At 66.3% G+C, this 54,587-nt stretch carries 58 protein-coding genes and 2 pseudogenes (1 of these 60 running past the window's edge); 39 read left to right on the forward strand and 21 right to left on the reverse strand.

Features of this window, described 5'->3' with window-relative positions; all coding sequences use genetic code 11:
* Window positions 1-72 precede the first annotated feature (72 nt).
* On the reverse strand, window positions 73-978 hold the full coding sequence (locus QRN67_RS00005) for an AEC family transporter (RefSeq protein ID WP_285409657.1): 906 nt from the start codon (window positions 976-978) through the stop codon (window positions 73-75).
* 117 nt (window positions 979-1,095) lie between these two features.
* On the opposite strand from QRN67_RS00005, the gene QRN67_RS00010 reads away from it, so the two are divergent.
* From QRN67_RS00010 to QRN67_RS00045, 8 genes are all read left to right on the forward strand, one after another.
* On the forward strand, window positions 1,096-2,070 hold the full coding sequence (locus tag QRN67_RS00010) for a tripartite tricarboxylate transporter substrate binding protein BugE (protein ID WP_106933916.1): 975 nt from the start codon (window positions 1,096-1,098) through the stop codon (window positions 2,068-2,070).
* Between the two features lie 76 nt (window positions 2,071-2,146).
* Window positions 2,147-3,058, forward strand: coding sequence for a site-specific tyrosine recombinase XerD (gene xerD, locus QRN67_RS00015; protein WP_081267235.1), 912 nt, complete (start codon window positions 2,147-2,149; stop codon window positions 3,056-3,058).
* Entirely contained in the window at window positions 3,033-3,818 is a 786-nt protein-coding gene (locus QRN67_RS00020; protein ID WP_285409663.1) for a DUF72 domain-containing protein, read from the forward strand. Before xerD ends, QRN67_RS00020 begins: the two co-directional genes overlap by 26 nt.
* Complete coding sequence (locus tag QRN67_RS00025) at window positions 3,815-4,795, forward strand: Bug family tripartite tricarboxylate transporter substrate binding protein (protein WP_106933918.1); 981 nt, start codon at window positions 3,815-3,817, stop codon at window positions 4,793-4,795. Before QRN67_RS00020 ends, QRN67_RS00025 begins: the two co-directional genes overlap by 4 nt.
* Window positions 4,796-4,829: 34 nt before the next feature.
* Complete coding sequence (locus tag QRN67_RS00030; protein ID WP_106933919.1) at window positions 4,830-5,822, forward strand: Bug family tripartite tricarboxylate transporter substrate binding protein; 993 nt, start codon at window positions 4,830-4,832, stop codon at window positions 5,820-5,822.
* Between the two features lie 74 nt (window positions 5,823-5,896).
* Window positions 5,897-6,484, forward strand: a complete 588-nt coding sequence (locus QRN67_RS00035) for a TetR/AcrR family transcriptional regulator (RefSeq protein ID WP_081267231.1) — start codon at window positions 5,897-5,899, stop codon at window positions 6,482-6,484.
* A gap of 94 nt (window positions 6,485-6,578) precedes the next feature.
* On the forward strand, window positions 6,579-7,712 hold the full coding sequence (locus QRN67_RS00040) for a thiolase family protein (protein WP_285409666.1): 1,134 nt from the start codon (window positions 6,579-6,581) through the stop codon (window positions 7,710-7,712).
* Window positions 7,713-7,751: 39 nt separating this feature from the next.
* The gene (locus QRN67_RS00045; RefSeq protein WP_081267229.1) at window positions 7,752-8,231 is read left to right on the forward strand and encodes a MaoC family dehydratase; all 480 of its coding nucleotides are present in this window, start codon (window positions 7,752-7,754) and stop codon (window positions 8,229-8,231) included.
* A gap of 74 nt (window positions 8,232-8,305) precedes the next feature.
* On the opposite strand, the gene QRN67_RS00050 is transcribed toward QRN67_RS00045, so the two are convergent.
* Window positions 8,306-9,118, reverse strand: coding sequence for a ferritin-like domain-containing protein (locus QRN67_RS00050; protein ID WP_081267228.1), 813 nt, complete (start codon window positions 9,116-9,118; stop codon window positions 8,306-8,308).
* A 37-nt stretch (window positions 9,119-9,155) separates the two neighbouring features.
* On the opposite strand from QRN67_RS00050, the gene QRN67_RS00055 reads away from it, so the two are divergent.
* Both QRN67_RS00055 and hslO read left to right on the forward strand, forming a co-directional pair.
* Window positions 9,156-9,680, forward strand: coding sequence for a gamma carbonic anhydrase family protein (locus QRN67_RS00055; RefSeq protein ID WP_081267227.1), 525 nt, complete (start codon window positions 9,156-9,158; stop codon window positions 9,678-9,680).
* 39 nt (window positions 9,681-9,719) lie between these two features.
* Complete coding sequence (gene hslO / locus QRN67_RS00060; RefSeq protein WP_285409670.1) at window positions 9,720-10,718, forward strand: Hsp33 family molecular chaperone HslO; 999 nt, start codon at window positions 9,720-9,722, stop codon at window positions 10,716-10,718.
* Window positions 10,719-10,745: 27 nt separating this feature from the next.
* Here the strand turns inward: hslO and QRN67_RS00065 are convergent, their stop codons facing one another.
* The 7 genes from QRN67_RS00065 to pyrG are packed head-to-tail and all read right to left on the reverse strand — an operon-like array spanning window position 10,746 to window position 16,716.
* Window positions 10,746-11,720: a hypothetical protein gene (locus QRN67_RS00065; RefSeq protein WP_285409672.1), complete on the reverse strand. Its 975-nt coding sequence runs from the start codon at window positions 11,718-11,720 to the stop codon at window positions 10,746-10,748.
* Window positions 11,721-11,757: 37 nt separating this feature from the next.
* Window positions 11,758-12,429 carry an AAA family ATPase gene (locus QRN67_RS00070; protein ID WP_285409674.1) on the reverse strand — a complete coding sequence of 224 codons (672 nt, stop codon included), beginning with the start codon at window positions 12,427-12,429 and terminating at the stop codon, window positions 11,758-11,760.
* A complete protein-coding gene (pnuC, locus tag QRN67_RS00075; RefSeq protein ID WP_285409835.1) occupies window positions 12,426-13,055 on the reverse strand; it encodes a nicotinamide riboside transporter PnuC in 630 nt (209 codons plus the stop codon). The genes QRN67_RS00070 and pnuC overlap by 4 nt, the downstream gene beginning before the upstream one ends.
* Before the next feature lie 54 nt (window positions 13,056-13,109).
* On the reverse strand, window positions 13,110-13,388 hold the full coding sequence (gene ftsB / locus QRN67_RS00080; protein WP_081267223.1) for a cell division protein FtsB: 279 nt from the start codon (window positions 13,386-13,388) through the stop codon (window positions 13,110-13,112).
* A gap of 19 nt (window positions 13,389-13,407) precedes the next feature.
* A complete protein-coding gene (eno, locus tag QRN67_RS00085; protein WP_081267222.1) occupies window positions 13,408-14,691 on the reverse strand; it encodes a phosphopyruvate hydratase in 1,284 nt (427 codons plus the stop codon).
* 55 nt (window positions 14,692-14,746) lie between these two features.
* Window positions 14,747-15,037, reverse strand: coding sequence for a DUF1330 domain-containing protein (locus QRN67_RS00090; RefSeq protein ID WP_081267221.1), 291 nt, complete (start codon window positions 15,035-15,037; stop codon window positions 14,747-14,749).
* Entirely contained in the window at window positions 15,034-16,716 is a 1,683-nt protein-coding gene (pyrG, locus tag QRN67_RS00095; RefSeq protein WP_285409677.1) for a CTP synthase, read from the reverse strand. Before pyrG ends, QRN67_RS00090 begins: the two co-directional genes overlap by 4 nt.
* Window positions 16,717-16,839: 123 nt before the next feature.
* Between pyrG and coaBC the strand changes: the two genes are divergently transcribed.
* The 4 genes from coaBC (at window position 16,840) to QRN67_RS00115 (ending at window position 19,653) form a co-directional block, all read left to right on the forward strand.
* Window positions 16,840-18,063, forward strand: coding sequence for a bifunctional phosphopantothenoylcysteine decarboxylase/phosphopantothenate--cysteine ligase CoaBC (coaBC, locus tag QRN67_RS00100; protein WP_285409679.1), 1,224 nt, complete (start codon window positions 16,840-16,842; stop codon window positions 18,061-18,063).
* Entirely contained in the window at window positions 18,063-18,533 is a 471-nt protein-coding gene (locus QRN67_RS00105) for a hypothetical protein (protein WP_285409680.1), read from the forward strand. The genes coaBC and QRN67_RS00105 overlap by 1 nt, the downstream gene beginning before the upstream one ends.
* A gap of 2 nt (window positions 18,534-18,535) precedes the next feature.
* Entirely contained in the window at window positions 18,536-18,982 is a 447-nt protein-coding gene (gene dut / locus QRN67_RS00110; protein WP_081267218.1) for a dUTP diphosphatase, read from the forward strand.
* 170 nt (window positions 18,983-19,152) lie between these two features.
* Window positions 19,153-19,653 (forward strand): glycine zipper 2TM domain-containing protein, encoded by a 501-nt coding sequence (locus QRN67_RS00115; protein WP_285409682.1) that lies wholly within the window; start codon window positions 19,153-19,155, stop codon window positions 19,651-19,653.
* A 78-nt stretch (window positions 19,654-19,731) separates the two neighbouring features.
* Here QRN67_RS00115 and QRN67_RS00120 read toward each other — a convergent pair whose 3' ends face one another.
* The gene (locus tag QRN67_RS00120; protein WP_081267216.1) at window positions 19,732-20,256 is read right to left on the reverse strand and encodes an FKBP-type peptidyl-prolyl cis-trans isomerase; all 525 of its coding nucleotides are present in this window, start codon (window positions 20,254-20,256) and stop codon (window positions 19,732-19,734) included.
* Between the two features lie 14 nt (window positions 20,257-20,270).
* Between QRN67_RS00120 and QRN67_RS00125 the strand changes: the two genes are divergently transcribed.
* The 3 genes from QRN67_RS00125 (at window position 20,271) to QRN67_RS00135 (ending at window position 22,310) form a co-directional block, all read left to right on the forward strand.
* On the forward strand, window positions 20,271-21,413 hold the full coding sequence (locus tag QRN67_RS00125; RefSeq protein ID WP_285409685.1) for a JmjC domain-containing protein: 1,143 nt from the start codon (window positions 20,271-20,273) through the stop codon (window positions 21,411-21,413).
* The gene (locus QRN67_RS00130) at window positions 21,410-21,910 is read left to right on the forward strand and encodes a hypothetical protein (RefSeq protein ID WP_285409686.1); all 501 of its coding nucleotides are present in this window, start codon (window positions 21,410-21,412) and stop codon (window positions 21,908-21,910) included. The genes QRN67_RS00125 and QRN67_RS00130 overlap by 4 nt, the downstream gene beginning before the upstream one ends.
* 94 nt (window positions 21,911-22,004) lie before the next feature.
* Window positions 22,005-22,310 (forward strand): hypothetical protein, encoded by a 306-nt coding sequence (locus tag QRN67_RS00135; protein ID WP_081267213.1) that lies wholly within the window; start codon window positions 22,005-22,007, stop codon window positions 22,308-22,310.
* A gap of 86 nt (window positions 22,311-22,396) precedes the next feature.
* Here the strand turns inward: QRN67_RS00135 and QRN67_RS00140 are convergent, their stop codons facing one another.
* The 6 genes from QRN67_RS00140 to QRN67_RS00165 all read right to left on the reverse strand — a co-directional run bounded on the left by QRN67_RS00140 (window position 22,397) and on the right by QRN67_RS00165 (window position 27,353).
* Window positions 22,397-23,173, reverse strand: coding sequence for an MBL fold metallo-hydrolase (locus QRN67_RS00140; RefSeq protein WP_285409687.1), 777 nt, complete (start codon window positions 23,171-23,173; stop codon window positions 22,397-22,399).
* Between the two features lie 5 nt (window positions 23,174-23,178).
* Window positions 23,179-24,270 (reverse strand): NlpB/DapX family lipoprotein, encoded by a 1,092-nt coding sequence (bamC, locus tag QRN67_RS00145; protein ID WP_081267211.1) that lies wholly within the window; start codon window positions 24,268-24,270, stop codon window positions 23,179-23,181.
* Between the two features lie 142 nt (window positions 24,271-24,412).
* Window positions 24,413-25,303, reverse strand: coding sequence for a 4-hydroxy-tetrahydrodipicolinate synthase (dapA, locus tag QRN67_RS00150; RefSeq protein WP_106933931.1), 891 nt, complete (start codon window positions 25,301-25,303; stop codon window positions 24,413-24,415).
* A gap of 78 nt (window positions 25,304-25,381) precedes the next feature.
* The gene (locus QRN67_RS00155; RefSeq protein WP_285409688.1) at window positions 25,382-25,951 is read right to left on the reverse strand and encodes a class I SAM-dependent methyltransferase; all 570 of its coding nucleotides are present in this window, start codon (window positions 25,949-25,951) and stop codon (window positions 25,382-25,384) included.
* A 19-nt stretch (window positions 25,952-25,970) separates the two neighbouring features.
* Complete coding sequence (locus QRN67_RS00160) at window positions 25,971-26,111, reverse strand: hypothetical protein (RefSeq protein ID WP_285409689.1); 141 nt, start codon at window positions 26,109-26,111, stop codon at window positions 25,971-25,973.
* 18 nt (window positions 26,112-26,129) lie between these two features.
* A complete protein-coding gene (locus QRN67_RS00165) occupies window positions 26,130-27,353 on the reverse strand; it encodes an MFS transporter (RefSeq protein ID WP_285409690.1) in 1,224 nt (407 codons plus the stop codon).
* A 158-nt stretch (window positions 27,354-27,511) separates the two neighbouring features.
* Between QRN67_RS00165 and QRN67_RS00170 the strand changes: the two genes are divergently transcribed.
* Genes QRN67_RS00170 through QRN67_RS00190 form a run of 5 tightly spaced genes read left to right on the forward strand, consistent with a single transcriptional unit; the run spans window position 27,512 to window position 33,567 of the window.
* On the forward strand, window positions 27,512-29,509 hold the full coding sequence (locus QRN67_RS00170; protein ID WP_081267207.1) for a DNA topoisomerase IV subunit B: 1,998 nt from the start codon (window positions 27,512-27,514) through the stop codon (window positions 29,507-29,509).
* Window positions 29,510-29,539: 30 nt separating this feature from the next.
* Window positions 29,540-29,998: a hypothetical protein gene (locus QRN67_RS00175; RefSeq protein WP_155742456.1), complete on the forward strand. Its 459-nt coding sequence runs from the start codon at window positions 29,540-29,542 to the stop codon at window positions 29,996-29,998.
* 19 nt (window positions 29,999-30,017) lie between these two features.
* Window positions 30,018-30,920, forward strand: a complete 903-nt coding sequence (locus tag QRN67_RS00180) for a lytic transglycosylase domain-containing protein (protein ID WP_285409691.1) — start codon at window positions 30,018-30,020, stop codon at window positions 30,918-30,920.
* A gap of 50 nt (window positions 30,921-30,970) precedes the next feature.
* Window positions 30,971-33,376, forward strand: coding sequence for a DNA topoisomerase IV subunit A (gene parC / locus QRN67_RS00185; protein WP_285409692.1), 2,406 nt, complete (start codon window positions 30,971-30,973; stop codon window positions 33,374-33,376).
* The gene (locus tag QRN67_RS00190) at window positions 33,376-33,567 is read left to right on the forward strand and encodes a hypothetical protein (RefSeq protein ID WP_081267203.1); all 192 of its coding nucleotides are present in this window, start codon (window positions 33,376-33,378) and stop codon (window positions 33,565-33,567) included. The genes parC and QRN67_RS00190 overlap by 1 nt, the downstream gene beginning before the upstream one ends.
* A gap of 31 nt (window positions 33,568-33,598) precedes the next feature.
* Here QRN67_RS00190 and QRN67_RS00195 read toward each other — a convergent pair whose 3' ends face one another.
* Entirely contained in the window at window positions 33,599-34,720 is a 1,122-nt protein-coding gene (locus QRN67_RS00195; protein ID WP_285409693.1) for an MBL fold metallo-hydrolase, read from the reverse strand.
* A gap of 472 nt (window positions 34,721-35,192) precedes the next feature.
* Here QRN67_RS00195 and QRN67_RS00200 point away from each other — a divergent pair, with 472 nt between their 5' ends.
* A complete protein-coding gene (locus tag QRN67_RS00200; protein WP_285409694.1) occupies window positions 35,193-36,785 on the forward strand; it encodes an esterase/lipase family protein in 1,593 nt (530 codons plus the stop codon).
* Window positions 36,786-36,807: 22 nt separating this feature from the next.
* Window positions 36,808-37,344, forward strand: coding sequence for a cysteine hydrolase family protein (locus tag QRN67_RS00205; protein WP_285409696.1), 537 nt, complete (start codon window positions 36,808-36,810; stop codon window positions 37,342-37,344).
* A gap of 225 nt (window positions 37,345-37,569) precedes the next feature.
* Here the strand turns inward: QRN67_RS00205 and QRN67_RS00210 are convergent.
* A pseudogene (locus QRN67_RS00210) lies at window positions 37,570-37,686 on the reverse strand (metallophosphoesterase family protein); the annotation flags it as partial.
* Between the two features lie 349 nt (window positions 37,687-38,035).
* Between QRN67_RS00210 and QRN67_RS00215 the strand changes: the two are divergent.
* The 5 genes from QRN67_RS00215 to QRN67_RS00235 all read left to right on the forward strand — a co-directional run bounded on the left by QRN67_RS00215 (window position 38,036) and on the right by QRN67_RS00235 (window position 43,084).
* Entirely contained in the window at window positions 38,036-38,617 is a 582-nt protein-coding gene (locus QRN67_RS00215) for a hypothetical protein (RefSeq protein ID WP_285409699.1), read from the forward strand.
* Between the two features lie 15 nt (window positions 38,618-38,632).
* Window positions 38,633-39,013 (forward strand): hypothetical protein, encoded by a 381-nt coding sequence (locus QRN67_RS00220; protein ID WP_285409700.1) that lies wholly within the window; start codon window positions 38,633-38,635, stop codon window positions 39,011-39,013.
* A gap of 68 nt (window positions 39,014-39,081) precedes the next feature.
* Complete coding sequence (locus QRN67_RS00225; RefSeq protein WP_285409701.1) at window positions 39,082-39,591, forward strand: hypothetical protein; 510 nt, start codon at window positions 39,082-39,084, stop codon at window positions 39,589-39,591.
* 110 nt (window positions 39,592-39,701) lie between these two features.
* On the forward strand, window positions 39,702-40,919 hold the full coding sequence (locus QRN67_RS00230; RefSeq protein ID WP_285409703.1) for an HlyD family secretion protein: 1,218 nt from the start codon (window positions 39,702-39,704) through the stop codon (window positions 40,917-40,919).
* Window positions 40,916-43,084, forward strand: coding sequence for a peptidase domain-containing ABC transporter (locus tag QRN67_RS00235; RefSeq protein WP_285409705.1), 2,169 nt, complete (start codon window positions 40,916-40,918; stop codon window positions 43,082-43,084). Before QRN67_RS00230 ends, QRN67_RS00235 begins: the two co-directional genes overlap by 4 nt.
* Here the strand turns inward: QRN67_RS00235 and QRN67_RS33280 are convergent.
* Window positions 43,075-43,325: pseudogene (locus QRN67_RS33280) on the reverse strand (hypothetical protein); the annotation flags it as partial. The gene QRN67_RS00235 and the pseudogene QRN67_RS33280 overlap by 10 nt on opposite strands.
* A gap of 141 nt (window positions 43,326-43,466) precedes the next feature.
* On the opposite strand from QRN67_RS33280, the gene QRN67_RS00245 reads away from it, so the two are divergent.
* From QRN67_RS00245 to QRN67_RS00280, 8 genes are all read left to right on the forward strand, one after another.
* Window positions 43,467-44,138 carry an amino acid ABC transporter permease gene (locus QRN67_RS00245; protein ID WP_081267197.1) on the forward strand — a complete coding sequence of 224 codons (672 nt, stop codon included), beginning with the start codon at window positions 43,467-43,469 and terminating at the stop codon, window positions 44,136-44,138.
* A gap of 28 nt (window positions 44,139-44,166) precedes the next feature.
* Window positions 44,167-44,820 (forward strand): amino acid ABC transporter permease, encoded by a 654-nt coding sequence (locus tag QRN67_RS00250; RefSeq protein ID WP_081267196.1) that lies wholly within the window; start codon window positions 44,167-44,169, stop codon window positions 44,818-44,820.
* A 61-nt stretch (window positions 44,821-44,881) separates the two neighbouring features.
* Window positions 44,882-45,679 carry a transporter substrate-binding domain-containing protein gene (locus QRN67_RS00255; protein ID WP_285409707.1) on the forward strand — a complete coding sequence of 266 codons (798 nt, stop codon included), beginning with the start codon at window positions 44,882-44,884 and terminating at the stop codon, window positions 45,677-45,679.
* A 25-nt stretch (window positions 45,680-45,704) separates the two neighbouring features.
* On the forward strand, window positions 45,705-46,460 hold the full coding sequence (locus tag QRN67_RS00260) for an amino acid ABC transporter ATP-binding protein (RefSeq protein WP_285409708.1): 756 nt from the start codon (window positions 45,705-45,707) through the stop codon (window positions 46,458-46,460).
* A complete protein-coding gene (locus QRN67_RS00265) occupies window positions 46,460-47,209 on the forward strand; it encodes a sugar phosphate isomerase/epimerase family protein (protein ID WP_285409709.1) in 750 nt (249 codons plus the stop codon). The genes QRN67_RS00260 and QRN67_RS00265 overlap by 1 nt, the downstream gene beginning before the upstream one ends.
* 10 nt (window positions 47,210-47,219) lie before the next feature.
* Window positions 47,220-48,173, forward strand: a complete 954-nt coding sequence (locus QRN67_RS00270) for a sugar kinase (protein WP_081267192.1) — start codon at window positions 47,220-47,222, stop codon at window positions 48,171-48,173.
* 5 nt (window positions 48,174-48,178) lie between these two features.
* Entirely contained in the window at window positions 48,179-49,162 is a 984-nt protein-coding gene (locus QRN67_RS00275) for a 2-hydroxyacid dehydrogenase (RefSeq protein WP_285409710.1), read from the forward strand.
* Between the two features lie 52 nt (window positions 49,163-49,214).
* Window positions 49,215-50,237, forward strand: a complete 1,023-nt coding sequence (locus QRN67_RS00280) for a LacI family DNA-binding transcriptional regulator (RefSeq protein WP_081267190.1) — start codon at window positions 49,215-49,217, stop codon at window positions 50,235-50,237.
* A gap of 282 nt (window positions 50,238-50,519) precedes the next feature.
* Here the strand turns inward: QRN67_RS00280 and QRN67_RS00285 are convergent, their stop codons facing one another.
* Both QRN67_RS00285 and QRN67_RS00290 read right to left on the reverse strand, forming a co-directional pair.
* Window positions 50,520-52,172, reverse strand: coding sequence for a GMC family oxidoreductase (locus tag QRN67_RS00285; RefSeq protein ID WP_285409711.1), 1,653 nt, complete (start codon window positions 52,170-52,172; stop codon window positions 50,520-50,522).
* A gap of 102 nt (window positions 52,173-52,274) precedes the next feature.
* Entirely contained in the window at window positions 52,275-53,780 is a 1,506-nt protein-coding gene (locus QRN67_RS00290; protein ID WP_285409713.1) for an FAD-dependent oxidoreductase, read from the reverse strand.
* A 46-nt stretch (window positions 53,781-53,826) separates the two neighbouring features.
* Between QRN67_RS00290 and QRN67_RS00295 the strand changes: the two genes are divergently transcribed.
* Together QRN67_RS00295 and QRN67_RS00300 are read left to right on the forward strand one after the other, a co-directional pair.
* Entirely contained in the window at window positions 53,827-54,315 is a 489-nt protein-coding gene (locus tag QRN67_RS00295) for a MarR family winged helix-turn-helix transcriptional regulator (protein ID WP_106933947.1), read from the forward strand.
* A gap of 53 nt (window positions 54,316-54,368) precedes the next feature.
* Window positions 54,369-54,587, forward strand: partial view of a response regulator transcription factor gene (locus QRN67_RS00300; RefSeq protein WP_081267187.1) — the beginning only. 429 nt of this gene lie beyond the right edge of the window; only the first 219 of its 648 coding nucleotides appear in the window; the start codon lies at window positions 54,369-54,371; its stop codon lies off the right edge, out of view.

The following is a 54,587-nucleotide window of genomic DNA, read 5'->3' on the forward strand; positions in this document are numbered from 1 at the left end:
TTTGGCGAAGCAAAGAAAAGTAGGTCGGCCGCCGGGCCGAGACCCGGCCCCGGAACACAAAAAGAAAAGCAACTACCGAGGCAACGCCAAGGCAAACGGCAAGCTGAACACCCCCAACAGCGTAGACAGCGTCACCAACCCCGCCACATAAGCCCCGTTGTATCCCATCCGCGCAGCCAGCACATAAGCACTCGAAGCAGTCGGCACCGCGGAAAAAGCCATCAGCACCGAAGCCTGCATCGCATCGAGCCGCAACGCCAGAGCCAGCCCCCATGCGACCAGCGGCAGGACGAGGTGCCGTATGCCCAGTATCGACACCGCCAGCACCTTGCCCGTGCCCAGCGTCGAGAACTTCATGCCCGCACCCGCGGCCAAAAGCCCCAATGCGAGCGATGCGGCGCCGATGCGCGTGAGCGTGGGCGTGGCCCAGCCCGGCACGGTGATCCCCAGCACATTGGTCAGCAGCCCCGCGATCGTCGCGACGATCAGCGGGTTGCGCACCAGCTGTTGCAAGAAGCCGGTCTGCGCATGGCGCGTCATCGGCCACACGGCCGCGATGTTGAAGATGGGCACGCACACGCCGATCAGCACGGCAATGAGCAGCAGGCCTTCGGACCCGGCCAGCCGCTCTGCCAGCGCGAGGCAGATGAACGAATTGAAGCGGAACGCGACCTGGGCGCTGGCCGCGTGGTCGCGCCGGTCGATGTGCGAGCCGATGCCGGGCATGAAGGGCAGGGCGTAGGCCAGCCCGATGCCGACCGCGCCGATGCACAGGCCCGCTGTCAGCAGGTTCGACGTGGCGCCGAAGTCCAGCGGGCTGCGCACGATCGAATGGAACAGCAGCACAGGAAAAAGAAAGTAGTAGACAAGGCTCTCGACCTGGTCCCACACCCGGCGGTCGAGGGCGGTGTAGCGGCACAGGAGCCATCCGATGGCGATGAGCGAAAAGTCGGGGAAGAGCAGCTGCGCGTAGTTCACCGCTTCGAGGATAAACCGGACGGACCATGGGTAATCCACAGCACGGGTGCGGGCCGTGAGCCGCTAGCATCCGGGCTTTCGTTTTTTCGACATCAAAGTCAAGTCAAGGAGTTTTCGATGCAACGTCGTCAATGGAGCGCTCTGGTGGGCGCCGCCGCACTGGTCGCGGTAGCGGGCCCGAGCTTCGCGCAGGGATACCCCAGCAAGCCCGTCGAGCTGAGCGTGCCCTTCGCACCGGGCGGCACGACCGACATCGTGGCGCGCGTGATCTCCGACCCGCTGGGCAAGGTGCTGGGCCAGCCGGTGGTGGTGATCAACCGTGCCGGTGGCGGCGGCATCGTGGGTGCGGCCGAGACGGCACGCGCCACGCCCGACGGCTACAAGCTCGGCATCGCCACGGTGTCGAGCACGGCGGCCAATCCGGCCATCAACCCGAAGACGCCGTACGACCCGATCAACGACTTCACACCGATCATCAACATCGCCGCCACGCCGAACATCATTGCGGTCAACCCGAGCTTCCCGGCCAAGAACTACGCCGAGTTCGTGGCCGAACTGAAGAAGAACCCCGGCAAGTATTCGTATGCCTCGTCGGGCACGGGCGGCATCGGCCACCTGCTGATGGAGCTGTACAAGAGCCTGACCAACACTTTCGTCACGCACATCCCGTACCGCGGCGCGGGCCCGGCGCTGAACGACGTGGTGGCCGGCCAGGTGCCGATCATGTTCGACAACATTCCCTCGGCCATGCCTTTCATCACCAGCGGCCGGCTGATCCCGATCGTGGTGTCCGCGCCCCAGCGCCTGGCCGCACTGCCCAACGTGCCGACCTTCAAGGAAGTCGGCCTGGAGCCGGTGAACCGCATGGCCTACTACGGCATCCTCGGCCCCAAGGGCCTGCCAAAGGAAGTGGTCGAGAAGATCAGCGCCGGCGTGAAGAAGTCGGTGGAAGAGCCGGCGGTGCGCAAGCGCATCGAGGACACGGGCTCGCTGATCGTGGCCAATACGCCCGAGCAGTTCGCCGCGCAGATCAAGGCCGAGTACGAGGTCTACAAGGACGTGGTGAAGAAGCAGAACCTGAAGCTCGACTGAGCCCGGTTTTTTCTTTCTTTAGACGCAAGCCGCCCGTGCCCCGGGCGGCTTTTTCTTTTTTGCTATCTTGCAACGCATGACCGAGGCCGCCGCCGCACCCACTCCCGATATCGACGACTTCATCGACGCCCTCTGGCTCGAGGACGGCTTGTCGAAGAACACGCTCGCCGCCTACCGTCGCGACCTCGCGCTGTTCGCGCAGTGGCTCGGCAAGCAGCAAGGCGGCGCCACGCTCGCCACCGCGCGGGAGACCGACCTGCAGGCCTACATGGGCGCGCGGCTCACCAACAAGGGCAAGGCAACGTCGGCCAACCGCCGGCTCACGGTGTTCAAGCGCTACTACCGCTGGGCGCTGCGCGAGCGGCGCATCACGGCCGACCCGAGCATCCGTCTCATGCCCGCGCGCCAGATGCCGCGCGCCATCAAGACGCTGTCGGAGAAGCAGGTCGACGACCTGCTGGCCGCGCCCGATGTCGAATCGCCCCTGGGCCTGCGCGACCGCGCGATGCTGGAGCTCATGTATGCGAGCGGCCTGCGCGTGAGCGAACTGGTGGCGCTCAAGGCCATCGACATGAGCCTGAACGACGGCGTGCTGCGCGTGCTGGGCAAGGGAAGCAAGGAGCGGCTGGTGCCCTTCGGCGGCGAGGCGCGGCGCTGGATTGAACGCTACCTGGAGGAATCGCGCCCCGCGATCCTCGACGGCCAGCAGACGCCCGACCTGTTCGTCACGGCGCGCGGGGCGGGCATGACGCGCGTGATGTTCTGGATCATCGTGAAGAAGCATGCGACCGCGGCTGGCATTCACGTGCCGCTGTCGCCGCACACGCTGCGCCACGCCTTTGCCACCCACCTGCTGAACCACGGGGTCGACCTGCGCGCGGTGCAGCTGCTGCTGGGGCATGCGGACATCTCGACCACCACCATCTACACGCATGTGGCGCGCGAGCGCCTGAAGCAGCTTCATGCGAAGCACCACCCGCGCGGCTGAGCCTGGGCAGCCCTGGCGCATCGGATGCGCCGGATGGAGCCTGCCGCGCGCGCTGTGGCCGGTGTTTCCGCCCGAGGGCTCGCACCTGGAGCGCTATGCGCAGCGCTTCGACGCGGTCGAGATCGACACCTCGTTCTACCGGCCGCACCGGCGCGAGACCTACGAACGCTGGGCCGCGAGCACGCCCGAAGGATTCCGCTTCGCGGTCAAGCTGCCGAAGGCGGTGACGCACGAACGACGGCTGGTCGATGCGATGCCTGCGTTCGAAGAATTTGCCGCGCAGGTCGGGGGGCTCGGGAACAAGCTCGGTGCGCTGGTCGTGCAGTTGCCGCCGAGCCTGGCGTTCGATGCCGGGGTGGTGCGCGGTTTTTTCAGCGCGCTTAGGCGCAGGCACCCGGGCGCTGTGGTGCTGGAGCCCCGTCATCGCAGCTGGTTCACGCCGCAGGCCGAGGGGCTGCTGTCTATTTTCGAAGTGGCCCGCGTGCTCGCGGACCCGGTGCTGTTCGACGAAGCCGCGGCCCCCGGCGGCTGGCCGGGCCTTGTCTATCTGCGGTTGCACGGCTCGCCGCGGCGCTACTGGTCGGCCTACGGCGACGACCTGCTTGCGCGGCTCGCGCAGCGGCTGCAGCTTGCGAAGGAAGAAGGCGCGCAGTGCTGGTGCGTGTTCGATAACACGGCCGGCGGCGAGGCGACAGGCAACGCGCTGGCGCTGCAGCGGCTGCTGGAGAATCAACGATCAACAAGAGGAGACGGATCATGAAATTCACAAGACTCTGCGCCGGCCTGGGCCTTGGCTTTGCAATGGCCGCGGCCACCGGCCTTGCCGCCGCCCAAGGCTTCCCGGGCGCCAAGCCCATTCGCCTGATCGTCGGCTACCCGCCCGGCGGCGGCATCGACTTTGCGGCGCGCACGGTGCAGGTGCCGCTGCAGGAGGCGCTCAAGCAGCAACTGGTGGTCGACTACAAGCCCGGCGCCAGCGGCATGATCGCGGCCACCGAACTCACGCGCCAGCCCGCCGACGGCTACACGCTGCTGCTGGCCAACACCGGGCCGTTCGCCATCGCGCCCTACCTGCAGAGCAAGCCGCCGTACGACCCGATCAGACAGTTCACCTACATCGGGCAGATCAGCCAGGGCAGCTACATCGCGGTGACGCGGCCCGACCATCCGGCGAAGAACCTCAAGGAGTTCGTGGCGTGGGCCAAGGGGCAGCCGGGCAAGGTCAACTTTGCCTCGGGCGGCAACGGCACCTCGACGCACCTGAACGGCGAGCTGATGAACCAGGTGACGGGGCTCGACATGACGCACGTGCCCTACAAGGGCAGCGCGCCGGCGGTGCAGGACCTGATCGGCGGGCAGACGCAGATCCTCATCGACGCGGGCAGCGTGCTGCTGCCGCAGGTGAAGGGCGGCAAGCTGAAGGCGCTGGCCGTGACCGGCCCGGTGCGCGACCCGCAGCTGCCCGACGTGCCGACCGTGAAGGAACTGGGGCTGGCGGGCATGGAGTCAGTCGGCTTCCAGGGGCTGGTGGGGCCGGCGAACATGCCGAAGGACGTGGTCGATCGGCTCTCGGGCGAGCTGGCCAAGGCGCTGGCGCAGCCCGAGATCAAGGCCAAGTTCGCAACGGCGGGGGCCGAGGTGCATTCGCTGGGCCCGGTCGAGTTCGCGGCCTTCGTGAAGGCGGACAATGAGAAGTGGTCCAGGCTGATCAAGGAGCGCAAGCTGCAGCTGGACTGACGCAATCACGCAGACGACCCGATCCACAGACACCATGAATTTCCTCGCTTCCTCGAAGCCATCGCGCCGCACGGCGACCCGACTCCTTGCCGCCGCCGCGCTGTGCGCCGCTTCCGGCGCCTACGCGCAGGCCGTGCCCAAGACCGTGCGGCTCATCGTCGCCTACCCGGCGGGCGGCGTCAGCGACGTGGTCGCTCGGGCGCTGGGCGACCGGCTCGCGGCGCAGATGGGCATCACGGTCATCGTGGACAACCGGGCCGGCGCAAGCGGCGCCATCGGCATGGACGCGGTGGCCAAGGCCGCGCCCGACGGCGCGACGCTGGGCTTCTCGGCCATCAGTCCGCTGGTGCTGAGCCCGCACCTGGGCAAGCTGCCCTTCGATCCGCTCAAGGACGTGGCGCCCGTGGCCAGCGTGATGTACTCGCCGGTGCTGCTGATTGCCACGCCGGCGAGCAAGGCCAAGGACTTCAAGGCGCTGATCGACGACGCCAAGGCGCACCCGGGCGCGGTGCGCTGGGCCACTTCCGGCCCGGCGTCGCTGGGCCACATCGTGCTGGAGCAACTGCATGCGGCGGCGGGCGTGGACATCACGCACGTGCCGTACAAGGGCGGCGGCCAGCAGCTCAACGATGCGATCGGCGGGCAGTTCGAGATTCTGTCGACCAACGCGAGCCCGACGCTGTCGTCGCACATCCAGTCGGGCAAGCTGCGCCCGCTGGCCGTGGGAGCGCCGGCCCGGCTCGACAGCCTGCCCCAGGTGCCCACGCTGGGCGAGCTGGGCTACAAGGCGGCCAACATCAACTCGCTGTTCGGCGTGTTCGCGCCGGCCGCCACGCCGGCTGCGCTGGTCGCGCGGTACAACGCCGAGATCAACAAGGCGCTGGCCAGCCCCGAGCTGCGCGCCAAGCTCACGGCCACCGACAACGTGCCGACCGGCGGTACCTCTGCAGCCTTTGCGAAGGAAATCGCCAGCGAGTTCGAAAGCAACGGCCGCATCATCAAGGCGGCGAACATCAAGGCCGACTGAGCTGGCCCGAACCACCTGACGCCTGGAAGACACCTGCGCTTGTGGTCTGACTCTCCCTACCTTATAGTAGGTAGATGACCAGCGCCACAGCAGCCGTTCCCGCCCTTGCCACCGGCAGCACCCGCGAGCAGATCCTCGCGGTGGCGCGCGGCTTCATCGAAACCCGTTCCTACCTGGGCTTCAGCTTCCAGGACGTGGCCGATGCGGTCGGCGTGCGCAAGGCCAGCCTCTATCACCACTTTCCCAGCAAGGAAGCGCTGGGCATCGCAGTCATCCGCTCCGCCACCCAGGGCTTCAAGGACTGGGATGCCGCCCGCGAGCGCGAGCCGAAGGACGCGCTCGAATCGTATTTCCGCATGTACCGCAACACGCTGAATGCCGGCTCCGGTATCTGCCCGGCAGGCGCGCTGGCGCCGGGCTGGGACGTCATCAACGACGAACTGCGCGAGGCGGTGCGCGAACTGCGCAGCACCCAGGTGACGTGGCTCACGGGCGTGCTGGGTGCGCTGATGCCGGAACGCAGGAAGGGCGTTTCGGTCGCTTCGCTGGCGGCTTTCGTGTTTTCTTCCTGCCAGGGTGCGCTGCTGTCGGCGCGCATGACGGGGCGCGTGGACGAGTTCGACGAAGCCATCGCGCAACTCAGGAGTTCATTGCCCGGCTGAGCGCCGGGCCTGACGCAGGCGCGCTCCGGCGTGCCTATTTTTTGACCTCGTAGCCTACCGATTGGATGGTAGGTTTCATCTGTTGGAGCCATTCATGAAAGCCGTCATTTCCGCCTATGCCCGTTCTCCCTTTCACTTCGCGAAGAAAGGCGCGCTGGCCGAGGTGCGCCCCGACACGCTGGCCGCCGGCGTGGTGAAGGGCCTGCTGCAGCGCACCGACCTCGATCCCGCGCTGCTCGAAGACATCATCCTGGGCTGCGCCTACCCGGAGGCCTCGCAGGGCAACAACCTCGCGCGCATCGTCGGTCTGCTGGCCGGCCTGCCGCACGAGGTGGGCGGCATGACGGTGAACCGCTTCTGCGGTTCGTCGATGCAGGCGGTGCACATTGCCGCCGCGCAGATCGAGGCGGGCATGGGCGACGCGTTCCTGTGCGTGGGCGTGGAATCGATGACGGCGGTGCCGCAGGGCGGCTTCAACTTCTCGCCCAGCCCGCAGCTGCTGGCCAACACCGACGCCTACATCTCCATGGGCGAAACCGCCGAGAACGTGGCGCAGCGCTGGAACGTGAGCCGCGCCGACCAGGAGGCCTTCGCGGTGGAGTCGCACCGCAAGGCCGCCGCCGCACGCGCGGAAGGCCGGCTGGCGGGCGAGATCGTGCCGGTGCGGCTGGCCTCGGGCGACATCGTCGATGCCGACGGCTGCATCCGCCCGAGCACTTCCGCCGAGGCGCTGGCGAACCTCAAGCCCGCATTCCGCCCCGACGGCGTGGTGACGGCCGGCACCTCGTCTCCGCTGACCGACGGCGCGGCGGTGGTGCTCGTCACCAGCGATGCGTTTGCCGCCAGGCACGGCCTGCAGGCGCTGGCACGCATCCGCTCGTTCGCGACCGTGGGCGTCGATCCCGCCGTCATGGGCATCGGCCCGATCCCCGCGACGCGCAAGGCACTGGCGCGCGCCGGCCTGAGCGCGGCCGACCTGGACGTGATCGAGATCAACGAAGCCTTCTCTTCGCAGGCGCTGGCCTGCATCCGCGACCTGGGCCTCGACCCCGCGAAGATCAACCTCGACGGTGGCGGCCTTTCCATCGGCCATCCGCTGGGCGCGACCGGCGCGCGCATCACCGGCAAGGCCGCGTCGCTGCTGGTGCGCGAGAAAGGGCGCTATGCGCTGGCCACGCAATGCATCGGCGGCGGGCAGGGCATCGCGACGATCCTCGAGCGCGTTTGAACGGTCCGAAAATGCGGCCACGAACCCCAAGGAGAACCGATGACAGCAACCCCTGAAACCGGCGCCAGGCCCAAGCTGTACCTCGAAGACCTGTCCGTCGGCGACCGCTTCCGCAGCGCCGAACACGCGCTGGACGTGGCACAGATCCAGGCCTTCGCGCGGCAGTTCGACCCGCAGCCCTTCCACACCGACGAAGAGGCCGCGAAGAAGACTTTCTTCGGCGGGCTGGCCGCGAGCGGCTGGCACACCGCGGCGCTCACCATGAAGCTGCTGGTCGAAAGCGGCATCCCGCTGGCCGACGGCATCATCGGTTCAGGCGGCGAACTGCAATGGCCCAAGCCCACGCGGCCCGGCGACGTGCTGCATGTGGTGAGCGAGGTGGTCGACATCGTGCCCTCGCGCTCCAAGCCCGGCCGCGCGATGGTCACCATGCGCTGCCAGACGCTCAACCAGCGCGGCGATGTGCTCCAGCACTTCACGCCCAGGCTGGTGGTGCACGCCAGGCCGGCGGCGGCCTGAGTCGGGGTTTCAAAACACCCGCAGGCCCAGTTCCTCGACCAGCGAGGCGGCCTGCCGGTGCGAGATCGCCTCGGTCATTCGGGGCGGGAGTCGGCCAGGGCGCGCAGTTCTTCGGGGCTGAAGCCGGCGCGGCTGCGCGCCTCGAGATTGAAGGGCGGCTTGTGGCGCGGCGCGTCGTAGCGCGCGACCAAGGCCGGATAGGTGGCCTCGGGGTCGATGCCGGCGCGCTCGCACAGCCAGCGGTACCAGTGGTTGCCGATGGCCACGTGACCCACTTCGTCGCGCAGGATGATGTCCAGGATCTCGACCGCGCGCAGCGCATCGGGCGTGTTGACCCGCTTGAGCTTGGCCTGGATCAGCGGCGTGGCGTCCAGCCCGCGCGCCTCCAGCGTGCGCGGCACCAGCGCCATGCGGCCGAGCACATCGTCCTTGGTCTTCTCGCACATGTTCCAGAGGCCGTCATGGCCCGGAAAGTCGCCGTAGCGCCAGCCCATGTCCTGCAGGTGCGTGTGCAGCAGCGTGAAGTGCAGCGCTTCTTCGTCGGCCACGCGCAGCCAGTCGCGGTAGTAGGCCTCGGGCATGCCGTCGTAGCGCCACACGGCGTCGAGTGCGAGGTTGATGGCATTGAACTCGATGTGGCAGATCGAATGGATCAGCGCGGCCCGGCCATCGGGCGTGAATGGCGAGCGCTTCTGCACCGCGGTGGCGGCCACGCGCACGGGCTTTTCGGGTCGGCCGGGCACGCCGGTGTCGTCGCCGGGCGTGCGGATCGGGTCGGTTGCTATGGAATCGGTAGCGCCGTGCAGAGAAATGGCGCGCGTTGCAGCCACCTTCTGTTCGGGATCGGAGAGGCGCAGCGCGGCCAGCGCGCTCAATCGGGGGTGCATCCCTACAATTCTAGTTTTGCCCCCGGAGACAACCACGATGGCGATTTATGAATTGGACGGCGTTGCACCGACCCTCGGCGAAGGCGCATGGGTGGCCGACAGCGCGCAGGTGATGGGCAACGTCAAGCTGGCCGACAACGCGAGCGTGTGGTTCGGCGCGGTGCTGCGCGGCGACACCGAGACGCTGACCATCGGACGCAACAGCAACATCCAGGACCTGTCGGTGCTGCATGCCGACATCGGCTGCCCGCTGACCATCGGCGACAACGTCACCGTGGGCCACCAGGTGATGCTGCACGGCTGCACCGTCGGCGACAACTCGCTGATCGGCATCCAGGCCGTGGTCTTGAATAACGCGAAGATCGGCCGCAATTCGATCGTTGGCGCCGGCAGCGTCGTGACCGAGGGCAAGGAGTTTCCGGACAACTCGCTCATCATCGGCTCGCCGGCCAAGGTGGTGCGCACCCTCGATGACGCCGCGGCCGCCCGGCTGCGCCAGAGCGCCGAGCACTATGTAGAGAACGCCCATCGCTTCGCGAAGGGCCTCAAGAAGATCGCCTGACCGGTTCGGTTGCAGGCACACAGAGAGAAAGAAAACGTTTTGAGCGAGCTGCACAAATTCCTGTTCGATGGCCTGCCGGTGCGCGGCATGATCGTGCGCCTGACAGATGCGTGGCAGGAGATCCTTGCGCGGCGCGCCTCCAACACCGCCACCGGCGCCTACCCGCCGCCCGTGGCCGAACTGCTCGGTGAAATGACGGCCGCCGCCACGCTGATGCAGGCCAACATCAAGTTCAACGGCGCGCTGATCCTGCAGATCTTCGGCGACGGCCCGGTCAAGGTGGCCGTGGCCGAGGCCAAGCCCGACCTGAGCCTGCGCGCCACCGCCAAGGTGATCGGCGAGCTGCCAGCCGACGCTCGGCTGCCCGACATGGTCAACGTGAACAACAAGGGCCGCTGCGCCATCACGCTCGACCCCAAGGACAAGCTGCCGGGCACCACGCCCTACCAGGGCGTGGTGCCGCTGTTCGACGACAACGGCGAAAAGCTCGGCAAGCTCAGCGACGTGCTGCAGCACTACATGCTGCAGAGCGAGCAGCTCGACACCACCCTGGTGCTCGCGGCCGACGACAAGGTGGCCGCGGGCCTCTTGATCCAGCGCCTGCCCGTGAAGGGCGAGGGCAACCTCGAAGGCAGCTCCAGCAAGGACCACGACCAGGCCAACGAAGACCAGATCGGCCTGAACGAGGACTACAACCGCATCTCGATCCTCGCCTCCAGCCTGACGCGCGACGAATTGCTCACGCTCGACATCGAGACCATTCTTCGCCGCCTGTTCTGGGAAGAGAAGCTGCTGCGCTTCGAGCCGCAGGCCGGCCTGCTGGGCCCGCACTTCGCCTGCACCTGCGGGCGCGAGCGCGTGGCGCAGATGATCCGCGGCCTGGGTGTGGAGGAAGCCGAGAGCATCCTCGCCGAGCGCGGCGACATCGAGGTGGGCTGCGACTTCTGCGGCAAGCAGTACCGCTTCGACGCGGTCGACACCGCGCAGATCTTCAGGCCGCCGACGGACCAGATTCCGGGCAGCCCGGTCGTCCAGTAGGCAGCCTGTCGAAGCGCGCTCGCGGGCTCAGCGCGCTTCGCTGCTGTCGAAGCCGCCGAACGAAATGTCCGGCGCGCTCGTGTTGTGCTTCGACGGCAGGCTGCGGCCGAAGCGCACCTGCGTGGCCTGCAGGCTCTTGACCTCGGGCAGCGGCAGCACCTGCTGCGCGGCTTGCGGCGCGGCCTGCCAGCGCACTTCGCTCACGTCGGCGTTGTCCGGCGTCACGTACATCGAGCGCAGCACCGCAAAGGGCTGCGCATTCACCGTCGGCTTCGACAGGGTGACGTCGAGCGCGGTGCGCGTGCGGCTGATTTCGTCGACACGCGCCACCGCGCTGCCGCCGTTCGCGAAGCGCACGTGGATCGCCAGCGGCTTCGGCACGATGCGGATCGACGCGATGCTCACCACCGGCCGCGCCGCCGCCTCCACCGGCCCGAGCAGGAACGAAGAGCCGTATACGCCGTCACCGAAGCGCGGGTCCGGCAGCGGCTTGAGCCGCCAGTAGCCGTCCGACGGATAGAGCACGATGGCCTCGAGCGCCTTGCCGTTCTCCTTCCTGAACACCTGCAGCAGGTGGAAGCCGCGGTCGCTGCGCTTGCCCACGGTCACGGGCACGCTCTGCGGGCGCCAGAAGGTCGGCAGCGTCATGCCGACGATGCGCCACTCGGCGTTGTCCAGCAGCACTACGGTGCGCTTCTTGAAGCGGTGCGCGGGGTCGGTGGGGTGGGCGCCGCCGTCGAAGTTGCAGCCCGAGAAGTCGGGCGCCGTGACGTCGTTGCCGATCTTGTCGAGATAGTCGGGCTGCAGCGCCTCGATGCGCATGTGGCGGATGCCGTCGCCGCGCAGGGTGAGGGAGACGTTGTCTTCCTCGGCGCAGGCGGTGGTCGTGGTGCCGTTCTCTATCGTGGCCGCGACGGGGGCGGCAGCGGCATGGCCCACGGCCAGCAGCAGGGCGATGAGCGTGGTGGCAGGGGCGAGGCGCGCGGCTGTCGAAAGGGGCATCGGATCTCCGGTGAAGGGGATGGTGCGCGCCGCTGGCTTATTCGCGGCGCGCGATCAGGTCGCTGAAGAGCTTATGTTCGCATTCCGGGTCGGAGCATTTCTCGCAAGGCCATGACCACGAGGCGGGCTTGGCTTCGAGCCGGCCGCGTGCGCGCGTGCGGCCTTCGTTGCCAGCGATCGAGTTGATCGCGTTCCAGGCGTTGGCAAGGCGCTCGCCGCCGCTGCCATGCACCACGGCGAACGAGAGCCTGGCGCCGATGAGCGCGGCGCGCACCAGCGTGTCGGTCGGCTGCTGCGCATGCGGGCCGTCGCGCATGTCGTCGGCCACCCAGGGCAGGTCGAGCGCGGTGAGCAGCGTGATGGCATAGCGCCGCTGCGCCGCCAGGGCACCTTCGTAGAGCGAGGTGTCGGCGAAAAGCTGTTCGCTGTAGACCGCCGTCATGAGCGCGGTGGTATCGGCCACCACCACGCCCGACGCGGCGGCGACGCCGATGCGGCGGGTCTGCTCGTCGGCAATGGCCTGCTGTTCGTCGGGGCGCGGCGTGCGGCCTTCGCGCTCGCACCATTCGCGCAGGTATTCGCCGACGAGCGTTACCGGGGTTCCGCGGTCCCGCAGGCGCTGCGCGATGGCGCGCGCCAGCTCGGTCTTGCCGGTGCTTTCGGCGCCCAGCAGCGCGATGACGCAGCCGGTCGGCAGGGTGGGCGTCATGCGCGTGCCGCCTGCGCCGCTTTCGGCAGGCGCTGCCGCCATGCCAGGTAGCCGGCCACGCTGAGCGCGGCGAACACCGCGTACAGGCCGACCGTGAGCCACAGGCCCTTGTGGATGAACAGGCCCACGCTGACCACGTTCACCGCCAGCCAGACCAGCCAGTTCTCGATGAACTTGCGCCCGAGCAGGAACTGCCCGACCAGGCTCAGCCCGGTGGCGAAGCCGTCCCACCAGGGCACGTCGGTGTCGGTGAAGCGGCGCAGGAAGAGGGCGACGGCCGGCCACGCCAAGGCGCAGGCGGCCAGCGCGAGGGCAATGCCGCGCGGCGAAAGCCGGCTGACATGCAGGGCGCTCCCGTCCGCCCGATGGCCGCGCAGCCACTGGGCCCAGCCCCACAGGGCGACGAAAGCGAAGAAGACCTGGAGCGAGGCGTCGCCGTAGATGCGCGCCTTGGCGAAGACGGCCACATAGAGCAGCGAACTGACGATGGCCAGCGGCCATCCCCAGTGGATCTCGCGCATGTTGCACCCGACCATGGCGAGCGCGAGGAGCGCGGCGACAAGCTCGAGCCAGCTGACGGGAGAGCCCCAGAGCAGGAATGCAGGGGCCGAGAGAAGCTCAAGGATCAGATTCGCCCCCAGAGGGCGCCGACACGAAGTGCGCGAAGACTGGGGGTCATCCTAGTGCGCGATCTGGACGAACACTTCGTTCGGCTTCACCATGCCGAGTTCCGCCCGCGCGCGTTCCTCGACCATTTCGAGGCCTTCCTTGAGGTCGTTGACCTCCGAGGTCAGGCGCTCATTGTTCAGCGTGGCCTTGGCGTTGGCTTCCTTCTGGTCGGCCAGCTTGGTCCGCAGCTGCGCCACGTCGCGCACGCTGCCGCGCCCGTTCCACAGCTGCCACTGCAGGACGCCCAGCAGAAGCAGCAGGATGATCGGCGGAACGAGTCGGGCGCGCATGCGCGGGGCGTCCGGTGCGTTACTTCAGGTTGTAGAACGCGCCGCGGCCCGGGTACACGGCGATGTCGCCGAGGTCTTCTTCGATGCGCAGCAGCTGGTTGTACTTGGCGATGCGGTCCGAGCGCGACAGCGAGCCGGTCTTGATCTGGCCGGCGTTGGTGCCCACCGCGATATCGGCGATGGTGCTGTCTTCGGTTTCACCCGAGCGGTGCGAGATCACGGCCGTGTAGCCCGCGCGCTTGGCCATCTCGATGGCGGCGAAGGTCTCGGTCAGCGTGCCGATCTGGTTGATCTTGATGAGGATCGAGTTGGCGATGCCCTTGTCGATGCCCTCTTGCAGGATCTTGGTGTTGGTGACGAACAGGTCGTCGCCCACCAGCTGCACGCGCTTGCCCAGGCGTTCGGTCAGGTGCTTCCAGCCGTCCCAGTCGCCTTCGTGCATGCCGTCTTCGATGCTGATGATCGGGTACTTGTCGACCCAGGTCGCGAGCATGTCGGTCCAGCTTTCGGACGTGAGCGAGAGGTTTTCGCCCGACAGCACGTACTTGCCGTCCTTGTAGAACTCGCTGGCCGCGCAGTCCAGGCCCAGGGCGATCTGCTCGCCCGCCGTGTAGCCGGCCTTGTCGATGGCTTCCAGGATCAGCTGGATGGCCGCTTCATGGCTCTCGACGCTGGGGGCGAAGCCGCCTTCGTCGCCCACGGCCGTGCTGATGCCGCGGTCGCCCAGGATCTTCTTGAGCGCATGGAACACCTCGGCACCGTAGCGCACGGCCTCGCGGAAGCTCTTGGCGCCCACGGGGATGATCATGAACTCCTGCAGGTCGAGGCTGTTGTTGGCGTGCGCGCCGCCGTTGATGACGTTCATCATCGGCACCGGCAGCTGCATGCCGCCCATGCCGCCGAAGTAGCGGTACAGCGGCAGGCCGGACTCTTCGGCCGCGGCGCGGGCCACGGCCATCGACACGGCGAGGGTGGCGTTGGCGCCCAGGCGGCCCTTGTTGTCGGTGCCGTCCAGGTCGATCATCGTGCGATCGAGGAAGGCCTGTTCGCTGGCGTCCAGGCCGAGCACGGCTTCCGAGATCTCGGTGTTGATGTTCTCCACGGCCTTGAGCACGCCCTTGCCCAGGTAGCGGCTCTTGTCGCCGTCACGCAGCTCGATGGCTTCGCGCGAACCGGTCGACGCGCCCGAGGGCACGGCCGCACGGCCCATGGTGCCCGACTCCAGCAGCACGTCGCACTCGACGGTGGGGTTGCCTCGGCTGTCGAGAATTTCGCGGCCGACGATGTCAACGATTGCACTCATCTTTTGTCTTTCTCTTTCGGTTCTCTTTGGCGGATGAATAAATGGGGCAGGGGGCTCAGAGGCCCTCGACGGCGATCATGTTCATGATCGCGGCGCCGGCACGCGCTTCGCGGGCCTTGAGGTATTCGGGCGTGTCGTAGAAGGCCTTGGCCTTCTCGAAGCTGGCGAACTTGAGGATGACGACGCGCGTGGGCTTCCAGTCGCCCTCCAGCGGCTGCACCTGGCCGCCGCGCACGCACACCTCGGCGCCGTGCGCCTGCATGGCGGCGCTCGACCACTTCTTGTATTCCTCGTACTGCGTCGGGTTGGTCACCTCGACGTGGGCGATGACGTATCCGCTGCTCATGCGACGGCCTTCAGTGCCTTGTTGGTGCTGCCCGCGCCCTTTTCCTTGTGTTCGAGCGCCGCCTTGATGAAGGCGTTGAACAGCGGATGGCCGCCCCACGGGGTCGACTTGAACTCGGGGTGGAACTGCACGCCCATGAACCACGGGTGCACGTCCTGCGGCAGCTCGACGATCTCGGTCAGGTGCTCGCGCTGCGTGAGCGCCGAGATCACGAGGCCGGCCTTGCGCAGTTCGTCGAGGTAGTTGACGTTGGCTTCGTAGCGGTGGCGGTGGCGCTCGGTGACCACGTCGCCGTAGATGCTGTGGGCCAGCGTGCCGGGCGAGACGTCGGAGCTCTGCGCGCCCAGGCGCATGGTGCCGCCGAGGTCGGACTTCTCGTCGCGCGTCTTCACGGTGCCGTCGGCGTCCTTCCACTCGGTGATCAGCGCGATCACGGGGGTGGGCGTCTCGGGGTCGAACTCGGTGCTGTTCGCGTTCTTCAGGCCGGCCACGTGCCGGGCGTATTCGATGGTGGCAACCTGCATGCCCAGGCAGATGCCCAGGTAGGGCACCTTGCCTTCACGGGCGAAGCGGGCCGCCGAGATCTTGCCTTCCACGCCGCGCTGGCCGAAGCCGCCGGGCACCAGGATGGCGTCGTACTTGGCCAGGCGGGACACGTCCTGCGCGTTGATGGTCTCGGAGTCGATGTACTCGATCTTCACGCGGGCATGGTTCTTCATGCCGGCGTGGCGCAGGGCTTCGTTCAGCGACTTGTAGCTGTCCGACAGGTCGACGTACTTGCCGACCATGGCAATCGACACTTCCTTTTGCGGGTGCTCGACTTCGTAGACCAGGTCGTCCCAGCGCTGCAGCTTGGCGGGCGGGGTGTTGATGCGCAGCTTGTCGCAGATCAGGCCGTCCAGGCCCTGCTCGTGCAGCATGCGGGGCACCTTGTAGATGGTGTCCACGTCCCACATCGAGATCACGCCCCACTCTGGCACGTTCGAGAAGAGCGAGATCTTGGCGCGCTCGTCGTCGGGGATCGGGCGGTCGGCGCGGCACAGCAGGGCGTCGGCCTGGATGCCGATTTCGCGCAGCTTCTGCGCGGTGTGCTGCGTGGGCTTGGTCTTGAGTTCGCCGGCGGCGGCGATCCAGGGCACGTAGCTCAGGTGCACGAAGGCCGAGTTGTTCGGGCCCATGCGCAGGCTCATCTGGCGCACGGCCTCCAGGAAGGGCAGCGACTCGATGTCGCCCACGGTGCCGCCGATTTCGACGATGGCCACGTCCACCTCGTGCGCAGTGCCGATGCCGGCGCCGCGCTTGATGTATTCCTGGATTTCGTTGGTGATGTGCGGGATCACCTGCACCGTCTTGCCCAGGTAGTCGCCACGGCGCTCTTTTTCGAGCACGGTCTTGTAGATCTGGCCGGTCGTGAAGTTGTTGGCCTTGCGCATCCGCGTGTTGATGAAGCGCTCGTAGTGGCCGAGGTCGAGGTCGGTCTCTGCGCCGTCATCGGTGACGAACACTTCACCATGCTGGAAGGGCGACATCGTGCCGGGGTCGACATTGATGTACGGATCGAGCTTGATGAGGGTGACTTGGAGGCCGCGCGATTCGAGGATCGCGGCGAGCGAGGCGGAGGCGATTCCCTTGCCAAGGGAAGATACGACACCACCGGTGACGAAGACAAATTTGGTCATGCCAGTTCCGGACTTTGCAATCCGGGCAGTGGGAAATTGCGATTATAGGTGTGCCCTTCGCGACACTTTCCGCCAGGGGCTTGTTGCCGCGGGTCGGATGGCATGTGAGCAACAATACAGCCCATGCAAGATCTCGCCGGCAAACACATCGTCCTGGGCCTCACCGGAGGCATCGCCTGCTACAAGTCGGCCGAGCTGTGCCGGCTGTTCGTCAAGGCGGGCGCGACCGTCCAGGTCGTCATGACCGAGGCGGCCGAGCAGTTCATCACGCCGGTGACCATGCAGGCGCTCTCGGGGCGCACCGTCTACACCTCGCAGTGGGACACCCGCGAGCCCAACAACATGCCGCACATCAACCTGAGCCGCGAGGCCGATGCGATCGTGCTGGCGCCCTGCAGCGCCGACTTCGTCGCGCGGCTGGTGCAGGGCCGCTCCGACGACCTGCTGAGCCTGATGTGCCTGGCCCGCCCCATGGACCGAATTCCGCTGCTCATCGCGCCGGCCATGAACCGCGAGATGTGGGGCCATCCGGCCACGCAGCGCAACCTGGTGCAGGTGGCGGCCGACGGCGCCACGGTGCTGGGCGTGGGCAACGGCTGGCAGGCCTGCGGCGAAACCGGCGACGGGCGCATGCTCGAACCCGCCCAGCTGCTCGAGGACATCACGGCCTTCTTCAGCCCCAAGCTGCTGGCGGGGCAGAAGGTGCTGGTCACGGCGGGGCCGACCTTCGAGTCGCTCGACCCGATCCGCGGCATCACCAATCATTCGTCCGGCAAGATGGGCTTTGCCATCGCCCGCGCGGCCCGCGAAGCGGGCGCCGAGGTCACGCTGGTGGCCGGCCCGGTGCACCTGCCCACGCCGCGCGGCGTGACGCGCGTCGACGTGCTGTCCGCGCAGGACATGCTCGAAGCCACCACCCGCGCCGCGGAGTTTGCTAGCATTTTCGTAGCAACAGCCGCCGTGGCCGACTGGCGCCCGGCCACGCAGAGCGACCAGAAGATCAAGAAGGACGGCAGCGGCAAGACCCCGGTGCTGGAGTTCGTCGAGAACGCCGACATCCTGCTGACCGTCGCGCGCAGCGAGCGCGCCCAGTCGAAGAAGCTCTTCTGCGTGGGCTTTGCCGCCGAAAGCGAGAACCTCGCGGCGCACGCCAAGGCCAAGCGCGAGCGCAAGGGCATTCCGCTGCTGGTCGGGAACATCGGCCCGCTGACCTTCGGGCAGGACGACAACGCGCTGCTGCTGGTCGATGCCGACGGCGTGCGCGAACTGCCGCGCGCGCCCAAGCTCACGCTGGCCCGCGAACTGATGACCGAAATCGCCGCACGACTTCCCGACTGGAGGGTCTGATGAACCTGAATCCCCAATGGAACACGCCGCCCAATGGCGATTTCGCGCGTTACGTCGAACGGCTGTCGGCCCAGGCCGCATTGCCCAGGCGCGCGCCTAAGGAGGGCGAACCGGGGCTCGACGTCGGCATGACGCAGCCGCCCGGCCAGCCGGGCCCCGTCACGGCGGCCATGCAACGGCAGCAGCAACAGCAGGAACTCCCCAACGGTGAAGTACCCAAGGCCCAGCCCGGTACGTTCGATCCGAAGGTGCTCAAGGTGATGGGCGCGGTCGGCGCGCTGGTGTTCCTCGTCCTGTGGGCTTCGGGCGTGCCTTTCGGCGTGCTCGTGCTCCTGCTGGGCGTGGCCCTGTGGTTCGGCAAGAAATTGAAGGGCGTGAAGTTCACCCCCGGTGTCGCCAAGTGGCAGCAACTGCTGGAAGAGGCGAACCGCAAGCAAAGAGAACAGCAACAGAAGCAAGGCAGCAATTAAAAGTGAAAGTCGACGTCCGTATCCTCGATCCGCGCATGGTGGATCAATTGCCCGCCTATGCCACCCCCGGCAGCGCCGGCCTCGACCTGCGGGCCTGCCTCGACGCTCCCATCACGCTGGAGCCCAACGGCTGGCAGCTGGTGGGCACCGGCATCGCGATCCACCTGGCCGACCCGGCCTATGCGGCGATGATCCTTCCGCGCTCGGGCCTGGGCCACAAGCACGGCATCGTGCTGGGCAACCTCGTCGGCCTGATCGACAGCGACTACCAGGGCGAACTGAAGATCAGCGCCTGGAACCGCAGCGACACGCCCTTCGTGCTGAACCCGATGGAGCGGCTCGCGCAACTGGTGATCGTGCCCGTGGTTCAGGCGCAGTTTCGGGTCGTCACAGAATTTGCACCTACGCAACGCGGCGAGGGCGGCTACGGCTCCACGGGCAAGCATTGAGCGAATCCTGAGCGGAGCCTGAGTTTCCGGGCGGTAAAGAACGGAACCCGGGCAGCCCCATTGCCTCGAAGGTTTCAACGTGTGTTTTGCGTCATCGTGGCTCTGGCTGCGGCGTTAGACACACGCAGGCGCATTGTTCGTGCGCCGTTCTATCTGAGGAGCCTCTCAACATGAAGATTTCAATGCGCTTCGTTTCCGTTACCGCTTCCGTGCTGGCAGTGGCCACGCTCACGGCGTGCGTGGCGCCGGCGCCCGTCTACCAGACCTCGCGCTACCCTTACCAGGTACCGCCGCAGGCCATCCAGTACCGTGAAGCCTCCTACGTCGAATACGGCCATGTGGCCAACATCGAGGTGCTGCGCAGCGAAACCGCCGGCACCGGCACCTCGGGCGGCGGCGCAGTGGCCGGCGGCGTCATCGGCGGCGTGGTGGGCAACCAGTTCGGACGCGGCAACGGCCGTGCCGCGGCCACCGCGCTCGGCATCGTGGGCGGGGCCTTGCTGGGCAACACCATCGAGGCCCAGCAGAACGGTCCCCGCGTCTACGAGATGTACCGCGTGTCGGTGCAGACCGACCGAGGCGGCTACCGGGCCTTCGACGTGCAGAGCCCCGGCGACCTGCGCATCGGCGACCGCGTGCGCATCGACAACGGCCAGATCTCGCGCATGTGACCGATCCGCTCCCCGACCCATCGGGGGCATGAAAAAGCCGGGCAGTGCCCGGCTTTTTCATGGGCGCCACCGCCGTCGTCAGTGCAGCGTCTCGTTGCCCGGCGCCATCGGCGCGACCTTGAAGAAGCCGGTGCCCGCAGTGCCGCGACCGACTTCCTCTTCCGTTGCCTCGCGCACCGAACGCACGGTGATGTCGAGCCGGATCGCGATGCCGGCCAGCGGATGGTTGCCGTCGAGCACGAGGTGGTCGGGGTAGATCTCGGCCACGGTGTAGATCGCGTCCTTCGGAATGTCGGCGTTCACGCCTTTCGGCAGGGCGGAACCGTCGAATGTCATTCCTTCTTCCGTGCCTTCGGGGAAGAGCGAGCGGGGCTCGAGGAAGAGCAGTTGATCGTTGAAGTCGCCGAAGCCCTGTTCGGGCTCGATCTGCAATTGGACCCGGGCACCGGGCTCATGGCCTTGCAGGGCCGCTTCGATCACGTCGAAGAGATCGTCGCCGCCGACCATGAATTCCACCGGCTCATCGAGCACGTCCAGCACGTCGCCGAGCGTGTCTTTCATCGTCCAGGTCAAACCGACCACGCATTGTTCAGAGATTTCCATTGCAGAATTCTCCCATGGAGATTAATCAACCGCTGCCGTTGCTCGGCGGCCTGAGCGCCGCGCAGTTCATGCGGCGGTACTGGCAGAAAAAGCCCTTGCTGGTTCGCCAGGCCATTCCCGCCATGGTGCCACCGATCGAGCGCAATGCGCTGTTCGCGCTGGCCGAACAGGAAGAAGTCGAGTCCCGCCTGATCCGGCACGGCAAGGCCGGCTGGTCGCTCAAGCACGGCCCGCTGCCGCGCCGTGCGTTGCCGCCGCTCAAGCAGCCGGCCTGGACGCTGCTGGTGCAGGGCGTCGACCTGCATCACGAGGGCGTGCACGAACTGTTGCGGCAGTTTCGCTTTTTGCCGGATGCCCGCCTCGACGACCTGATGATCAGCTACGCGAGCGACACCGGTGGTGTCGGCGCGCATTTCGACAGCTACGACGTGTTCCTGCTGCAGGCGCAGGGCCGGCGCCGCTGGTCCATCGGCAAGCAGAGCGACCTGCGGCTGCAGCCCGGCGTGCCGCTCAAGATCCTCGAGAACTTCGAGCCCGAGCAGACCTTCGTGCTCGAGCCCGGCGACATGCTGTACCTGCCGCCTCGCTATGCGCATGACGGCGTGGCCGTGGGCGACGACTGCATGACCTGCTCGATCGGCTTGCGTTCGTCCGCATTGGGCGAGCTTGGCGCCGACCTGCTTGCGCGCATGGCGCAGGCCTACTCGGAAGACCTCGAAGACGCCGGCCCGGCCGAGCTGGCGCGCTACCGCGACCCCACGCAACCGGCCGTCGACAACCCCGCGCAGATGCCCGCCGCATTGCAGGGCTTCGCGCGCAAGGCCGTGGAAGCCGCGCTGCGCGATGCCGACGCCGTCGATCGCGCGCTCGGCGAGTCGCTCACGGAGCCCAAGGCCAACGTGTGGTTCGGCGAAGGCTGCCAGGCGCCCGGCAACATGCAGCGCGTGGTGCTGGACCGCCGCACGCGCATGCTCTACGACACGCGGCACGTCTACATCAACGGCGAGAGCTTTCGTGCCGGCGGGGCCGACGCCACGCTGATGCGCCGCCTTGCCGACCAGCGCGCGCTGGGCCCGCGCGAACTGAGCCGCGCCAGCGAGGGTGCGCTCGCGCTGCTTGCCGATTGGTCGGAAGCGGGCTGGCTCCATGCCGAATGAATGACGAGGTCGCACCACTGCTGAACGAAGGGCGCTTCGACGGCCGCGAGGCCTTCGACGCGATCCTGCGCAAAGCGCTGGCCGCCGCCGCGCGCGAGGGCTGGAAAGAGATCGTCTTCAGCGATGCCGACTTCGCCGACTGGCCGCTCGGCGAGCGTGCGAGCATCGAGGCGCTGCAGGCATGGTCGGCCAGCGGACGACGCCTGGTGCTGCTTGCGCAGCGCTTCGACATTCTCGAGCGCGGCCATGCGCGCTTCGTTCCATGGCGCCGCATGTGGGACCACATCATCGAATGCCGCGCGACCGGCAAGGCCGCCGGCTCCGAAGCGCCCAGCGCCATCTGGACGCCCACATGGTTCGTGCATCGCATCGACCCCGAGCGCAGCCGCGGCGTGAGTGGCACCGATGCACGCGCGCGCCGTGCGCTTCGCGAGTCGATCGACGAGTGCTGGCGCATCGCGCGGCCCGCGTTTCCTGCGTCGACTCTGGGCTTGTAAGCCAATGCCGCGAATGCGGCTGCCAGACATATTCGAGGCGATATGCAGGTCTAGAATTTTTTCGTTCCAGACCTTCATTGCCAAAGGAGATTCCATGAAGAAGTCATCGTCCGTCCTGATCGCCTCGCTCATCGCCGCTGCCGCGCTCGTCGCCTGCGGAAAGAAGGAGGATGCAGCGCCGGCTGTCGTGACGCCGCCTCCTGCGCCTGTGACCGAACCCGCGCCCGCTCCTGCGCCCGCACCGTCTTCCGACGCGACTCCCGCGCCTGCCACCACCACCACGCCTGATGCGAGCACTTCGTCCGCTACGCCGGCGCCCGGTGCTTCGTCTTCGCTCGATGCCGCGAATGCAGCCACCGAGGCCGCGAAGAAGAACAACGAAGCGCCGAAGCAGCAATGAGCAAGGCACTTTCGCCTGAGCGATAAAAAAACCGCCACGAGGCGGTTTTTTTTATTAGCGGAGAGTGAGCAAGGCCGAGCCGAGGCTCACACGTCGAGCCAGGGCGAGCCCTCGGCGGCATCGGCTGTGAGCATCTCCGACTCGTCGCCGCCCAGTGCCTCGGCCATCAGGCGGCGCACGATCTCGGGCCGGTTGTTCTGCTCGCTCAGGTGCGCGGCGACCACATGGCGCAGGCCGCCGTGCAGCACCGCGCGCGCGATGTCCGCCGCGGCCGTGTTCGACAGGTGCCCGTAGTTGCCGCCCACACGGTGCTTGAGAAAGGCCGGGTAGGCCGAGCCGGCCAGCAGTTCGCTGTCGTGGTTGAACTCGAGCAGCAGCGAATGCACGCCGCTCAGGCGCGCGAGCACGTGCGCCGTGGCATGGCCGAGATCGGTCAGCACGCCGAGCGTGCGATTGCCGTCGGTGCAGCGCAGCTGCAGCGGCTCGCGCGCATCGTGCGGAACAGTGAAAGGCTGCACGCCGATGTCGCCGACCGTGAACTCGGCGTCGTCGCGCGCGATGTTCAGCAGGCCCTCGAAATCGCGCCCGCCAGTGGCGAGCCACGTGCCTTCGCTCATCCACACGGGAATGCGGTTGCGCCGCGATAGCGAATGGGCGCAGCCGATGTGGTCGCCGTGCTCGTGCGTGACGAAGACTGCATGGATGTCGCTGGCGGCAAGGCCTGCGCGGGCCAGCCGCAGGTCGAGCTGCTTGAGGCCGAAGCCGCAGTCGACCAACATGCGGGAGGTGCGGCCGCCGCTGGTCGCTTCGACCAGCGCGGCGTTGCCCGTGCTGCCGCTGCCGAGACTTCGGAAGCGGAGCATGCGGGTTACTTCAGGTCGTCGGCGATGACCTTGACGATGCGGTCGGCGTTGGCCGACGTTTCAGGCGCGCCGGCTTCGTTCATCACAACGACCGTGCTGCTCTCGCCCTGGCTCTTGACCGAGATGCGGAACTTCAGGGGTGCCTCGGCCTTGCTCGAGCCGCTGAACAGCTTGCCGAAGAAGCCGGGTTCCTTCTTGTCGGGGTTCGGCGGCACGTAGCGCACGAAGTACACGCCGGCGCTGCGGTCGCGGTCTTCCACGGTGAAGCCGGTGCGGTCGAGCGCCAGGCCGACACGGCGCCATGCGCGGTCGAAGCCTTCGCTGATCTGCACGGCCGGCTGGTTGCCGATCTTGGTGATGGTGGCGGTGCGTGCCGGCGCCGTGGTGGCAGCCAGGATCTTCGACTGTTCCTGCGACACGCCGAGCTTGACCATCAGGCGGCGCAGGAATTCGGTCTCGAGCTCGGGATCGCTGGGGCGGGGCTGCCACACGGTCTGGTCCTGGCGGGAGTTGTTGTAGACCTCCTGCATGCCGCGGTGGCTGATGAAGATCTCGGTGCCGTTGGGCGTGCGTTCCAGGCGGGTGCGGAAGCGGTCGAGTTCGCCGGTCGAGTAGACCGAGTCGACCAGCTTGCCCAGCGTGCCGCGGATGATGTCCTGCGGCAGCTTGGCACGGTTTTCAGCCCAGTCGGTTTCCATGATGCCCAGGTTGCGCTGGTCGGTGGTCAGCAGGAAGCCGCTTTCCTGCCAGAAGTCGCGAACCGGCTCCCAGAGCTGGTCGGGCGTGCGGTTGACGACGATCCAGCGCTGCGTGCCCGAGCGTTCCATCTTGACGTCGCCGATGTTGCTCACCGCGGTGGGCACGCCCGGGGCGTTGGCAATGCCGGCCTGGTAGGCGTTGGCGGTCACGGCGCCGCCGGGAATGGCGTAGCGGTTGTCGCGCGAGAGTTGGGAGAGGTCGGGAGGGACTTCGAGCGTCGGGGCCTTGCCGGCGCTCTTGTAGTCGATCTTGTCGCTCTCGAGGACGGAGCAGGCGGCGAGGCTGGCGACCAGGGTGGCCAGCAATGCATATCGCGAAATTTGCGAAAGGTTCTTCAACGTCGTCTTCCTTGTTGGAATGGTTCGGTCTATCTGTGGGCCGCAATGCCCGCCATCTCAGAGCATGGTTCGGGCAAAAGGTTGCTTAACCTTGTTGCAGCCAGGGAAAAAGCAGATCGCAGGTCTGAAATGGTTTGGAGGCTCAGTTCTTGAGCAGGCCGGTGGCACGCAGCGCGCCTTCGACCGCCGGACGGCTGGCTTCGCCCAGTTCGGTGAGCGGCAGCCGCAGCGCGCCGCCGCACAGGCCGAGCCTGGCCATGGCCCACTTGAGCGGGATCGGGTTGGGCTCGACGAACAGGTTGCGGTGCAGCGGCATCAGTTCGAACTGGATCTGCATGGCGCGCTTGACGTCGCCCGCCAGCGCAGCGACGCACAGCTCGTGCATCTTGCGCGGCGCGATGTTGGCCGTGACGCTGATGTTGCCCTGGCCGCCGCACAGCATGAGCGCGACCGCGGTCGGGTCGTCGCCGGAGTAGACGGCGAAGTTCTTGGGCACGTCGCGGATGAGCCACTGGGCCCGCTCGATGTTGCCCGTGGCTTCCTTGATGCCGATGATGCCGGGCACCTGCGCCAGGCGCAGCACGGTGTCGTGCGCCATATCGGCCACCGTGCGGCCGGGCACGTTGTAGAGCACGATGGGCAGGTCGCCCACGGCCTCGGCGATGGCCTTGAAGTGCTGGTACTGGCCCTCTTGCGTGGGCTTGTTGTAGTACGGCACGACCTGGAGCTGGGAGTCGGCGCCCACGCCCTTGGCGAACTTGGCGAGCTCGATGGCTTCCTTGGTGGAGTTGGCGCCGCAGCCTGCCATCACGGGGACGCGGCCCTTGGCCTGTTCGACCGAGACGCGGATGATTTCGCAGTGCTCTTCGACATCGACCGTCGGCGATTCGCCGGTGGTGCCGACCACGCCGAGGCAGTCGGTGCCTTCGTCGATGTGCCAGTCAATGAGCCGCCGCAGGGCGGGGTAATCGACACTGCCGTCGTCGTGCATCGGCGTGACGAGCGCGACGATGCTGCCTGTCAGTTGCTCCAAGGGGAATCTCTTTGTCGGTGGACGAAAGCGCCGATTCTACTTACTCCGGCGCCGCCGGAAACACGCCCCCCGGCCCCCTCAGTTTCCCTTAAGGGCGTGGCGGGGCGGCTGGCCGGGGGCGTTTCCGGCCTCCCGCACGGCGGCGATGCGCTGGACGAAGCGGGCCGGCTCGGGCTCGAAACCGTCTTCGTAGGCCACCACGCGCAGGCCGGTGCAGGCGGCGAGCAGCTCGCCCGGCTGCAGCAGGAAGTCGGGCCGCGAGGGCTTGCCCACGGTCTCGTTGCCCGCCGCGAAGGTCTCGTAGAGCAGCACGCCGCCAGGCGCCACGGCGGCCACGATGTCGGCCATGCGCGGCCGCCAGAGGTAGTGCGTGACGACCACGCCGCCGAAGGCCTGGCCGGCGAACGGCCACGGGCCCGATTCGATGTCGGCCTCGACAACGCCGCCGAAGGCGCCGGCCGCCGCCACGGCTTCGGGCGAGCGGTCGACGCCCGTCACGGCGTGGCCGCGCCCGGCGAACCAGCGCATGTGCCGCCCGGATCCGCAGGCCACGTCGAGCACGCTGGCGCGGGGCGCGAGCAGGTGCGACCAGCGGACGATCCATTCGGAAGGCGCGCCCGAGCCGTGTGCGGTGGCTGCATCTTTCATGGCGGATCAAGAAATGGGGTCAGAAGCAGGACCAGATCTGGTCCACCAGCGTCACCAGGAACTCCGGATGCACGTACATGGCGAACACGCCGCCCAGCACCGCCAGCGCGGCGGCGAGCCAGCCGGCGTGCACGATGTGGTGGCGCATCCGTGGTGTCATGGCGCTCTTTATACGCAATCAGCCCGCCGCGCCCAACGGCCGGGGCGCCCGGGCGATGGCGCTTTCCTTCACCGGCAGGTTGATCAGCGCCGCGAACACGCCCAGCGCAATGGCGATGTACCAGACGATGTCGTAGCTGCCCGTGGTGTCGTACAGGTAGCCGCCCAGCCATACGCCCAGGAAAGAGCCGACCTGGTGGCTCAGGAACACGAAGCCGCTGAGCATCGACAGGTGCGCCACCCCGAAGATGCCCGCCACGATGGCGTTGGTCGCGGGCACGGTGGAAAGCCACAGGAAGCCCATGGCCGCCGAAAACACATACACGCTCATCGGCGAAATGGGCGCCAGCAGGAACAGCGCGATCGACACCGCCCGCGCGAAATAGATCGCCGCCAGGATCTTGCGCTTGGCCAGCGTCTGACCCAGCAGCCCGACCGTGTAGGTGCCGAACACGTTGAACAGCCCGATCAGCGCCAGCGCATAGCCGGCCACGTCGGCCGGCAGGCTCTTGTCGCGCAGGTAGGTCGGCATGTGGATGCCGATGAACGCCAGCTGGAAGCCGCAGACGAAATACCCCGCCATCAGCAGCCCGAAGCTGGGGTAGCGGAAGGCTTCGCCCACGGCCTGCAGCACCGACTGGTCGCGGTGGCCGGCCAGGGCTTCGGTCCTGGGCTCGCGCAGGCCGAAGGCCAGGGGGACGATGACCAGAACCAGCACCGCCACCACGGCCAGCGCCGTCTGCCAGCCCAGGTGGCCGATCAGCCAGCCTTCGACGGGCGCCATCAGGAACTGCCCGAACGAGCCGGCTGCCGCCGCCACGCCCATGGCCCAGGAGCGCCGCTCGGCCGGGATCTGCCGGCCGATCACGCCGTAGATCACCGCGTAGGTCGAGCCCGCCTGCGCGGCGCCGATCAGCACGCCGGCGCTCAGCGTGAACAGCAGCGGCGTCGGCGAATGCGCCATGCCGAACAGCCCCAGTGCATAGAACACCGAGCCGCCGATCAGCACCCGGAACGCGCCGAAGCGGTCGGCCAGCATGCCCGCGAACACGCCGAAGATGCCCCACGACAGGTTCTGCACGGCAAGCGCGAACGAGAAGGTCTGTCGGCTCCAGTCCTGCGCCTGCGTGATGGGCTGCAGCCACAGGCCGAAGCCGTGGCGGATGCCCATGGAGAGCGTGACGATCATCGCCCCGCAGAAGAGGACTTGCTTGATCGAAAGAGTGCGGGCTGGCGTTTGCATGATGGCGTCGAATGTAGCGACATGGCTGCTTCGGCAGGCGGCCCGGCGGCCAAAGCCATTGATGATTTATCGGCGCAGTTTCAATGCGCGCCGGGCATCAAAGCGCCTCCTGTATGGGTATCCAGTTGTTTGGCGGCGACTGACTACAATCCGCCCCCATGGCGACTCCCCCCAAGACTCCCCCCAATTCTTCGTCCGCGTCCTCCGGCTACTCGGAAGGCTCCATCCGCGTGCTCAAGGGCCTGGAGCCCGTCAAGCAGCGCCCGGGCATGTACACCCGCACCGACAACCCGCTGCACATCATTCAGGAAGTGATCGACAACGCCGCCGACGAGGCGCTCGCGGGCTACGGCAAGAAGATCAAGGTCACGCTGCATGCCGACGGCTCGGTGAGCATCGAGGACGACGGCCGCGGCATTCCCTTCGGCCTGCACCCCGAGGAAAAAGCGCCCGTGGTCGAGCTGGTCTACACCCGGCTGCATGCCGGCGGCAAGTTCGACAAGGGCTCGGGCGGCGCCTACAGCTTCTCGGGCGGCCTGCACGGCGTGGGCGTGTCGGTGACCAACGCGCTGTCGAAGCGGCTCGAGGTGTCGACCCACCGCGAGGGCTCGGTGGCGAAGCTGGCCTTCAGCGGCGGCGACGTGATCGAGCAACTCGAGGTGCGCAGGCTCGAGGCCGGTGAGCGCAAGCAGGGCACCACGGTGCGCGCCTGGCCCGACGCCAAGTACTTCGAGACCTCCGCGCTGCCCATGGGCGAACTCACGCACCTGCTGCGCAGCAAGGCCGTGCTGATGCCCGGCGTGAGCGTCACGCTCACGAACGAAAAGACCAAGGAAAGCCAGCAGTGGCTCTACAAGGGCGGCCTGAGCGACTACCTGATGCAGACGCTCAACGGCGACCCCGTCATTCCGCTGTTCGAAGGCGGCGGCCATGCCGACAAGAACGCCGACAACTTCGCCGAAGGCGAGGGCGCCGACTGGTGCGTGGCCTTCACCGAAGACGGCCAGCCGGTGCGCGAGAGCTACGTCAACCTGATTCCCACCAGCGCTGGCGGCACGCATGAAAGCGGCCTGCGCGACGGCCTGTTCACCGCTGTGAAGGGCTTCATCGAGCTGCACTCGCTGCTGCCCAAGGGCGTGAAGCTGCTGCCAGAAGACGTGTTCGCGCGTGCTTCCTACGTGCTCAGCGCCAAGGTGCTCGACCCGCAGTTCCAGGGCCAGATCAAGGAGCGACTGAACTCGCGCGACGCGGTGCGCCTGGTGTCGAGCTTCGTGCGGCCCGCGCTCGAACTGTGGCTCAACCAGCACGTCGACTACGGCAAGAAGCTGGCCGAGCTGGCCATCAAGGCCGCGCAGACGCGCCAGCGCGCCGGCCAGAAGGTCGAGAAGCGCAAGGGCTCCGGCGTGGCCGTGCTGCCCGGCAAGCTGACCGACTGCGAGAGCAAGGACATCAGCCACAACGAGGTCTTCCTGGTCGAGGGCGACTCCGCCGGCGGCAGCGCCAAGATGGGCCGCGACAAGGAAAGCCAGGCCATCCTGCCGCTGCGCGGCAAGGTGCTCAACACCTGGGAAGTGGAGCGCGACCGCCTCTTCGCCAACACCGAAATCCACGACATCTCGGTGGCCGTTGGCGTCGACCCCCACGGCCCCAACGACACGCCCGACATGAGCGGCCTGCGCTACGGAAAGATCTGCATCCTGAGCGATGCCGACGTGGACGGCTCGCACATCCAGGTGCTGCTGCTCACGCTGTTCTTCCGCCACTTCCCCAAGCTCATCGAAGCCGGCCACGTGTATGTCGCAAAGCCGCCATTGTTCCGGGTGGATGCCCCCGCGCGCGGCAAGAAGCCGGCCTCCAAGGTCTACGCGCTGGACGAGGGCGAGCTGACCGCCACCCTCGACAAACTGCGCAAGGACGGCGTGCGCGAAGGCGCCTGGAGCATCAGCCGCTTCAAGGGCCTGGGTGAAATGAGCGCGGAACAATTGTGGGAAACCACGCTCAATCCAGATACCCGCCGCCTGATGCAGGTCCAATTGGGCCGTTTCGACTTCACGTCCACCCAGGGCGAGATCACCAAGCTGATGGGCAAGGGCGAAGCGGCGGCGCGGCGCGAACTCATGGAGCTGCGCGCCGACGACGTCGATATCGACGTCTGATTCCGACCGGAATATTCCTCAAGACAGGGCATGGACAGTCACAAGATCATTTGTGGTTCGCTGGCGGGGGCTTGCGCTTCTGGCGCAATCCTGATGCTGGTGCGCGCCTACCCGGAGGTCACGCCGCCAGACCTGTTCTTTGCCGGCCTCGTCCTGCTGCTGGCGTTCCTATTCGTCTGGATGGGGTGGTGGGATGACGCGGTCAATGACAACGCCGAGCCCAGCCGAATCGAACGGATCGCCGCTGCCACGTGGCTCTGGACGCGCCGTATCCTTTGCTGGAGCGCCGCGCTGGTCTTCTTGGGCCTGGCCGTGTCGATGATCTTCACCGGCGTCGAACTCGAACACGTGCCCGTCTTTTTCCTCGTGCTTGCGCTGGGTGGCATGTCGCTTTGGGTCGGACTGAAGGGCGGCGGCCACGCACAAAGCATGGGCGACGACGCTGCGGTCCATGCCGAGCGCCGCAAGCGCTACGGCTGGCGGCTGTGACGACCAGGACCGCATCGCAATGAAACGCTGGTTCCGCCCCTTCATGCTTTGTGCAGCCATGGTGCTGTCGCAGCAGGGCGCGCACGCCGCCGACATCTACGGCTACATCGACAGCAAGGGCGTCGCGCACTTCGCCTCCGAGAAGATCGACGAGCGCTACCAGATCTTCTTTCGCGGCGGCCAGAGCTTCGACACGGCCAAGGGCATCTCCCCGCTCGGGCGCGGCGCGCGCGGCATCGACGGCAAGGTGCCGCAGGCCTCGCAAACCCTGCTCGCCATGTTCGAGGCCTCGCCCGGCTACAAGACCGCCAAGGCCGCGCTGCGCGACGCATCGAGCAAGCACGCCATCGACTACGAACTGCTGCAGGCGCTGGTCGCCACCGAGTCGGGCTTCGACGCGCAGGCGGTCTCGCCCAAGGGCGCGATGGGCCTGATGCAACTGATGCCCGCCACCGCGCAGCGCTATGGCGTGTCGGCGGACAAGCGCAGCACCATCGAGAAGAAGCTGTTCGACCCGCGCATCAACATCGCCGCGGGCTCGCGCTACCTGCGCGACCTGATCGCGATGTTCCCGGGCCAGATCGAACTCGCCATTGCCGCCTACAACGCGGGCGAGGGCGCCGTGCAGCGCGCTGGCAACAAGATCCCGAACTACAAGGAAACGCAGAACTACGTGCAGACCGTGCTGCAGCTCTATGCGTACCTGAAGCCCTCCGTGGCGACGGGTGGCAGCGTGCGCGGCGGCAAGACGCCGGGGCGCATCCGCATGGAGCTGACGGTGCCGCAGGGCGGCGCGATCAACCGGGGCAACATGCCGTCGGACACGCCGCGCAACATGCCGACCATGCCCGACATTCCCGAGACGCCAGCCACTTCGACCGGCGCGGCCGAGGCATCGGACGAGGCAATCAATCCGGGCTGAGCGCGCAAGCAAGCACGCAGCCCGCAACAGTTTTTCTTTCTCTCTTCTTCATGGACTCCCAACCACCGCTCGATCTCCAGGGTCCCACCGACGGCGACACCACCCTCACCCTTGCCGACTACGCGCAGACCGCCTACCTCGAATACGCCCTCAGCGTGGTCAAGGGCCGCGCGCTGCCCGATGTGTCCGACGGCCAGAAGCCGGTGCAGCGGCGCATCCTGTATTCGATGTCGCGCATGGGGCTGGGCTTCGGCGGCACCAACGGCACCGTGGGCGCCAAGCCGGTCAAGAGCGCGCGCGTGGTCGGCGACGTGCTCGGCCGCTTCCACCCGCACAGCGACCAGGCGGCCTACGACGCGCTGGTGCGCATGGCGCAAGACTTCTCGCAGCGCTATCCGCTGGTCGACGGCCAGGGCAACTTCGGCAGCCGCGACGGTGACGGCGCCGCCGCCATGCGCTACACCGAAGCACGCCTGGCGCGCATCACCAGCCTGCTGCTCGACGAGATCGACGAAGGCACGGTCGACTTCATTCCCAACTACGACGGCAGCACCGAAGAACCGCGCCTGCTGCCCGCGCGGCTGCCGTTCACGCTGCTCAATGGCGCGAGCGGCATCGCGGTGGGCCTGGCCACCGAAATCCCGAGCCACAACCTGCGCGAGATTGCCGACGCCTGCGTGGCGCTGATCAAGTCGAACGGCAAGCTCAGCGAGGAAGAACTCTTCGCCATCGTGCCCGGCCCCGACTACCCGGGCGGCGCGCAGATCATCAGCAACGCGAGCGACATCGCCGATGCCTACCGCACCGGCCGCGGTTCGCTCAAGGTGCGCGCGCGCTGGAAGATCGAGGAACTGGCGCGCGGCCAGTGGCAGTTGGTGGTCAACGAGCTGCCGCCGGGCGTCAGCACGCAGAAGGTGCTCGAGGAAATCGAGGAAATCACCAACCCCAAGGTCAAGGCCGGCAAGAAGGCCCTGAGCGCCGACCAGACCCAGTTGAAGGCCGCGATGCTGTCGGTGCTGGACGTGGTGCGCGACGAGTCCAGCAAGGACGCCGCCGTGCGCCTGGTGTTCGAGCCCAAGACCTCGCGCATCAGCCAAGACGAGTTCATCACCACGCTGCTCGCGCAGACCTCGCTGGAGACTTCGTCGCCGATCAACCTCACGATGGTCGGCATCGACGGCAAGCCCACGCAGAAGTCGCTGCGCCAGATGCTCAACGAGTGGATCGCGTTCCGCGAAGTCACCGTCGAGAAGCGCTCGCGGCATCGGCTCAACAAGGTGATGGACCGCATCCACATCCTCGAAGGCCGGCAGTTGGTGCTGCTGAACATCGACGAGGTGATCGCCATCATCCGCGCGGCGGAAGACCCGAAGGCTGCGCTCATCGCGCGCTTCAACCTCAGCGAACGCCAGGCCGAGGACATCCTCGAAATCCGGCTGCGCCAGCTCGCGCGGCTCGAAGCCATCAAGATCGAACAGGAGCTGTCGGGCCTGCGCGACGAGCAGAAGAAGCTCGAAGACATCCTCGGCAGCCCCGCCGCGCTGCGCCGCCTGCTGGTGAAGGAAATCGAGGCCGACGCCAAGACCTTCGAGGACCCGCGTCGCACGCTTATCCAGGCCGAGAAGCGCGCCGTGGCCGAGGTGAAGGTGGTCGACGAGCCCGTCACCGTCATCGTGTCGCAGAAGGGCTGGGTCCGCGCGCAGAAGGGATGGGCCAGCGAGAAGGCGGCCGCCGCGAACGGCGGCAACGGCGCTTCGGCTCCCGAATACAGCTTCAAGTCGGGCGACTCGCTGTACGGCGCCTTCGAATGCCGCAGCGTCGACACGCTGCTCGTGTTCGGCAGCGCCAAGGACAAGAGCGTTCGCGTCTACACCGTGCCGGTGGCTTCGCTGCCCGGCGCGCGCGGCGACGGCCAGCCCGTCACCACGCTCATCGAGCTGGATGCCGGCACGCACGTCACGCACTTCTTCGCCGGCCCGGTTGGCGCCAGCGTGCTGCTGGCCAACACCGGCGGCTACGGCTTCATCGCCACCGTCGAGAACATGATGTCGCGCCAGCGCGGCGGCAAGGCCTTCATCGACGTGGGCGAGGGCGAACAGCTCTGCCGTCCGTCCCTGGTCGGCGGCGCGAGCGGCGCCGAGCCGATGCCGGCCGCCACGCACGTGGCCTGCGCCTCGACCGGCGGCCGCATCCTGACCTTCGACATCACCGAGCTCAAGAGCCTGCCCAAGGGCGGCCGCGGCCTGACGCTGATCGACCTCGAGCCCAAGGACACCCTGGCCGGAGCCGCCGCCTACACGCGCAGCGTGAAGATCGAAGGCATCGGCCGTGGCGGCAAGGAGCGCGAAGAGACCCTGGAGATCCGCACCCTCAACAACGCCCGCGGCAGCCGCGCGCGCAAGGGCAAGGCGGCCGACCTCGGCTTCAAGCCGTCGAGCATCGTGCGGGTGCAGTGATGGGCGGCATCGACGTCAGCGTCATCGGCATCTTCATTGCCGTGGTGACCGGCATCGGCAGCTACGTGCTGGGCAAGCGCATGCGCGAGAAGCGGGCCGCCAAGAAGCGAGAGAAGGACCGGATTGCCGCGCAGGCTGGCGAGAGCCGGCAGGTGCGAAGGGCGCGGGAGCGCAAGGAGCGCGGCGAATAGGCTGCTGCCTGGTTTCGGCGGGGGGGGGCGCTCAGCGCAGCCCCTGCCACCACCGCGTATTCGTCCGCGCCTGCCCCACCGTCACCACTTCCCCGATCACCGGCGTCGCCAGCTCGATCTTCTTCGCGGCGGTGAGGTCGGCGATGCGGTCCAGCGGGTCGTGCCAGGTGTGGAACGCGAGGTCGAAGGTGCTGTTGTGCACCGAGAAGAAGACCTTGCCGCGCAGGTCTTCGAAGGCCTGCACGCTTTGTTCGGGCGTCATGTGCACGGCGGGCCACATGGCGTCGTAGGCGCCGTTTTCCATCAGCGCGATGTCGAAGCCGCCGAAGCGGTCGCCGATCTGCTTGAAGCCGGGGAAGTAGCCCGAGTCGCCGCTGTAGAAGATGCGCTGGTCGCCGCTTTGCACCACCCATGAAGCCCAGAGCGTGCGGTCGCGGTCGCCGAGGGTGCGGCCGGAGAAGTGTTGTGCGGGCGTGGCGGTGAGCTTCACGCCGTCGTGCTCGCTGTCTTGCCACCAGTCGAGTTCGGTCACGCGCTCGGCGGGCACGCCCATGACCACCAGCCGCGTGCGCACGCCCAGCGGCACGAAGTAGCGCTTCACGTCTTTCGCGAGGTATTGGATGGTCGCGAGGTCGAGGTGGTCATAGTGGTCGTGCGAAAGAATGACACCCTCGATGGGCGGCAGTTGCTCGAGCGTGATCGGCGGCTGGTGAAAGCGCTTCGGGCCGGCCCATTGCACAGGGGACACGCGCTCGCTGAACACGGGATCGATGAGCCAGTATTTGCCGTGCAGCTTGAGCAGGTGCGAAGAATGGCCGAGGCGCACGACGTGGTTGGTGTTGGTGTCGAGTGCATCGAGTGCGCTGCGTTCGAGGGCTCTCACCGGAATGGCGTCGACCGGGACGCTGTCGACTTTGCTGCCGACGATGAAGCGGGACCAGATGCGCCAGGCGCTGGCCTGTTGGGGCAGGTCGGGGTTGGCCATGTTGTGGAAGCCGCCGTCGCGGAACTGGGGCGAGCTGTCGTAGCGTGTTTCGCCGCTTCCGGCGGCGCCGCATCCCGCGACGAAGGCGCAGCCGGCGGCCGCGAGTGCGGTGCCGCGGCGCAGCAGTTGAGGCAGGTAGGAGCCCTGCGAACCTGAGTCGTCAGCCATGGGAGTGCCTTCTGGATTTGTGTTTGTCGGATGGTGCAAGACTAGTCACTAAGCGCGGTTCAATGGTTTCAGCGGTAGAAACATTTGGGGAGCGGGGGTATATCGCGGGCTCTTGTTTCAGGGCGCGTGCACAGGCCACCGGGTACTCCCCTCCGCGAATGTCCCCCGGCCTGCGGCCTCCTCCTTTATTTCGCTGCGGGGAGCACCCGGCGCCCTGTGCACAACGAGCGCTGCCGTTGTGCCGTTCGATCAACCAGTGCTCTGAACGCTCACGACGATGGGGTGCCTTGCGCAGCGAAATAAAGGAGGAGGGCGAAGCCCGGTGGACATTCGCGGAGCAAGGTACCCCGTCGGCGTGAGCGCCCCCCGAACAGCGAACAAACCAGTCCTATGCCATGCGCGATATGGCGCCCCAGACCGCGCCTCGTCAAACTGGAAAGCTTCATAGACCAAAGACAAGGCGGCAAGGTTCATGAGCAGCAATCGCTATCCCATCATCTACGTGCGCGGTTACGCCATGACCGAGGCCGAGCGCGACGACACCGCCGCCGATCCGTTCTGCGGCTTCAACGTCGGCTCCACCGTCTACCGCGCCACGGTCAAGAAAGAAGCGCCGGCGCAGAAGTTCGTCTTCGAATCGCCCGTGGTGCGGCTGCTGGCCGACTTCCAGTACCAGAGCGTCTACCAGAACGGCCTCGACATCATCGACCCCGACTGGAAACCTTCGCCCGACGAGAACGGCAACGACGTCGACGGCATTCCCGCCGCCTCCTTCATCATCTACCGCTACTACGACGCAGGCTCTGAGCTGCTCGGCGACGGCCAGGCGCGCGACGTCAAGATCTATGCGCAAGGCCTGAGCCAGCTGATTCTTCGCGTGCGCGACCTCGTGGCGCTGCGCGAAGGGCCGGGTTATTCGAAGGACGACTTTCGCTGCTACCTCGTCGCGCATTCGATGGGTGGGCTGGTGGTGCGCGCCTTCCTGCAGAACCCCGCGCTCGGCGACGCGGCCGCGCGTGCCTGCGTCGACAAGGTGTTCACCTACGCCACGCCGCACAACGGCATCGACATGGGCGGCATCAACGTGCCGGCCTGGCTCTCGGTGGCCGAGATGAACACATTCAACCGCGAGAAGATGTCCGACTTCATGGCCACCGCGCCGGTCAACGGGCGCATGGACTACCTGCCGGCCTCGGCCTTTCCGGCCGAGCGCTTCTTCTGCATGGTCGGCACCAACCGCGGCGACTACGAGACCGCCAAGGGCCTGTCGCGCATGTTCGCGGGCCACGGCAGCGACGGGCTGGTGCGCATCGAGAACGCCTCGCTCTGGTCGCTCGACGATGCCGGCAACACGCAGCCGGTGGCCACCGCCTTTGCCTACCGCTCGCACTCGGGCTTCTTCGGCATCGTCAACTCCGAGGAGGCCTACCAGAACCTCACGCGCTTCCTGTTCGGCGACGTGCGCGTGGACATCTGGTTCGACATCGACGGCGTGACCCTGCCGCCGGACCTGCCCACCGGTGCCGACGTCGATGCGCTCTACCAGGTCGAGCTGCTGGCTGCGCCGCGAGGCAAGCGCTGGTACCTGAGCCGGCGCGTGGCGGAAGAAGACTCGCCGGCCTGCCGCACGCACAAGGAGCTGACCGACCCCGCCACCGCCGCCCGCCGCGCGGTCTATCTGTCGACCGTGTTCCTCGCCAACAGGGCCCGCGTGAAGCAGGACCGCCCGACGCTCGCCTATGCCATGACGCTGGGCGTGCGCGTGCCCGACTACCAGGTCAACAACAAGTTCTGGCTCGACGGCCATTACGAGGGCAGCTCGCTGTTCCGCGACACGCTGGTGATCGAGCTCGCGCCGCCCGCCGCGGACGACCCCGCGCAGAACTGGAACGTCAAGTACGGATGGCAGACCGACACGGCGGGGCAGGCTTCGCTGCCGATGAACCCCACGCAGCTGGCCAGCGGCAAGCTGCGCTTCACCGTGCCGCTTTCCAGCCTCGGCGCTGCGCCGGCGGCGCCCGGCATCACCGGGAAAGTACGGCTCGAAGTGAGCGCCTGGAACTGAGGCGCGCCGCTACGATGGCTGCATGAAAACAGCCGTCCTCGTCATCGATGTGCAGCGCGGTCTCTGCGACGACCCGCCGCGTCCCCATGAAGCCGCCCAAGTGGTGCAGCGCATCAACGCGCTCACGGCCCGGGCGCGCGCGGCCGGCGTGCCGGTGGCGTTCATCCAGCATGAGAACGCGGTCGACCTCGTGTTCGACTCCGAGCGCTGGCAGCTCGTCGGCGCGCTGGACACCGACTCGCGCGACGCCAAGCTGCGCAAGACCACGCCCGATTCGTTCCTGCGCACGCCGCTCGATGCTTGGCTGTCGGAACACGCAGTGAAGCGCGTGGTCGTCTGCGGCTACTCGTCGGAGTTCTGCGTCGACACCACCGTGCGCCGCGCCGCCGCGCTGGGCTACGAGGTGGTGCTCGCGGCCGATGCGCACACCTCGCACGACAAGCCGCACGCCACCGGTGCGCAGATCCGCGCGCACCACAACGCCACGCTCTCGGACATCACCAGCTTCGGCGTGCCGATCCGCGCAATCGCCAGTGCTGAAGTCGTCTTCGGCGACTGAGTGAGATCGGTCTTGGGGAATGCGGCTGGTGGCGAGGGAACTGGCCCAGTCCGGCCTGCCATTGGCCATCGCGAGCGCCGCCATGCTCGCATGGTCTTAGGGCACTGCAATGAGTGTTGAGATCCAGCCGATGTCCCGCCGCTTGGCGATTCGACCGCATGTGGAAGTGGGTAAATGTCGTCGTAAACATTAGGCCCGTGCGGTTTCCAAGGGCATCAACAGCTATGAAAGACTGTCGCCGAGATTGAAGATCGCATCCGCGCCGCTTCGGCCGATGTCATCAACGACGGCTTCGAGCGCGGGAAGATTTCCGTGGATGTCGGAGACGATGGCGACGCGCATCGCGACGTGATGGTGAACGATCGATTCAATCGCATTCGTACCACAGCCACCATGTCGACAGCAGAGCATGCCGCTGTTCGAGCCCTCTCGATCTATTTCGATGCACGATTCGCTTGTAATTGTGAGCAATTTATTGCTTTTATAAAGTATTCGGATGCTCGCACTTAAGCACAAGAAATGCGTTGACAGCGACAACTAAGTTGAATCTAATCCGTGACGGCAAATAACCTCACTCACGATGAACTGACCCGAATCGGGCGTATTACGGTCGTCCTGCATGCAAATGCATGCAGGAGACTGCTGGTATGTACAAAGCGGATTTCTAGAGAGATGCAGGGAAGGATTTGCAATGAAGTTTCGCCAATGCAGCGTGGCAATCTTTGCCGCCGCTGCGGTGCTTATGTTCGCCCCAAATGCCCGAGCCATACAACGGGCCGAGTTGATGCTCGAAGTCGGAAAGTGGAAGGTATTCCGGGCGGATGCCAAGGAAGGCACTGGATCGAGTTGTTTTGCCATCTACGGGCGTGAGGCGGATGTCCAGATGTGGCCCATAGGCCTCTTCCTCAAATTCCCCGAAACTGTGGATCAGGTTGATCTTGCTTTTGACCATGGCGCATTTCGCGGATTGCGGCCTACGTCTGCGGAGGAGCGAAAATTCAATCTGGTTCGGCTCGCGGATGAGGAGCTCAAAAGCCTTCTCGGTGCGAGGGAAGTGCGGGTAAGGATATTGACCGAGAGCAAGCAAAAGCTCAGCCGCACACTCGAGACATCAGGGGCCAAGGAGGCGCACGCGTACCTTGTTTCCGGCTGTCCCGGCAAGCCGCCGCAGGCCCCGCCCAAAGGATGTGAGGCGGGGCTGGAGCAAACGATGCGTGGTCGAGGCGTATCCGAAGACGATATCGCCGAACTTTGCGGTAAGCCGTCTGTGTAGGTTCGGAATAAGAACATGAATCCTCTTGAAAAAGGGGTTGCGGCAATGCGAGCGGTCTCGTATGCGATCTCTTCGTTTCTTCTCTTTGCGTGCTCCGGTATTGATGAAGACAGTTCTGCAAGATCCTCAGAGTCTTGGAGAGTTGCGAAATACATCGAGGATGGCACGAAATTCTGCACGCCGACGGCCATCCTTATCCCTGGCGTCGGACCCGATCAAGCCGAGAAATTGTGCCGATGCATCAATCAGGCCGCGGTGAACGGAATCGATGCACACGATTTGTCGGATCTCAAAATAACCCACGTGGACGTGAGAAGAAGAATGATGGAGAGCGTGGATGCTGCAGGAGCACGCTGCCGTAGCGAAGCAGGAGTCAGCCAGCAAAAGCCGCGTTAGGACCAGGATCCTGATTCATTTCGGGAGATTGGTAGAGCTTGTTCAAATTTTTGCCAATGGAGGTTTCAATGACTGGTAGTGATCGGTATACAGACGGCGAGGTTCGCCTTCTGACGGAAGAAGAGGTTCTGCATATCTCTGGAGGTTGGGGACCGCAGGAATTGATAGAAATGGGCCAACTCCCGCCCGTGACCGTGACTGGCTCTCGCGAATGGGGCGGTGGCGGGTACATGCCCGCAGGATTCTGGGGTGATCTCGGAAAGATCGGAATCGGTTTCGGGATTGGCTCCTACCAAGCTGAGCAATCGGCAAGGCAGGCCAATGAAAAGGATATCTCCGACAAGTTCATCAGCCCTACATCGGGGATTGGAGTCAAGGCGGGAGAAAGCGGTACTCCGCATCCTGTCTTCATCGACAGTCGATTCGGCATGGCGCTCGGCGTCGAGTTGAACAATGGCTTTTATGCCGCCGACAGGGACAGGAATGGAGCGTATGACTACGTGATATCCCCTCCCTGGACCAATAACAGCGGCAGGGTCATGACCTACGAGCGAGGGGTATGGGGCTTCAAGTGGTAGATGTGAAATGAATCGAATCTGCCGTGCCTTCTTTTTGTGCCACGGCAGATTTTTCTCAATCGATTAATTCTTGACGGGACAAGTTGTCAAATTTATTCAGGTCGGCTGCCTTGGAGCACCAGCGCACTCGGCTGTACGGCGTCGTTGAGATAGCGGACGACAAAGGAAGAGCGCTCATCGCGTACGGTCTCGGAGTTCTGGGCGCCGTACTCGTGATCGTTGCAGCCCTTTCCCAATATGCCCGCACGGAAATTGTCCCTGGCGTGGTCGCAACCACGCAGGCAACAGCCAAGGTCTTCGCTGGCAAGCCGGGGGTTCTCAAGAAACTGGCCGTCAAGGAGGGAGACATCGTCGAAGCGGGCCGAGTCCTGGCCACCGTATCGGTCGATACCGCATTCGGCGATGGCGGACATGCGGCCGCGGACGGCTTGTCGCTCTTGGCCAAGCAGAAGGAGTCGATTCACCACCAGAAAGCGATCGGCGAACGGGCGATCGAGCAGGAGAGAGCCAAGCTGCTTCAAGCCGTCTCGCAGAGTTCAGTGGAGGACGCCAATCTGGCCTCGCAAGCAATGCTGCAGGCCCAATTGGTGGCATCCGCGGAGCATTTGTTCGAGCTCAGCAATCGCGTCGTTGGAGAAGGCATCGTCTCGCGCTTCGACCACGAAAGGCGGCGACAGGCTTACTTACAAGAATCTCAGAAGCTGCGTCAGATCGAGCAGCAGCGCCTGCAGAACGCAACCCGGCGGCAGCAGTACGAAGCCCAACTGAAAAAACTTCGCATCGATCACGAGAAGCAGGTCTCCGAACTAAACGGAAGTCTCGACGTGATCGAGCAGCAGCGCGTCAAGCTCAGGATTGATGTCGACTACGACATCGTGTCGCCCATCCGCGGGCGTGTCACCTCCGTGCAATATGCGCCCGGAGCCAATGTTGATACACGTGTTCCGCTACTGGTCGTTCTTCCCGAAGATGCGAGGTTCCTCGTGGATGCATACGCGCCTTCCAAGGCCATCGGCTTCGTTCGGCGCGGGCAGAAGGTTCGCTTGATGTACGACGCCTTTCCCTACCAGCGGTTCGGCTCATTCGACGGGACAGTCGACGAGATTTCGAGGTCGATCAGTATCCCCGGCGAACTCGATGTACCGCTCAAGCTTCAGGAGGCGGCATACAGAGTCAGAATCACCGTGCATCAACAGGAAATAGGAGCTTACGGTGTGACCCATCCTCTTCAGTCCGGCATGACCCTCAAGGTCAGCGTCGTGCTGGAAAGAAGGAGTTTGTTTGGCCGTGTGCTCGAGCCCTTCCACGCAGTGAGGGCTCGTTCGTGAGGCGCAGTACCGGTTTCTCCCCGGAGAATTTTCTGCGCCAGTCCGAAGCGGGCGAATGCGGCCTGGCTTGTCTTGCCATGGTGGCTTGCCATCACGGCAAGAAGATCAGTCTGTCTGGCATCCGTCGATTGTTTCCTGTCTCCTCACGCGGCACAACGATCAAGACCTTGATCGGGATCGCCGATGAAATCGGTTTCCATACGCGGGCGCTGCGAAGCGAACTCTCGGGCGTCGCGGGCCTGCAGCTTCCTGCGATCATCCACTGGGACCTGAATCACTACGTCGTACTGACACGGCTCGTCACCAAAGCAGGGAGTCGGGCGTTCGTTATCGTCGATCCGGCCTGCGGCTTTCGGGAGTTGCCGGAGAGCGAGTTCTCGAAGCATTTCACCGGCATCGCCCTGGAACTGACGCCAGGCGGGGAGTTCAGGCGTGAGCAAAGCAAGACTCGACTTCGGATCGGGCAACTCTGGTCTCGAATCCAAGGGGTCGGGCCGGCCATCGCCAGACTCTTGATCCTCTCGCTGCTGATCCAAGCCGTGGCGCTGGCTTCGCCGTTCTATCTTCAGACGGCGATCGACAGTGTGATGCCTGCGCAGGACAAGGACCTGGCGGTCGTGTTGTTCGCGGCCTTTCTCGGCCTTTTGCTGATCAGTACTGCATCGTCTTGGTTGCGAGCGCAGTTGGTCATTTCGTTCAGCAGCAAGCTGTCGCTCCAGACTGCTGCCAATCTGTTCCGACATACGATTTTTCTTCCGATCTTGTGGTTCGAAAGGCGCCATCTGGGTGACGTCATCTCCCGATTCGGGTCGGTGCAGCCCATCAACGACCTGTTGAGCAAGGGACTCGTGTCCAGCATCGTCGATGGCCTCCTTGCCGTCACGACGCTTTGCCTCATGGTGCTTTATTCACCGGTGCTGGCGGCTGTGTCGGTCGCGGCCGTCCTGCTCATCGGTTTCGTCAAGGTCATTTACTTCAATACCGCGAAGCTGGCGAGCGACAGCATGCTTGCGGCACAAGCGCAGGAAAGCAGTTCATTCATCGAGAGCATTCGGGCCGTGGCAACCGTGAAGGCCTTCTGCCAGGAGAAGAACCGGCAGCGTGTCTGGCAGAACCGGAAATCGGAATTCATCGATGCCTCGATCAGGAGCGGCAAGCTGTCCGCAAACTTCGATGCCGTCAGTTCGGGTATCACGGGTCTTGAGACGCTCGTCTTCATCTACGTCGCGATCCAGCTCGCGATGGATGCGGCCATGACTCTGGGCATGGTGTTCGCTTTTCAGGCTTACAAGCAGAACTTCATGGGCACCGTGGTTCGATTGATCGATCAGGTGATGAACTTCAAATTGCTGGATGTTCACCTGGATCGACTATCCGATATCGTATTTGCCACACCCGATTGCTTCTCCGAGCCATCACATGCAGGCGAGGTCTCCCCATTTCAAAGCATCAAGCTCCAAGGCGTGTTTTTTCGATATGCACGCGACGTTCCACTGATTCTCGAGAATCTGGACCTCGACATATTGCCGGGGGAGACTACGGCGATCATCGGCCCTTCTGGCGTGGGGAAGTCCACGCTGCTCAAGGTGGTGTGCGGTCTGCTGGAGCGGCAAGCCGGAGAGTTTCTGATCGATGGCATCCCGTTGGAAAAGTATGGTGTGCGCAAGTTCAGAAATCAGTTGGGCGTGATCAGCCAAGACGATGCGCTGTTTTCTGGCTCTCTTGCGGAGAACATCACCTTCTTCGATCCCGACTACGACCAGGATTGGCTGTTCGACTGCTGCCGGCAGGCGGCGATCCACGATGACATCGTCGCCATGCCGATGGGCTACGAGACTTCTGTGGGTGACATGGGCTCGAACCTTTCCGGCGGACAAAAGCAGAGGATTCTTCTAGCGCGTGCGCTCTACAAGAAGCCGACCCTGTTGGTCATAGATGAAGGAACGGCACACCTGGACGCGAAAACTGAGGAAATCGTCTCGAACAATATCGCGAAGCTCGGCATCACGAGGGTCATCGTCGCGCATCGACTGGAAACGATCCGCGCGGCGAAAACCGTGCTCGAGTTCTCAGCCGGCAGATTGACGCCGCGTGAGCCCCGAACTGCACAGCTGGAATCGACAGCGCCTGCTCAGTCTCCCCCGAGCGCCAGATCACGGTCGTAACAGTAGCTGTGCTCGAAGTCGTCGCGCGTGGGGCGGCGCGGATCCTCCAGTGAGAGATATGTCATGACCGGCATGCGGTGGTACTCGATCTGCCTGTAGCGCAGCACGGCCGCGTCTTCGGAATGGTCGCTCATCAGCGGCTGCATCAGGTGGGGCCCAGTGGGCGGCGATGCGTGGCGCGCGGTGCCGTGCCACGTGCGACAGAAAAAGTCTCGCGCTGCTGCGCGTCGGAGCTCGCGAGCTGCGGATGGTTTCAGTAGGGCTTCGCAGTCGGCAGAAGGTTGGACAAAACGACCACCTAGGGGAATCCCTAATCGGGTCTGAAACCGGTTTCATATAAGCTGCAAGCATTGCTTTCGAGGCTCGCACGCGCTCGCCCACCATGAACTACCAGTTTCAATTCGACGCCGTCTTTGCCGCCTGGCCGCTGCTGCTCAAGGGCACGTGGATCACGGTCCAGCTCTCGCTCATTGCCACGGTGCTGGGCCTGGTGGTGGCCATCTTCTGTGCCTGGGGCAAGACTTCGGGGCCGGGCTGGCTGCGCTTCGTCATCAACGCCTACATCGAGGTGATCCGCAACACGCCGTTCCTCGTGCAGCTGTTCTTTTTCTTCTTCGCGCTGCCGGCGATCGGGCTGCGCTGGTCGCCGCAGACGGCCGCGCTGGTGGCCATGGTGGTGAACCTGGGCGCCTACGCCACGGAAATCATCCGCGCGGGCATCGAGTCGATTCCCAAGGGGCAGATCGAGGCGGGCAGGGCGCTGAACCTCAAGCCCTGGGAAATCTTCCGCTTCGTCATCATCAAGCCGGCGCTCAAGGCCATCTATCCGGCGCTCACCAGCCAGTTCATCCTGCTGATGCTGAGCTCGGCGGTGGTGTCGGTCATCTCGGCCGACGACCTGACCTCGGTGGCCGCCAACCTGCAGTCGCAGACCTTCCGCAGCTTCGAGATCTACATCGTGGTCGCCGCCATCTACCTGGCGCTGGCGCTCGCCTTCTCGGCGATGTTCAAGCTGATCTACAAGCGCACGCTCAACTACCCGGACCGCCGGTAAGCCCAGACGACGGACGGAGCACAACACCATGCGTACCTTCGGTTTTCCCGAATTCCTTTTCATCCTCGAAGCGGCCAAGTGGACGCTCGCGCTGTCGGCCATCGCCTTTGTTGGCGGCGCGATCCTGGGGCTGGCCATCGCGCTGATGCGCACGTCGGAATCGACGTGGGCGCGCGGCATCTCGACCACCTTCATCCAGATCTTCCAGGGCACGCCGCTGCTGCTGCAGCTGTTCCTGGTGTTCTTCGGCGCGCCGGTGCTGGGGCTGGACATCAACCCGTGGGTGGCCGCGGGCGTGGCGCTCATCCTCAACAGCGCGGCCTTCCTCGGCGAAATCTGGCGTGGCTGCATCGAGGCCATTCCGCGCGGGCAGTGGGAAGCGGCCGAGGCGCTGAGCCTCAAGTACAGCTCCCGCATGCGCGACGTGGTGCTGCCGCAGGCGCTGAAGATTGCGCTGGCGCCCACGGTGGGCTACGTGGTGCAGATCATCAAGGGCACCTCGCTCGCGGCCATCATCGGCTTCGTCGAAGTGACGCGCGCCGGGCAGATCGTCAACAACGCAACGTTCCAGCCGCTCATCGTGTTCTCGGTGGTGGCCGCCATCTACTTCGTGATCTGCTGGCCGCTGTCGCTGCTGGCCGCGCGCATGGAGCGCAAGCGCGCCCGCGCGCTGGCCCGCTGATTTCCTTTTTTCTCGTTTTTTCTTTCTCGTCGTTCCTTTCTTTATTCAGGAGACATATTCCATGACCCGTACCACCACCCGCCGCGCGGCGATCGCAGCCCTCGGCCTCGGCGCCGCCCTGACCGTGTTCGCTCCCTTCGCTTCCGCGCAGAGCGTGGCCGACATCAAGAAGAAGGGCGAGATCACCATCGGCATGCTGGTCGACTTTCCGCCCTACGGCACCACCGACGCCAAGAACCAGCCCGACGGCTACGACGCCGACGTGGCCAAGCTGCTGGCCAAGGACTGGGGCGTCAAGGCCAACATCGTGCCGGTGACCGGCCCGAACCGCATTCCCTTCCTGCTGACCAACAAGGTCGACCTGCTGGTGGCTTCGCTGGCCATCACGCCCGAGCGCGCGAAGCAGGTGCAGTTCTCGCAGCCCTACGCGGCCGCCACCATCGTGCTGTACGGCGCGAGCAAGACGCCGATCAAGGCCGCCGCCGACCTGAAGGGCCTGCGCGTGGGCGTGGCCCGTGCGTCCACGCAAGACGTGGCCGTGACCAAGGCCGCCCCGGAAGGCACCGAAATCCGCCGCTTCGACGACGACGCATCGGCCATGCAGGCGCTGATCTCCGGCCAGGTCGACGCCATCGGCTGCTCGGTGACCGTGGCCGCGCAGATCGCCAAGCGCGTGCCCGCCAACACCTTCGAGAACAAGTTCACGCTGGTGCAGCAGTCGATGGGTATCGCCATGCGCCCCGGCCAGGAAGAGCTGCACAAGGCGGTGAACGATTTCGTGCAGAAGAACACCGCCAACGGCGAGCTGAACAAGCTCTACCAGAAGTGGCTGCAGGCCGATCTGCCGAAAATGAACTGAGACCCGAGCTGAAGGAAATCCTGGCATGACGACGGAATCGATCATCCGCATGGAAGCGGTCAACAAGTGGTACGGTGAATTCCAGGTGTTGACCGGCATCGACCTGTTGGTGCGCCAGGGCGAGCGCATCGTGATCTGCGGGCCCTCGGGCTCGGGCAAGTCGACGCTGATCCGCTGCATCAACCGGCTGGAGACGGTGCAGAAGGGCCGCATCGTGGTCGATGGCATCGACCTCACGGCCGGCGGCAAGAACATCGACGCGGTGCGCGCCGAGGTCGGCATGGTGTTCCAGCAGTTCAACCTGTTCCCGCACCTCACCATCCTGGAGAACTGCACGCTCGCACCGATGCGCTCGCGCGGCATGACCAAGGCGCAGGCCGAGGAAATTGCCATGAAGTACCTCACGCGGGTGCGCATTCCCGAGCAGGCCGGCAAGTACCCGAGCCAGCTCTCCGGCGGCCAGCAGCAGCGCGTGGCCATCGCGCGCGCGCTGTGCATGACGCCCAAGATCATGCTGTTCGACGAACCCACGTCCGCGCTCGACCCCGAGATGGTCAAGGAGGTGCTCGACACCATGATCGGCCTGGCCGAAGACGGCATGACCATGCTGTGCGTGACCCACGAAATGGGCTTCGCCCGCAGCGTGGCCGACCGTGTGATCTTCATGGCCGAAGGCAGGATCATCGAGCAGGCGCCGCCCGAAGAGTTCTTCGGCAACCCGAAGGATGAGCGCACGCGCCAGTTCCTCGGCCAGATCCTGAGTTCGCACCAAGGCCACTGATGTCCTTCGAGGTCCTGATTTCTCTGTCGTCCTTCGGCGCGGCCGAGGTGGGCCGGCACGGCCAGCTCTGGTGCTCGCAACTGGCATTGGCCGCCGGTGCTGATTCGGTGGAGGTGCGCGGCGAGATGCTGCGCGACGCCGACGCGGAACTGCCCGCGCTGAACGGGCTGGCATCCGTTTACTCCAGCCCCGAGGGCCTGTGGGCGCAGGGCGGCTGGCTCGACAGCGCCGCGCTCAAGCGTGGCATCGCGGCCGCCACGCGCGTGGGCGCGAAGCGGCTCAAGATGTCCATCGGCGACTTCCAGGCTTCGTCGCACGGTTCGCTCTGGGGCCTGAAGGTGGAGCTTGCGGAGACACGCGTCGAACTCGTCATCGAGAACGACCAGACCGTGCGCGCCGGCACGCTGGCCGCGCTGCAGACCTTCTTCGACGTGGCCGACCGCGCCGGCGTTTCGCTCGGCATGACCTTCGACATGGGCAACTGGCACTGGGTGGGCGAATGCCCGCTGCAAGCCGCGCAGGCACTCGGCCACCGCGTGCGCTACGTGCATTGCAAGGGCGCGCAGCGCCTGCCGCACAAGTGGGTGGCGGTGCCGCTGGGCGATTCCGTGGCGCCGTGGCGTGCCGTGCTGCGCGCGCTGCCGGCCGACGTGCCGCATGCCATCGAATACCCGCTCGTGGGCGACGACCTTCAGGCCGTCACCCGCGCGCAGATCGACTTCATCCGCGCCGCGCGCGCACAGAGCTAGAACAACAGACATGACAGAACCCACCGCCTTCGACGTCGCTCTCTTCGGCGAAGCCATGCTGCTGCTGGTGGCCGACCGGCCGGGGCCGCTGGAGGACGCCCAGTCGTTCCACAAGCGCACCGCCGGCGCCGAGACCAACGTGGCCATCGGCCTCTCGCGCCTGGGCCTGAAGGTGGGCTGGGCCAGCCGGCTGGGCACCGACTCGATGGGCCGCGCGCTGCTGGCCGCGATGCGCGCCGAAGGCATCGACTGTTCGCACGTGATCACCGACGCCACGCAGCGCACCGGCTTCCAGTTCAAGGGCCGCGTCACCGACGGCAGCGACCCGCCGATCGAATACCACCGCAAGGGCTCGGCCGCGAGCCACATGGGCCCGGCCGACGTCGACGAAGCCTGGCTGCGCTCGGCGCGCCACCTGCACGCCACCGGTGTGTTCGCCGCCATCTCCGACACCAGCCTGCAGGCCGCGCTGAAAAGCATGGACGTGATGCGCGCGGCCGGCCGCACCATCTCGTTCGACACCAACCTGCGCCCCACGCTGTGGTCGTCCACCGACACCATGCGCCACTGGGTCAACGAGCTGGCCTCGCGCGCCGACTGGGTGCTGCCCGGCATCGAAGAAGGCCTGCTGCTCACGGGCCACGACAAGCCCGAGGACGTTGCCAGGTTCTACCGCGAGCGCGGCGCGAAGCTGGTGGTTGTGAAGCTCGGCGCGGCGGGCGCCTACTACGACAGCGACGTGGCCGGCACCGGCCGCGTCGACGGCTTCCCGGTGAAGGAAGTGATCGACACCGTGGGCGCGGGCGACGGCTTCGCGGCCGGCGTGGTGAGCGCACTGCTCGAAGGCCGCAGCGTGCCCGACGCGGTGCGCCGCGGCGCCTGGATCGGCGCGCGCGCCGTGCAGGTGCTGGGCGACACCGAAGGCCTGCCGACGCGGGCGCAACTCGAAGAAGCGGGGCTCTGAACGCCATGACGCAGCAAAAGAACATCCTCGTCTTCCGGCCGCTGCCTGAAGACCAGCTCGCGCGCCTGCAGGCCGCGCACCATGTCACCGTGGCCGATCCGCGCAAGGAGCCCGAGGCCTTTGCCGCCGCGCTGCGCACCGCGAACGGGCTGATCGGCTCCAGCCACCCGGTCGATACCGCGCTGCTCGATGCGGCGCCGCAGCTGCAGGTGATTTCGAGCGTGTCGGTCGGCGTCGACAACTACCCGCTGGCCGAATTGCACAAGCGCGGCATCGTGCTGTGCCACACGCCCGACGTGCTGACCGAGACCGTGGCCGACACGGTGTTCGCGATTCTCATGGCCACGCAGCGCCGCGTGGTCGAACTGTCGAACCTGGTGCGCGAAGGCCGCTGGACCAAGAACATCGGCGAAGAACTCTTCGGCACCGACGTGCACGGCAAGACGCTGGGCATTCTCGGCTTCGGCCGCATCGGGCAGGCCGTGGCGCGCCGCGCCGCGCTGGGCTTCGGCATGCCGGTGCTGTACCACGCGCGCCGCCCGGTCGACCTGGCCACGCAGGCGCCCGAGTTGCAAGGCCGCGCCACGCACACGCCGCTGGACGACCTGCTCGCGCGCGCCGACATCGTGGTCGCGATGCTGCCGCTGACCGACGCCACGCGCGGCATGATCGACGCCGCCTTCTTCGCGCGCATGAAGCCGGGCGCCGCCTTCATCAACGGCGGCCGCGGCGCCACGGTGAACGAAGACGCGCTGCTGAACGCACTCGACCGCGGCACGCTGCGCGCGGCCGGCCTCGACGTGTTCGCGAAAGAGCCGCTGCCGGCCGATTCGCCGCTGCGCACACATCCGCGCGTGACGCCGCTGCCGCACATCGGCTCGGCCACGCACGAGACGCGCCACGCCATGGCCGAGCTGGCGACGACCAATCTGCTGCAGGTGCTGGCCGGCGAGAAGCCGACGGCGCCGTACGACACGGCAAGCGCATGACCGGTGCCAGGCTTTTTTCCCTCCCCCGCAGGGAGAGGGCAGGAGCAAGACCATGAAGCCCACCGGCCGCGCCACCATAGCCGACGTCGCCGAGGCGGCCGGTGTCTCCAAGGCCACCGTCTCGCGCTTCCTCAACCACCGCGAGCGGCTGCTGAGCCCCGACATCGCCGCGCGCGTCGAGGTGGCCATCGCCAAGCTGGCCTATTCGCCAAGCCCGATGGCGCAGGCGCTGAGCCATGGCCGCTCGCGGCTCATCGGCCTGATCGTGGCCGACATCACCAATCCGTATTCCGTTGCGGTGCTGCGCGGCGCCGAGAAGGCCTGCCAGGACGCCGGCTACCTGGTGATGCTGTTCAACCTCGGCAACGAGAGCGAACGCGAGCGCGAAGCCATCGATGCGCTCGCGGGCTACCAGGTCGACGGCTTCATCCTCAACACGCTGGGGCGCGGCAGCAACGTGGTCGACGCGGTCACGCTGCACGGCAAGCCCGCCGTGCTGGTGGACCGCCGCCACACCGGCATGCACACCGACTTCGTCTCTCTCGACAACCATGCCGCGATGACGGCCACCTGCGGCCATCTGGTCGAGGGCGGGTATCGCGAGCTGCTGTACGTCACCGAGCCGCAGAAGGGCGTGAGTTCGCGGCGCGAGCGCACGGCCGCATTCGGCGCATGCGTGGCGGCGCACGAGCCGCGCGTGGCGGGCGAGATTTTCGAATGCGTCGAGGGCGAGAGCGATGCGCTCGACGAGGCCCTGCGCGCGCTGCGCCAGCGCGCCAGGCGCGGCCGCCGCGCGGCGGTGGTCGCGGGCAATGCGGTGGTCACGCTGCGCGTGGCGCAGGCGATGGCACGGCTGGGGTGGCAGTTCGGCAGCGACCTGGGCTTCGTCGGCTTCGACGATCCCGAATGGGCCTCGCTCATAGGTCCCGGCCTGAGCACCGTGGCCCAGCCCACCGACGCCATTGGCCGCACGGCGGCAACCTGCCTCATCGAGCGGCTGCGGGGGCTGGAGGAGCCGCCTCGTCAGTTGTTGTTGCCTGGGGAACTGGTGGTGCGCGGGTCTTCTCACGGCTAGGTGGCTGTCTTCTTTCGGGGCGCGCTCACGCCGACGGGGTACCTTGCTCCGCGAATGTCCTCCGGCCTGCGGCCTCCCCCTTTATTTCGCTGCGCAAGGCACCCCGCCGTCGTGAGCGTCCTGAGCACTGGTTGATCGAACGACACAACGGCAGCGCTCGTTGTGCACAGGGCGCCGGGTGCTCCCCGCAGCGAAATAAAGGAGGAGGCCGCAGGCCGGGGGACATTCGCGGAGGGGAGTACCCGGTGGCCTGTGCACGCACCCCCGAACAACGCACAAGCATCAAGCAACAAGAGACCGAGCATCCTGCACAGCACGGTCAAAAGTGATCGGCCCCCGCATCCAGTCAGCCGCACGCTCGGCGATCATGATCGTCGGCGCATTGGTGTTTCCGCCGATCAGCGTCGGCATCACCGAGGCATCGACCACGCGCAGGTTCGCGATGCCGTGCACGCGCAGCTTCGCGTCGACCACGGCCATGGCGTCAGTGCCCATCTTGCAGGTGCCCACCGGGTGATAGATGGTGTCGGCGCGTGCGCGGATGTGCCGCTCCAGCTCTTCGTCGGTCTGCACGTTCGCGGTGTAGAGCTCGCTGTGCCGGTAGGGCGCGAGGGCAGGGGCGCGCAGTATTTCGCGCATCTTCTTCACGCCCTGCAGCAGCAGCGCCACGTCCTGCGCGTCGGACAGGAAGCGCGGGTCGATGCGCGGCGCGGATGCCGGGTCGGCGTCGTGCAGCCGCACGTCGCCACGTCCGTTGGGTCGCAGCACGCATGTGTGGCACGAGAAGCCGAAACCTCCGTGCAGCTTGCGCGCATGGTCGTCCACCAGGCTGATCACAAAATGCAGTTGCAGGTCGGGCCGGCGCAGCTCGGGTGACGACTTGATGAAAGCGCCGCCCTCGGCAAAGGGCGTCGAGATCAGGCCCTTGCCCGTGCGCCGCCACTGCGGAATGGCCTTCACGAAATTGAAGAGCCCCGCAGGCCCCAGTCCGGGCAGGCCCTTGGCCTTCGTGCGATACGACAGGATGAAATCGACATGGTCCTGCAGATTGCGGCCCACGCCCGGCAGCGCATGCCGCACCGCGATGCCGTGTCGCTGCAGTTCCTGCGGGTCGCCGATGCCCGAGAGCATCAGCAGCTGCGGCGAGTTGAACGCGCCGCCGCACAGCACCACCTCGCGCCGCGCCGAGAGCGTGTCGATGTTGCCGCCCCGGCGCACTTCGACGCCGGTGGCGCGCCGGCCGTCGAGCAGCACGCGCTGCGCCTGCGTGCCGGTCAGTACCGTGAGGTTGGGCCGCGTGCTCATCACCGGATGCAGGTAGGCCGCAGCGGCCGAGCAGCGCTCGCCGTTCCTGTCGCCACCATGGAACTGCGTAACCTGGTAGAGCCCGGCGCCTTCCTGCACGCTGCCGTTGAAGTCGTCGTTGCGTGGAATGCCGCACTCCATGGCGGCGCGCACAAAAGCCTCCGTGATCTCGCGCGGCGACTGCTGGTCCGCCACCTGCAGCGGGCCGTGCGCGCCGTGCATGGCGCTCTCGCCGCGCTGGTTGCCCTCCGCATGCTTGAACCACGGCAGCACGTCGTCGAACGACCAGCCCGCGCAGCCGGCGCGCTCCCAGTCGTCGTAGTCGCCAGGGTGGCCGCGCACGTAGAGCATGGCGTTGATCGCGCTCGAGCCGCCGAGGCAGCGCCCGCGCGGCTGGTAGCCGCGGCGGCCGTTGAGGCCCGGCTGCGGCACGGTCTGGTAGGCGTAGTTGTTGATGCGCGGGCGCCCCGACAGCATGGCCGCCGCGCCGGCCGGTGCCCGCACCAGCACGCCGCGGCCGTCGCCGCCGGCCTCGATCAGGCAGACCTGCACGGCGGGGTCCTCGCTGAGCCGCGCGGCCAGCGTGGCGCCGCCGGAGCCGCCGCCCACGATCACGTAGTCGAATTCCATGGCGTGTCTCTTCCTTTTGTTATTTGCCGCCTGCGCTCGCTCTGTGGAGCGGACGAATGCGACTGTAGGAATGAACGCGGGGGCGGGGCTTGGCGTTTTCCCTCAGTGCGGCAGGCCCAGGCCAACGGCCTGCAGATAGGCCTCCAGTGCCTCGATGCGGGCCGAGGCCACGATGGCGCCGACATAGCCGTCGGGGCGCACCAGCACCCAATCGCCGGGCATGGGTTCGTAGGCTTCGCGGAAGTGGCCGCCGTTGTCGTGCAACTCGCCCCCGTCGCCGAAGGCATGAATGTGCAGGCCCGACCGTGGCGCGATGCCGCGGCGATCGGTCTCCCAGCCCAGCAGGGTCCAGTGCGCACCCTTGAACAACTGGAACAGGCGCGTCGGTTGTCCGGCGGCGCCGCGCACCGGCGCATCGGGCGCGCGATCGCCCGCGCACAGACGGCTGCCGGCGCGTTCCGGCTGCTCCATCGCGAGCGACGACCCGGGGTAGCCCAGGTCGAGCTGATGCACCTCGCGTCCGCGCCGCATGTCGCCGCGCTTCGCATCGACGAGCAGCTTCGTGGAGAGCCCGAGCACTTCCGCCGCAACCGGGCGACGCTCTTCCTCGTAGCTGTAGAGCAAGGTCTTGGGAGCGCCAGCTGCAACGGCCGCCAGTTTCCAGCCGAGGTTGCAGGCGTCCTGCACGCTGGTGTTCAGTCCCTGGCCGCCCGTTGGCGGATGGACGTGCGCGGCGTCGCCGACCAGCAGCACGTTGCCTGCCCGGTAGCGGTCGGCCAGGCGAGCGTTCATCTGAAAGGCCGACGCCCACGAGACCGAGTGGATCCGGATGTCGTTGCGGCCCGTGCGCGCGGCGACCATGGCAGAGAGGCCCTGCGCAGAAAGATCGATGTCGCCTTCCAGCGGAATCGGCGCCTGCAGCTGGAACAGCTGCGTTCCGGCGAGTGGGCAGAGGGACATCTGCGCATCCATCGAGCCCTCGTTGAAACGGTGCCAGGCTTCGCGCTCCAGGCCGGACAGCACGACATCGGCCACCACCGCGCGCACGCCCAGCGTCTTGCCAGGAAAGCCGATGTCCAGCGCATGCCGCACGAAGCTGCGGCCACCGTCGGCGCCGACGAGAAAGCGCACGCGAAGCGTCTCTTCGCCTGCCGCACTGGCCAGCCGCGCGGTCACGCCGCTTTCGTTCTGCTCGAACGCCACAAGCTCGCAGCCGAATGCCGGTCGGTGTCCGAGCTCGGCCAGCCGCTCGCGCAGCACGCCTTCGGTGAGGAACTGCGGCACCATCAAAGGAATGCCGTAGGGCTCCGCTGGCGTCGGTGGCGTATGCGTCATCACCGTCGAATCGACATGGCTACCGTCGGGGTGGTATTCCCGCGAGGGCGGATACAGGCCGCCGGCTGCGACGACCCGGTCGAGGATGCCCATGTCCTCGAAGACTTCCTGCGTTCGCGGCTGGATTCCCTTGCCGCGCGAGCCCTGGAAAGGCGCGTCCATCTTCTCGATGAGTCGGAAGGAAACACCCCGCCGCGCGAGGTCGATGGCGAGCGTGAGACCGGCTGCGCCGGCGCCGCAAATGAGCACGTCCGTGGAAAAGTCCTGGGTCATGGCAAGCTCCGATGTGTGTAATATGCACCTATTAGGAGCGGATGCTATGCCAAAGAAAATAAATGTGCAAGATGCACATATCTCCGCGCAGCTGCGCGCGTTGCACGGTGCGTTGCTCACCGTGGTGAGCGTCATGAACCGTCCGCAGCGAGACGAGGCGATGGTGCGCGAAGCGGGCATTTCTCTCGACCGCGCGTTGTTCCCGCTGCTGGTGGGCATCGAACGGGTCGGGCCCATCGGCGTGGTCGAACTCGCCGACCGTGCCGGGCGCGACCACACGACGGTCAGCCGGCAGGTCGCGAAGCTGGAGAGCCTGGGCCTGGTCGAGCGCCAGGGCGGCGCGCACGACCGGCGCGTGCGCGAGGCGGTCGTGACGCCTAAAGGCAAGGCGATGACCGATGCCGTCGATGCGGCGCGCGAACGGCTTGCGCGCGGCATCTTCGACAAGTGGGAGCCACAGGATTTCGAGGACCTGGTGCGGCTGCTGCAGAAGTTCGCGGCGGACATCGAAGGCGCACCCGCGGGCGGGAAGTGACCGCGCGCAGGGATGAGCCGGAGCTGCTATCGGCTTGCGGCCAGAATCGGCGGATGCCCTCCACGATTCTGCTGATCGACGACCACGCCATGTTCCGCGAAGGCCTGCGCCTCGCGCTGCGGGAGGCGCAGCCGTCGATGACCATTGAAACCGCCAGTACCGGCAGCGAAGCGTTGCAGGCGTTGTCCGCGCTGCCCGTGCTCGATGCCGTCATGACCGACTACTACCTGCCCGACCTTGGCGGTGCCGCCCTGGTGCAGCAACTGCACCGG

The organism is Variovorax sp. efr-133-TYG-130 (genome assembly GCF_030208835.1).
Classification (GTDB): Bacteria; Pseudomonadota; Gammaproteobacteria; order Burkholderiales; family Burkholderiaceae_C; genus Variovorax.

Excerpts from the sequence above, each read along its gene's own strand:
- QRN67_RS00280 (WP_081267190.1), top strand. The coding sequence starts at position 49,215 with ATGAAGCCCACCGGCCGCGCCACCATAGCCGACGTCGCCGAGGCGGCC.
- ftsB (WP_081267223.1), bottom strand. The coding sequence starts at position 13,388 with ATGCGCGCCCGACTCGTTCCGCCGATCATCCTGCTGCTTCTGCTGGGC.
- QRN67_RS00030 (WP_106933919.1), top strand. The coding sequence starts at position 4,830 with ATGAATTTCCTCGCTTCCTCGAAGCCATCGCGCCGCACGGCGACCCGA.
- QRN67_RS00215 (WP_285409699.1), top strand. The coding sequence starts at position 38,036 with ATGAAGTTTCGCCAATGCAGCGTGGCAATCTTTGCCGCCGCTGCGGTG.
- QRN67_RS00175 (WP_155742456.1), top strand. The coding sequence starts at position 29,540 with ATGGACAGTCACAAGATCATTTGTGGTTCGCTGGCGGGGGCTTGCGCT.
- QRN67_RS00115 (WP_285409682.1), top strand. The coding sequence starts at position 19,153 with ATGAAGATTTCAATGCGCTTCGTTTCCGTTACCGCTTCCGTGCTGGCA.
- QRN67_RS00195 (WP_285409693.1), bottom strand. The coding sequence starts at position 34,720 with ATGGCTGACGACTCAGGTTCGCAGGGCTCCTACCTGCCTCAACTGCTG.
- QRN67_RS00265 (WP_285409709.1), top strand. The coding sequence starts at position 46,460 with ATGTCCTTCGAGGTCCTGATTTCTCTGTCGTCCTTCGGCGCGGCCGAG.
- QRN67_RS00205 (WP_285409696.1), top strand. The coding sequence starts at position 36,808 with ATGAAAACAGCCGTCCTCGTCATCGATGTGCAGCGCGGTCTCTGCGAC.
- QRN67_RS00155 (WP_285409688.1), bottom strand. The coding sequence starts at position 25,951 with ATGAAAGATGCAGCCACCGCACACGGCTCGGGCGCGCCTTCCGAATGG.
- QRN67_RS00120 (WP_081267216.1), bottom strand. The coding sequence starts at position 20,256 with ATGGAAATCTCTGAACAATGCGTGGTCGGTTTGACCTGGACGATGAAA.
- QRN67_RS00200 (WP_285409694.1), top strand. The coding sequence starts at position 35,193 with ATGAGCAGCAATCGCTATCCCATCATCTACGTGCGCGGTTACGCCATG.
- QRN67_RS00250 (WP_081267196.1), top strand. The coding sequence starts at position 44,167 with ATGCGTACCTTCGGTTTTCCCGAATTCCTTTTCATCCTCGAAGCGGCC.
- QRN67_RS00070 (WP_285409674.1), bottom strand. The coding sequence starts at position 12,429 with ATGACGCCCACCCTGCCGACCGGCTGCGTCATCGCGCTGCTGGGCGCC.
- QRN67_RS00125 (WP_285409685.1), top strand. The coding sequence starts at position 20,271 with ATGGAGATTAATCAACCGCTGCCGTTGCTCGGCGGCCTGAGCGCCGCG.
- QRN67_RS00165 (WP_285409690.1), bottom strand. The coding sequence starts at position 27,353 with ATGCAAACGCCAGCCCGCACTCTTTCGATCAAGCAAGTCCTCTTCTGC.
- QRN67_RS00270 (WP_081267192.1), top strand. The coding sequence starts at position 47,220 with ATGACAGAACCCACCGCCTTCGACGTCGCTCTCTTCGGCGAAGCCATG.
- QRN67_RS00170 (WP_081267207.1), top strand. The coding sequence starts at position 27,512 with ATGGCGACTCCCCCCAAGACTCCCCCCAATTCTTCGTCCGCGTCCTCC.
- QRN67_RS00295 (WP_106933947.1), top strand. The coding sequence starts at position 53,827 with ATGCCAAAGAAAATAAATGTGCAAGATGCACATATCTCCGCGCAGCTG.
- QRN67_RS00290 (WP_285409713.1), bottom strand. The coding sequence starts at position 53,780 with ATGACCCAGGACTTTTCCACGGACGTGCTCATTTGCGGCGCCGGCGCA.
- coaBC (WP_285409679.1), top strand. The coding sequence starts at position 16,840 with ATGCAAGATCTCGCCGGCAAACACATCGTCCTGGGCCTCACCGGAGGC.
- QRN67_RS00275 (WP_285409710.1), top strand. The coding sequence starts at position 48,179 with ATGACGCAGCAAAAGAACATCCTCGTCTTCCGGCCGCTGCCTGAAGAC.
- parC (WP_285409692.1), top strand. The coding sequence starts at position 30,971 with ATGGACTCCCAACCACCGCTCGATCTCCAGGGTCCCACCGACGGCGAC.
- QRN67_RS00010 (WP_106933916.1), top strand. The coding sequence starts at position 1,096 with ATGCAACGTCGTCAATGGAGCGCTCTGGTGGGCGCCGCCGCACTGGTC.
- QRN67_RS00160 (WP_285409689.1), bottom strand. The coding sequence starts at position 26,111 with ATGACACCACGGATGCGCCACCACATCGTGCACGCCGGCTGGCTCGCC.
- QRN67_RS00040 (WP_285409666.1), top strand. The coding sequence starts at position 6,579 with ATGAAAGCCGTCATTTCCGCCTATGCCCGTTCTCCCTTTCACTTCGCG.
- QRN67_RS00050 (WP_081267228.1), bottom strand. The coding sequence starts at position 9,118 with ATGCACCCCCGATTGAGCGCGCTGGCCGCGCTGCGCCTCTCCGATCCC.
- QRN67_RS00285 (WP_285409711.1), bottom strand. The coding sequence starts at position 52,172 with ATGGAATTCGACTACGTGATCGTGGGCGGCGGCTCCGGCGGCGCCACG.
- QRN67_RS00135 (WP_081267213.1), top strand. The coding sequence starts at position 22,005 with ATGAAGAAGTCATCGTCCGTCCTGATCGCCTCGCTCATCGCCGCTGCC.
- QRN67_RS00105 (WP_285409680.1), top strand. The coding sequence starts at position 18,063 with ATGAACCTGAATCCCCAATGGAACACGCCGCCCAATGGCGATTTCGCG.
- QRN67_RS00035 (WP_081267231.1), top strand. The coding sequence starts at position 5,897 with ATGACCAGCGCCACAGCAGCCGTTCCCGCCCTTGCCACCGGCAGCACC.
- QRN67_RS00180 (WP_285409691.1), top strand. The coding sequence starts at position 30,018 with ATGAAACGCTGGTTCCGCCCCTTCATGCTTTGTGCAGCCATGGTGCTG.
- QRN67_RS00045 (WP_081267229.1), top strand. The coding sequence starts at position 7,752 with ATGACAGCAACCCCTGAAACCGGCGCCAGGCCCAAGCTGTACCTCGAA.
- QRN67_RS00130 (WP_285409686.1), top strand. The coding sequence starts at position 21,410 with ATGAATGACGAGGTCGCACCACTGCTGAACGAAGGGCGCTTCGACGGC.
- QRN67_RS00225 (WP_285409701.1), top strand. The coding sequence starts at position 39,082 with ATGACTGGTAGTGATCGGTATACAGACGGCGAGGTTCGCCTTCTGACG.
- xerD (WP_081267235.1), top strand. The coding sequence starts at position 2,147 with ATGACCGAGGCCGCCGCCGCACCCACTCCCGATATCGACGACTTCATC.
- eno (WP_081267222.1), bottom strand. The coding sequence starts at position 14,691 with ATGAGTGCAATCGTTGACATCGTCGGCCGCGAAATTCTCGACAGCCGA.
- QRN67_RS00025 (WP_106933918.1), top strand. The coding sequence starts at position 3,815 with ATGAAATTCACAAGACTCTGCGCCGGCCTGGGCCTTGGCTTTGCAATG.
- pyrG (WP_285409677.1), bottom strand. The coding sequence starts at position 16,716 with ATGACCAAATTTGTCTTCGTCACCGGTGGTGTCGTATCTTCCCTTGGC.
- QRN67_RS00245 (WP_081267197.1), top strand. The coding sequence starts at position 43,467 with ATGAACTACCAGTTTCAATTCGACGCCGTCTTTGCCGCCTGGCCGCTG.
- QRN67_RS00255 (WP_285409707.1), top strand. The coding sequence starts at position 44,882 with ATGACCCGTACCACCACCCGCCGCGCGGCGATCGCAGCCCTCGGCCTC.
- QRN67_RS00055 (WP_081267227.1), top strand. The coding sequence starts at position 9,156 with ATGGCGATTTATGAATTGGACGGCGTTGCACCGACCCTCGGCGAAGGC.
- QRN67_RS00065 (WP_285409672.1), bottom strand. The coding sequence starts at position 11,720 with ATGCCCCTTTCGACAGCCGCGCGCCTCGCCCCTGCCACCACGCTCATC.
- QRN67_RS00020 (WP_285409663.1), top strand. The coding sequence starts at position 3,033 with ATGCGAAGCACCACCCGCGCGGCTGAGCCTGGGCAGCCCTGGCGCATC.
- QRN67_RS00260 (WP_285409708.1), top strand. The coding sequence starts at position 45,705 with ATGACGACGGAATCGATCATCCGCATGGAAGCGGTCAACAAGTGGTAC.
- QRN67_RS00140 (WP_285409687.1), bottom strand. The coding sequence starts at position 23,173 with ATGCTCCGCTTCCGAAGTCTCGGCAGCGGCAGCACGGGCAACGCCGCG.
- QRN67_RS00090 (WP_081267221.1), bottom strand. The coding sequence starts at position 15,037 with ATGAGCAGCGGATACGTCATCGCCCACGTCGAGGTGACCAACCCGACG.
- QRN67_RS00190 (WP_081267203.1), top strand. The coding sequence starts at position 33,376 with ATGGGCGGCATCGACGTCAGCGTCATCGGCATCTTCATTGCCGTGGTG.
- QRN67_RS00220 (WP_285409700.1), top strand. The coding sequence starts at position 38,633 with ATGAATCCTCTTGAAAAAGGGGTTGCGGCAATGCGAGCGGTCTCGTAT.